The sequence below is a fragment of the Brevibacillus sp. FSL K6-0770 genome, assembly GCF_038000275.1.
Taxonomy (GTDB): Bacteria; Bacillota; Bacilli; order Brevibacillales; family Brevibacillaceae; genus Brevibacillus; species Brevibacillus parabrevis.
Window position 1 is genome coordinate 4,097,501 of the sequence record NZ_JBBOBQ010000001.1, and the last position, 57,022, is coordinate 4,154,522.

The window sequence follows — 57,022 nt, forward strand, 5'->3', positions numbered from 1 at the left end:
GCGGGCAAAACGTATCAAAGCCTTTGGCGCGTGTCCACTGCCCGTCGCTCCATTGCAAATCGCGGGCAGTCACATCAATGGCGCACGTAAAACCGAGGATGTACTCATCCGCATCGGCAGCCTTCACCTTTTTTGCTTCCTTTTTGATGACAATGGCCAGTTCGCCTTCGTAATGCAGATTTTCGGTCAGCTTCGGATAAACAATCGGCTCGCCCGGACCCACGACAGCAGACGAAGGCTTCAGGAACATCAACGGCTCTTTTGGCAGATCAATCCCCATCTCTGCCGCGTGGTCGCGATAATTCAAGCCGATGCACACCACTTTGCTCGGATCGCACGGCGCTTTCAGGCTGATTTCGTCCAGCGGCAGCTCCAGTCCCGTCATGATCGGTTTGGCTGTTTGGATTTTATAAATATCCCCTTCGATCACCCGGACCTTCTGATCTTCTGCTACCATCCACCCATGCTTGACTTTGCCGTTTCGCTCATAGCGGATAATCATGACTCTTCTCCCCCGTCACGCATTTTTCTCTATCGGCTAAAACAAATCCGTCGTCGTTTCTTTCGGCTTGGTTGTGATTTCTTCGATGACAGTGCCTGCTACTGCCTTTTCCACTAGAGCGTCCACATCCAGCACTTCTTCAAATTTGGCAGCCAGATACGGTTTCGGTCTGGTTACCGGATTTTTCGGGGTAAACACCGTGCAGCAGTCTTCATACGGCAAAATGGACAGCTCATACGTATCGATTTTACGCGAGAGATCGGTAATGTCGACCTTGTCCATCCCGATGAGCGGACGAAGCATGGGAATGGAAATCACCTTGTTGATCGTGTCCATGCTCTCCAATGTTTGCGAAGCTACCTGTCCGAGACTTTCGCCTGTCGCCAGAGCCTTTGCTTTCGTGTTTTCCGCCACACGCTCGGAAATGCGCATCATGAAGCGGCGCATGATCGTGATCAAATAATCTTCCGGACACTTTTCGCGGATCGCAGTTTGAATCTCGGTAAAAGGAACAACGTGCAGCTTGACGGTTCCGCCCCACTTGGTCAGTTTTTGGGCCAAGTCACGCACCTTTTGCAAAGCGCGCTCGCTGGTGAACGGATAGCTGTGGAAGTGGATCGCTTCCAGCGTAACTCCGCGCTTCAGCATCATCCAGCCAGCTACAGGGCTGTCGATTCCCCCCGACAAAAGCAGCAGCACTTTTCCACTCACGCCTACTGGCAAGCCGCCTGGCCCCGGAATCGTTTCGCAGCTTAAATACGTACCTTCTGCGCGAATTTCCACATTGACGATCGTTTCAGGCTCGTGCACATCTACCTTGATCGCAGGCAGCGCCCGCAAAATGTGGGTACCGACGATTCGGTTCACTTCCATGGAAGGAATCGGGTAGCGCTTGTCCGCACGACGAGTGACCACGCGGAACGTGCGCGGTTCCGGCTGCAATTGACGGACCATTTCCAGCGCTTTTTCCTTGATCGTCTCGATATCCGGGTCCACCTGAACGGTCGGACTAAAGGAAGAGATGCCGAAAACGCGCTTCAACCGTTCCATGACCGCATAAGCATCCTCGCCATGCAGCTCGACATACATGCGCCCGTAGTTGCGTCTCACCTTTACTTTGAAAAAGGAGCGCAGCACGCTTTTCACACTTCTGACCAGCGCTTCTTCAAACTGGTCGCGGTTTTTGCCTTTAAGAGCAAGCTCGCCGTAGCGAATCAAAATAACATCGTAGTTCATGATAATCTCCTTTGAATGGGTTCTCTTCTCTTATTTTCTGCGATCCGGGACCGTTTGCGGCTTGATAAACGAGCGCAAGGTTTCTACGCACGCTTCCAGCGCGGTCAGGAACTGCTCGATCTCCTCACGCGTATTTTCCCTGCCCAGGCTGATGCGCAAAGATGACAGGGCACAATCCCGTTCAATCCCGACAGCCGTCAACACCCTGCTTGGCTCATTCGCTTTAGACGAGCAGGCTGACTTGGTCGAGACGAGAAAGCCTCTCTCTTCCAAAGCGTGCAGCAACACTTCCGCTTTTACTCCCGGTACGGACAAGTTCATAATGTGCGGAGCTGCCCCTTGCTGCGGCGTGTTAACGATACAGCCTGCAATTCGCTCAATGCCTTCGCGCAGCCGTTGGTTCAGGCTTTGCAGTCTCCCGGCTTCGTCCTTGCCCAGCTCCTCCAAAACCCGAATGGCTTTGGCCATGCCAGCGATCGCCGGAAGGTTTTCCGTTCCCGAGCGCACCCCAGCTTCTTGTCCGCCGCCCATCATCAACGGGTGGATAATCAATCCTTCGCGTTTATACAGGATGCCCACTCCCCGCGGGCCATAGAACTTGTGGGCGGACACACTCAACAGATCGATGCCGGAGTCGTGCAGAGACAGCGGCACTTTGCCGATCCCCTGGACGGCATCCACATGGAACAAAACCTTCGGATACTGCTTTAGCCACTGTCCGATTTCTTCCACGGGCTGAATCGTCCCCAGTTCGTTGTTCACATGCATGACAGACACGAGAATCGTGTCCGGACGGAGCGCACGCTTTACATCCTCGACAGACACGCGCCCTTCGCGATCCACAGGCAGATAGGTCACGGCAAACCCGATCCCCTCCAGCTGCTTGCACACATCGTAGACAGCCGGATGCTCGACTTGTGTGGTAACAATATGCTTCCCTCTGTTCTGATATTGAAAGGCAATGCCCTTGATTGCCGTATTATTGCTTTCTGTGCCTCCGGAGGTAAAAATGATTTCCCCTTCTTTGCAGCCCAGGTACTGTGCAGCAACCTTCCGCGCCTGCTTGAGTACGTTTTCGGCTTCCACCCCTTTTTGATGCAAAGAGGACGGATTTCCATAATAGTTCTCCATCGCCCGTTTTACTGTCTCAATGACCCCTGGATGAGGCCGGGTTGTCGCACTGTTGTCTAAGTAAATCACCAGTCCACACCTTCCTGAGGGCGAGCTGCCCTAAGTCTACCCTTCATCATAACACGACTGTCCATGTGGAACATACTACCCGAGTGTACTTCCTGATTATTTTCCCCTGCTTTTTGCAGGCAACCAGTCGTTTTTAGCCAAGCCTGAGCAAGCGTTCACATTCTTTTCACAACTAAAGCGCTTACATCCAAATTTAAGCTATTTACAATGCGATAGGCTTTCGTTAGAATTGTCAATAAATTTAGAAAAAAAGATACCTACACGGGAACAAGGAGAGAGCAGCGATGACAACACAAGCAATGCAAGAAAAAATCAACAAGATGGAAGCTGAACTGAAAAGATTGCAGGCTGAACTGGCCAAAATGAACAAAAGTACCCCTCAATACGACCAAAATGATGTCGCATATCTAAATGAGGTGTACAACGGGTGACTTTTCGCTTATTTTATTTGCGATAGCGTGGGTGCGGGCAAGACGATTTGGCCGCTTCCACGCTATTTTTATGTCTATAAGCACAATTTTCGGTTAATTTTTCATTTGGAAAAGGAGGAGTTTTCACCTCTGCTGGGAGAGGCGACCAATCGAGGGTAGATTTACCTGATGAAAGCAACGGTTTCCACTGCGTACAATCAAGATGAACCACTACACCACGCTACGGCATCGAGGAGGCTTTCATGTTCAAAACAACGCGCTGGAAACGTCTCGCCCTGCAAGCTACTCTGGTTGCTGGCTTGCTCCCTGCTACATCTGCCTTTGCCCAAACGATTCAGGTCGTCCCTGGAGACACACTCGGCAATATCGCGTACAAAAACCAGATCACGGTCGAACAGCTCAAACTGGCTAACCAGTTGCAATCGGACATGATCATGGTCGGACAAACGCTGTACATACCTCCGCGTTCCACCGTTTATACGGTCAAAGCAGGCGACGTCCTGTGGAAAATCGCCTACAACTACGGCGCAAGCATTCAAACTATTGTGAATACAAACAAACTGCAAACGACGGAAATTCTCATCGGGCAAAAGCTGCTGATCCCCAAGCAAGAGCCGGCCGCCGAGACACCTGCGCCTGCGCCCGCCCCCAAGCCTGAGCCGGACAAGCCTTGGGTAGAGAACACTCACTATCAGGTTGCCAAAGGAGATACGCCTTGGACGATTTCGATTGCCCACGGCATCCCGTTTACCGAGTTTTTGCAAGCCAACAAGCTGAGCGAATCCGATTACTTGCAGATCGGTCAAATCGTAACTGTTCCTGTGCACCACATTCCAAAAACCGAGACAGCAGGAGCCAAGTACGGTGAGTATCTGGACTGGTTTGAAGCGGCCCAGTATTTGTTCCCGATCAATGCGACTGCAAAAGTGACCGATTTTGCTACGGGCAAAAGCTTCATGGTCAAACGCACGATCGGCGCTTCCCATTCTGACACGGAACCGTTGACTTCAGCGGACAGTGCTACCATCAAAAGCATTTGGGGCGGCAATTTTTCCTGGAGCATCCGGCCTGTCATCGTGGAAGTCGATGGTCGTCGTCTAGCCGCCTCCATGTCCTCCATGCCGCACAGCATCGAGTATATAACGGACAATGCATTTGACGGGCATTTTGATATTCACTTCCCTGGCAGCCTGCGCCACAAAGACAACCTGATTGACCCCGACCACCAAGCCGCGATTCGGATTGCGGCAGGAAAATAGGCAACTGACAGGCGAAAAGCCGTTCCATCGTCATGACTGGAACGGCTTTTTCCTGTTTGCTTATTTATAAGGAATAGGCCCGCTGTACACACCTTGGAACACTTCTGTGGCTGGCCCTGTCATGTAGACGCGATTGTCTTCTTCCCGCCAATCGATAAACAGGTCTCCTCCTGCCAAATGCACGGTAACCGCTCTGTCGACCTTGCCAGCGAGCGCCGCTGCGACGGCCGCTGCACAAGCTCCGGTTCCGCACGCGAGGGTCACGCCAGATCCCCGCTCCCAGACGCGGAACAAGATCTCTTCCCGATTCAATATTTGGATAAATTCAACGTTGGTGCGTTCCGGGAACCATTCGTGGAACTCGATCTTCGGTCCGTACGTGCGCACATCTTCGTCGCGCACTTCGTCCATGAAAATAATCGCGTGCGGATTGCCCATGGATACAGCCGTCATCGTAAACACAGCCCCGTCCACTTCCAGCACCTCTTCGTGCGCCTGCTCTTCCGGTATGCCTGTCATCGGAATCGCCGAGCGTTCAAAACGCGGCTCTCCCATATCAATCGTGACTTGCTCCACTTTGCCGTCAGCCCCGACAGAGACAACCGGCTTCATCATGCCGCCCCATGTTTCTACCGTAAACGTGGTTTGCGCAGTCAAGCCGTGATCGTACACGTATTTGCTCACACAGCGCAGGCCGTTGCCGCAGTTTTTTGCCTCGCTTCCGTCGTTGTTGAATACGCGCATGCGAAAATCGGCGCGCTCTGACGGAAGAATCAAAATCAGGCCGTCTCCGCCAATGCCGAAATTGCGATCGCTTACCCGTCTTGCCAGTTCGGGAAGATCCACTCCCGCCAACGTTTCCTCGAAACAGTTGACGTACACATAGTCGTTGCCCAAGCCATGCAATTTGGTAAATTTCATCTGCCACTCCCCGTTTTCTCTGTAATTTCTGACTCTCTTTATATATGGACTTATCTTAACACAACAACTTCCGTTTGGGGGAAGTGGTATACTACCAGTAATCAAGAGCAACCGCTAACTGTCGAGGTGACATTTGATCCAATGAATGACGCAACATTACGCTATGTGCTCGGCACGAAAAACGAAGCAAAGCGGCTGGCCGTACAAAAAGCCACGGGCATCGACCCGATTTGTCTCGCCGTTCCTTCGGGAGTGCCTGCCCAGCCCATGAGCGAACAAGAAACGATTACCGGAGCCATCAATCGGGCAAAAGCGGCTCTCGCCCTTGCTCCGGAGGCGCAAATCGGGCTTGGTCTGGAAGGCGGCCTGATGTATGACGAAGCGTTTACCGGACAATGGTATTTGATCTCGGTGTGCGCAGCCTGGGACGGAAAGCAGCTGTTTTTGGGCAAAGGTCTGGCTTTTCCCATGCCCAAACAGGCGATTGAGCGCATTGTGGCAGAAAAGACGGAACTGAGCGTGATTATGGACGAGTGGGGCCAAACGAGCGGAAGCAACCATCGCGGCGGAGCTTACGCGCTTTTGACCAACGACCGCCTCAACCGCTCCGATGTTTTTTGCGAAGCCGTCATCGCTGCGATCACACCGTATCAATCCCGTTTTTACACCAGCTGATCGAGGGCGACGTCAAAACAAAAAGCCTCTTCGGCTGTTGCAGCGCGAAGGAGGCTTTTTGCTTTTTGCGGTCTGCTGCTGGTTACTACCGGGCCGTGTAGTACGGGTAGATGACCAAAGCTCCCAAAATGGAGATCGCACCTACAATCATCGCCCACGCCCCCAGCGTTCTCGAATCGCGTCGATACGCCAAATAGCCAAGCACCATCCCGATTGGCGCCACGAGATACGGCATCAGGAACAGGGACAGGATCGATAGCCCCAGACCTGTCATGCCGATACCGCTGGCCCCGCTTTCCCGGCTATCTTCGTCATCGCTGATCTCACGCACAGAACGACGCGAAGGAATCGGTTCGGCGATTTCCGCCGCTGCCTCGATGTCGTCGTCTCTTCTCACGGTGACCGGCGCGCGGTCTTCCCTCGTCAGTACAACGCCATCCAATCGCTCCGAAAAGTCGTTCTCCACCCTGTCCTCTTCGCCGGAATAACGCTCTGTCAAAGAGTGAGGATCGTAGTGAATCCTTCGCCTTGAGCGTTCCTCATCTTCGTCGAAAGCGGCCTGGGTCCAGGTGTCTACTGCAAACTCCCTGTCGTGCTGATCTACCGTGTCGGAAAAGCCGGTATCTTCCTTCCGCTTCGCATTCATGCGTTCGTGTCGATCCAACATACCATGCTCAGCCCCTTTTTTGGTAAAGGATTTGTTAGTGAAGGAAGTAGCCTTATTGTCTGCCTGCGGTGTACAATTTAAACTGGAGGCGAGAGGATGAAACCAGAGAAGTTCCTAACCATTGGCATTGATATTGACGGAACGGTCACTTCACCCAGCAGTATTGTGCCGTTGATGAATGAAAGCTTTGGCAGAGATTTACGATATGAAGACTGTCTGGAGTACAATTTGGCCAACGTGTATCAGATTACAGACGAGGAGTTTGACAACTGGCTCGCCCAAAATGGTGAACGCCTGTACGACGAAGCGCCTGTTCACGGCATTGCCGATCAGGTGTTGCGCAACTGGTATCCGTTGCACAAGCTGATTTACATCAGCGCCAGGGAAGCGCACCATCACGATGTGACGCTGAACTGGTTTGCCCGTTATCAAATCCCTTACCATGAAGTGGATTTGGTCGGCTCCCACGACAAGCTTGCCGCTGCCCAAAAGTGGGGCGTGGATCTGTTCCTGGAAGATCGGCTGGAAAATGCCCTGCAACTGTCGGAAGCCTTGCAAATTCCCGTGTTTTTGTTCGATACACCGTACAATCAGGCCCGCCTCCCTGAGCTTGTGCACCGCGTGACCTCCTGGGAGGAAGTCGACCACAAAATCAAGACATTGTCGCTTGGACAAGCCCGTGTCTAAGTGTATGCAGCAAAAAGACGTATCTCCTGGTCGGGATACGTCTTTTTGGACGTCCAAGCCTTACTTTGCCGATTTCTTCGGCTTGAACGTCAGACAACAGGTTTCAGACGAAGTGGTTGCTTGATCTTTATGGTCATTTTGACCATACTCACCCGCAAACTCTTCCTTCAGGTTGGCGTTCGCGTGGGCGTCGATCTCCACCATGATTTCGTCGGCGCTGCAAATATTGCCTTGCGCCCAATACTCACAGTTTGCTACGCTGCATTTTACTTGTGGCATTTGGATTCACCTCCTAGAGGCTATCCTTCACCATTCGTCTAAGGGATATACTTGTGAAAAACAAACAACCACAAACGATACAGAAAAGAGGGGGAGCCATGCATACACCCCGCGTAGTCGTCATCACCGGAGCGTCTGGCGGTCTAGGTCAGGCGCTGACCCGCTTGCATCTGGAAAAAGGCGATCTGGTCATCGCAGCATCGCGCAAACCCGTAAATCATGAGTCGCTGTCCATTTCTTCCGCCAATCGGGAGCGATTGTTTTCCTATGCGCTCCACGTCGGAAACAACGAGGACGTCCGGCGCTTTGCAGCCTGGGTGCATGTGCGCTTCGGAGCGTGCGACCTTTTGTACAACAATGCGGGCGTCGCTGTGTTCGAGCCGCTCGTAGACATGACGATCGACGAACTGGAAGAGACGTTGCGAACGAACATTGCCGGCGTCATGTACACCACTCGCGCTTTTTTGCCGATGATGCTCGATCATCAGCAGGGACATATCGTCAACGTCGCCTCGCTCGCAGGTCAGGTCGCTACCGCCAAAGCATCCGTATACGCCGCGAGCAAAGCCGCCGTGATCCGGTTCAGCGAAGGCTTGCAGCATGAGCTTGCAGGAAGCGGCGTCCATGTGACCTGTGCCCTTCCCGGCCCGATCGATACGCCTTTTTTGGAAAAAGCGGACCGGACAGGAGCGTATCGCAGCAAAGTAGCCCGTTACTTGCTCTCTCCCGACGACACGGCCCGCCTGATTTACAAGGCGGTAGAGAAAAAGCGCTCGGAAGTAGCCATGCCTTTTCGCCTGAAGATGCTATCCGTGCTTTACAGCCTGCTGCCGCAACGTTTGAAACAGCTAGTTTCCCCGCTCCTCAATCGCAAGTGACTGATTTTTGAGGTCCCGCAGCATTCCGAAGGCGAACAAGCCGCACACCACGCACATGACCGCCCCTGCCCCGAACAATCCTTGTACCCCGAGAAAAGGAATCAACACCCCCGAGACTGCCGCCCCAGCCGGCATTCCCGTTCCCGTAACCGTCCGGATGCTCGTCATCACTCTTCCCAGCAAAGCATCCGGGACCTGCCTTTGCAAATAACTTCTGTACATGATGTTGTAAGGAGAATAACTGAACCCTGCCAAAGCCATCGCGACCATCGCCACCTCCAGCCGGGAAAAGAAAGCGAGCGGCATCGTGGTCAGCCCCCACAAGACCATGATTCCCGCAAGCGTGCCCCCGAGCGGGAATTTCCACGTAATCGTCGAGAAGAACAACGACCCGAGCAGCGCTCCGATGGCAAGCGACGACCAGAGCATCCCCAGCGCAATCGAGCCACCCTCCAAGTTTTGATTGGCATAAAGCGGCAACGCCACCTCAATCGGCCCGTAAGACATATTGAACAAAAACGTGAAGAACACGAGAGCGACCATTTGCTTGTTTCCGAACAAGTAGCGGTAGCCTGTTTGCATATCGACCAACAGCGAGCGCAAAAACTTGCCCGCCTGCATGTTTTGCGGAACGCCGGGGTTTGCGCTTTTCGTCAGTTCTTTTGGCAGGCGCGAGAAACAGAGGGCGCAAACAAAAAAGCTGGCGGCATCAATCAGCAGTACGTAAGCTTCCCCAATCAATCCGATCAGCACCCCAGCCAGCGCCGGGCCGAACATGTAGATGATTTGCCACTGACTCTCCATGACGCCATTCGCTTTGACCAGATGATTTTTATCCGCCACCAGCCTCGGCAACAGCGTCTGGGCACCCGCTGTACTGAGCGGAGACAGCGTTCCGGCAATGACAATCAATATGTAAATCACGAAAAGCGGAACGTGGTCGACCTGCAGCAAAGCCACCAGAGCGATAAAAATCACCCCGCGGGCTATATTGTCCACCATAATCAACTTACGGCGATCAAACCGATCCAGCAATACCCCCGCGACCAAACCCGCAAATACGGCTGGCAGCATGTACGCCAGGACAACTCCCCCCATCGCAGCGGGAGATCCGGTCTTGTTCATCACAAACCAGGTAAGCCCCATCCAGCCGAACTGGTCACCCAATCCCGATAAAAACATGCCGAGCCAATACCAGCGAAATCCGCGCTGTCTCCATAATTCTTTCATCCTGCATCTTCCTTTATCTCTGTTTCCATTCATTGTATACACAATTTCATACATTTTCAATATTTATGTTTATTAAATGATAAAGTAAGCAAAAACACAAAAAGCCCTCTGCCCATTCGGGAACGGGCAAAGGGGAAACTCATTCCGGATGAACCGACGATTCCTGCTCCTCCAGACGATGCAATTGTTTGCGGCTCCAGAGCCAAAAGACACCTGCTACAACACCGAACAAGCCAAGCCACACCGAAACAGCAGCGCTCCCGACCTGTTCTGCGCAAAAGCCGAGTACGAGACAGCTCGCTGAAAAGGCTCCCATCGTCGCCATTTCCCTGATCGAGAAAACACGGGCCAAAAAGGCAGGGTCCGCCAGCTTTTGCAGCTTGGTAACGGACAAAATCGAAGAACTGAACGACGCGAATGAACAAAACAGGATGGCGACAGCAAGCCCAAGCAACGGCTTGATATGAAACACCGCGACAATCGACAGTCCCATCGCGATCAGCGCCCAGCCCTGGAAACGAGATATGCCCTGTTCATTCAATCTCTCCGCCAGTCGGCCAGCGGCGATTCCGGCGATCACGCCGCCCAGCCCCAGCGGAATGTCGAGCAAACCGAATACGTACAGCCCTTCGCCCCGCTCCTGAAGCACGTAAAACATCAGCATGATGTAATAAGCGGCGCAGACCCTCTCTGCCATCTGGTACAAAATAACCTGCCCGATTCTTCTGTTGCCGCCGATATAGCGGAAGCCTTCCTGTAGCCGAGCGAAAAAATGCGTGCCTGCCTTGTGCACCACAGCTTCAGCGATCGGAGGAAGCCGCAGCAGAATAAACAGGGACAGCAAATAACAGGCGGCATCAAGCAAAAAGTTGTAGCGATAGGAAAAAAGATAAACGAGTACAGCGGCGATTCCCTGGCAAACAATAATCAAAAACGAAGTCGTCCCTTGCAAAAGCGAGTTGGCTGCCAGCCGGTCCCGCTCTTCAACAGAGCTGACGATGGCTACCTGCATCGCAGGCTGAAAAAAGGCGCTGCAAATATTGACGAGAATCAACAGCAAAAAAGCGATCCACAAATAAGTCACAGACGTGATCAAGAAAAACAGACTGACAAGAATCCCCCTAAGCAGGTTGACGATCAGCATGACTCTGCGCTTGTCCCAGTTCTCCACCAGCGCTCCGGAAAACAGGCTTGTCAGTACATACGGCACCATCCGAAATACCGTGCCTGCGGCAAAGGACAAACCGGAACCGCTCAAATCGTGCAAAAGCCCTACAACCGCAATAAACGTAAACTCATTCCCTATAATATGAACAATATGGGCCGCATACAGACGGCGAAAAATCGGGTGCTGTAGCAAGGTCATCATCGCGCATCCTTTCCAAAAAGCTTACCCAGTCAACTTTCTCCCCATTGTAGCACTTGCCTGAAAATAGCGGCAAATTGTTCTTGTCAATGAGTCGGCTTTAAGTTATTATACGTTCAAAATAAATTGAACGTTTTTATATTTCGTTACGTTCATGATTATTAAAATGAGGCAGGTGCGCCATGAAACGTTTTTTAGTCATCGAAACTTTGGATCAACTGAAAGTCGTCAGCGATGCTTTGCGGATGGAAATCATCACCTTGCTTGTAAAGGAAGCGTATACGGGCAAGCAGCTCGCTACCTTGCTCTCCCTCTCTGCTTCCAAGGTGCACTATCATCTCAAGGAATTGGAAAGCCAGGGCTTTGTCCAGGTCGTCCGTACCGAAGAGAAAAACGGGATTGTGCAAAAATTTTACCGGGCGGTCGCCTACGATTTCAAAGTCAGTGAAGAACTGCTCCCTTCCCTCAGCGAAAACAGCATGCTGCTCCAGGAAGCGATGGTCAACCATTTGCGCTCAAGCCTCACCCGCCTGTACAACGCTCCCGACGAATCGTTCATGCAATTCGCGGACAAAAGCAAACGCGCCCCTGCCATCGCTTTCAACGCAGAAATAAAAGCTCCGCGTCACGAAATCCAGCAGTGGCTTGACAAATACCATGCCCTGATTGACGAGCTGGGCGATATGGAAGCACGCCACTTGCAGCGAATCGCCGCCGGAGAAGCGGAGGACACAGCGGAAAACTTTTATATCGTAACAGTCGGCTTTATGACAGACGAACGCATTTACGTATCGGAAGATGAATCTTTGCCGGATAACTACGAGCACTTGCCGAGCGACTACAAGCATATATCGAGCAAATTCGTGGTCAAAAAGAAGCAGGAGGCGCAACAGGATGACGACGATTCCAACTAATGCCTTGTGGAAAAATCGCTCGTTTCTTTTGCTCTGGTGTGCGACGATCTTGTCGGCCATGGCCGATGGCGCATTCTTTTTGCTGTTGTCCTGGTTTATCGTCGATCAGACGGGATCGGAAACGATGCTCGGAACCGCGCTTATTTGCATGTCGATTCCCCGCCTGCTGTTCATGCTTGCGGGGGGAGTGGCCGCAGATCGCTGGAATCGGAAGTGGATCATGTTCGCTTCGCTTTTGGCTCGCTGCATCATCCTGCTCGGTTTTGGGCTGGTTCTCCAAGGCGAGACGCTGGAATGGCTGTTCCTGCTCATCTACGGGATCGCCGCCCTTTTCGGCACTGTCGACGCTTTCTTCTGGCCAGCTCGCAGCTCGATCCTGCCCTCCCTTGTCTCTCGGGAACAACTCGCTCCTGCCAACAGCATGATGGAAATTTCCCAGCAGATCAGCATGGTCGGCGGTCCTGTCGTCTCCGCGCTGTTGATCCGCACCCACAACTATTCGCTCATGTTCGTCATATTGGCGCTCGCCTTTTTCACAGGGGCACTGGTTTTGCTCGCTTTGCGCCTGCATGCTTCCTCACGCGACGAGACTCGCGCAACCGCTTCGCCGTCTTCTGGCGCAGGATCGTATTTTCAGGATATATGGGGCGGGATTCGCTTTACATACGGGATTCCGATCCTGACTATGCTGCTCGTCACCTCGCTCGTGATCAACATGATGTTTTCCGGGCCGATCAACATGGGGATACCGCTGCACGTCAAAGACCTCGGCTGGGATGGAAGCGCGTACAGCACACTTAGCACCTCGCTTGGCGTCGGCACGATCGTCGGAGGGATTTTGACCGGACTGTGCAAAGGCTTTCGCGGAAAATTTATTCTGCTCCCCTTTTTCCTCGGCGGCATGGGGGTCGCGATGAGCTCGCTCTTTTTCATGCAGCAGCTTTTGTTCGGATTGCTCCCGATGTTCTGCATCGGCATGATGCTCAGCATGACGAACATCCCGATCATCACTTACATCCAGACCATCGTCCCTTCTGCCATGCTCGGCCGCGTCATGTCGCTGCTCTCCCTGATGTCGCTTGGCTTCGGTCCGGTCAGCTACGCTCTCTGCTCGTTCCTTTTGGCCTCGAAAACGGCCACTTCCGGCGTTCTTCTGCTCGCTGGCGGAATCATTTTCAGCCTGTCATCGCTTTGCCTGCTTTTGTTCCGCACCTTCCGCAACATGGAGCAGCACCCTGACTGGCAGCGCTCCGCAGCGGGAGAAGCGATTCATTCCCATGCCTCGTCTACATAGGGGGAACGTTCGCGCTTAGCGGCATGGCAGCATAGACCGTAAGATCATAACAGTGCAGTGCCAGCACCTGAAAAAATCACGCGCCCCTGGCAAGCAACTTCCATGCTTGTCAAGGACGCGTGTTTGGTCTTTACACGGTCTGCTCTTTTCCTACCGACACTTTGGGCAACTGCCGGAAGCCGAAGCCCATCCGGCTGATCTCGCCCGCTTCATCCCGGAAAAACCGGATGTACGAATCTGTCTCGCCCCGTTTGAACACGAAGCCGTCCTCTCCTACCGCCCGCAGCGGAAGCTTGCCCCCCATCGCTTTGAGCACCAAACCGTTTTCTTCGATCTCGACGGTTACGTTGGCCCCTTCCGAGGAACGATACTCCCCGACATACGTAGCCAGTCGCTCGACAGGCAGTTCGTAGTCTGCGTAAGGGAACGGAGGAGTTGCAGCAGGTTGGCCGCGATACTCGTTCAACAAGCCATGCATCAGGTCAGTGGCAGGCCCGCCGTCCACGTTCATGAGAATCGCCCCTGTCGTGTCGCTTTCCGGAATCGTAAAAATTTGCGCGCTGACCCCTTTGATCGCCCCGCCATGCTCGATGAGTGTACCGCCGTGGCCATCTTTGCCGATCATCAGCCCGTACCCGTAGCCTTGAAAAGGAGTGAGCGGAGCGTAAGGAGTTGTCATGTCCTTGACACTGTCCGCCGAAAGCAACCGCTTGTCGCCTACCAGACCACCCGTGCGGAACAACTCCGTGTAGCGCAACAAATCGCGAATGGTCGATTTCAAAAAGCCTCCCGAACGCATGGCCGGAGCGTCCCACCAAGCTGGCGAGCGAAACACCGCCCCGCCTTCCTCAGGACTTTTGCGGGTGAAAAGAGTTGCCACCTGCGCATCTGCTGGCAGCTCCTCGATGAGAAAAGCGCTGTTCGTCATGCCGGCAGGCTCCAGAATATGCTCGCGGACAAATTGTTCGTACGCGATTCCGCTCACCCGCCCGACAATAATTCCGAGCAAGGCGTAGCTGTCGTTGGAGTAGCTGAAATGTTCGCCAGGAGCGCCGAGCAGCTCATATTCGAGCTTTGCCATGTAGGCAAGCAACTCGTCGTAAGTCTCGATCGCTTCCGCTTTGTCCAGGTCCCATTGCAACCCGGAGCTGAACGTGCGGTTGGCCGTATCTTCGAGCATGCTGTTTTTCATCGCTCCGACGAGTGAATCCAACGGAGGGAAGCCTGCGGTGTGGGTCATCAGATGATGAATCGTCATCGCGCGAGTATAGTCTTCGTTTGGTGTGGACAGCTCAGGGATGTATTTGCGAACCGGATCGTGGACATGCAGCTTGCCTTGCTCCTGAAGCTGCATGATGGCAACGCAAGTAAATGATTTCGTGACAGAGCCGATGCCAAATACCGTGTCCGGCGTCAACTCCAGCGCGTCTTCTGTATCGTCCGCAAGCCCGAAGCCGCGGAAGTAGTCCATCTGTCCTTGCTTGGCCAAACCAACTGCCGCACCTGTAATTTTTGCCTGGGAAAGCAACTTTTGCGCATACTCCTCAAACGATTCCACCCACACCGCCATCTTTACTTCTCCCCTTTTTTCCCTTTATTTAGAAAAATCGTGAAGCAAGCCTAGCTACGGCCGGAAATTTTGCGAACGCAGGACGTAGTTCCCGACCGCTCGCTTGTTCAGTGCATAGCCGATGCCAGGTCCTTCCGGTACCGCCAATTGCCCTGGAGCAATCAGTTCTACCCCGTTCTCCACGATGTCTTCTTCCCAGTAACGGCTCGATGCCGCTGTATCGCCCGGAATTGTGAAGTTCGGCAGAGTCGTAATGGCGATATTGTGAGCGCGGCCCACTCCGGACTCGATCATTCCCCCGCACCAGACCGGAATGCCGTGTACCTGGCACAAATCGTGAATCCGCTTCGACTCGGTCAAACCGCCCACGCGACCGACTTTAATATTGATAATGCCGCAGCTGCCCAACTCGATTGCTTTTCGCGCATCTTCCACACTATGAATGCTCTCGTCCAGACAAATCGGCGTGGACAGCTCCCGCTGCAGCTTGGCATGGTCGATGATGTCATCGTGAGCCAACGGCTGTTCAATCATCATCAATCCGTAGTGATCCAGCTCTTTCATGATATCGACGTGCTCCATCGTGTAAGCGGAATTGGCGTCGGCCATCAGCGGCACATCGTCACCGAACTGCTTGCGGATCGCGCGAATCAGCTCCACATCGAAACCCGGCTTGATCTTTACCTTGATTTTTTTGTAGCCTTCCGCCAAGTGCCGTTCCACTTTCGCCAACACTTGATCGACCGTCGGCTCAATTCCGATGCTGATGCCGACGTCGATCACCGCTTTGTCGCCGCCGAGCGCCCTGGCCAAAGAAATTCCTTTTTGCTTGCTGTACAAATCCCAAATCGCGCCTTCCAACGCTGATTTAGCCATGTAGTTGCGGCGAACGGGGGCAAACAGCCGATCTACGTCTTCCGGCGTCTCGATCGGGTTGGCAAACAGCTTGGGGATGAGAAAACGCTCCATCATGTGCCAAGCAGTCTCGGTCGTTTCTTCATTATAGTAAGGATCAGGCATCGCCACGCTTTCCGCGTAGCCAACCTCGCCCTCACCGTAGACGCTGACCAGAATCAACTCTTTGACAAGCGTATAGCCAAAGCTCGTTTCAAAACGGAAGCGAAGTGGAATATGGAGTTGCTGCAACTCAATGCGCTCGATTTTCAATGATCTTCATCCCTTCTGTTTCATATAGGTGGCATGCGACAAAATGACGGGGCTGTACCTGGCTGGGAACGGGACGAATCGTACGGCAAACTTCCGTGCTGTGCGGACAGCGGGTGTGAAAAGAGCATCCTGCCGGAACCCGCGAAGGACTGGGCACATCGCCCGTCAGTACAATCCTTTCTTTGCGGCGAAACGGATTGGCTTTCGGCACAGCCGACATCAATGCCTGTGTATACGGATGAAGCGGGCCCGCAAACAAATCTTTCTTGTCGGCGATCTCCACAATTCGCCCGAGATACATGACGGCGATTCTGTCACTGATATGCCGAACGACTCCCAGGTCGTGGGAAATAAACAAGTAGCCAAGTCCAAGCCGTTCCTGCAAATCTTGCAGCAGATTGACAATTTGCGCCTGAATGGAGACATCCAAGGCCGACACAGGCTCATCGGCAACGACCAGCGAAGGCTGCACCGCCAAAGCCCGGGCAATGCCGATCCGTTGCCGTTGCCCGCCGCTGAACTCGTGCGGATAACGGGCAGCGAACTGCGGATTCAGCCCGACCAGTTGCAGCAGTTCCTTCACCTGCTCCCTGCGCTCGGCAGACGACATTTTCGGCTCCTTTACCCCCAGCGCTTCCTCCAAAGCCCCCTGCACGGTCATGCGCGGATTCAAGGAAGCGTACGGGTCCTGAAACACGATTTGCATTTTTTTGCGAAACGCGCGAAACCGACTCTCTGGCATGGCGGTTATTTCTTGATCCTCAAAATGAATCGTCCCGCCTGTCGGCTCAATCAAGCGCATGATGCTTCTGCCTGTCGTCGATTTGCCGCAGCCGCTTTCCCCGACCAGCCCCAGCGTCTCCCCTTTTTTCAACTGGAAGGAAACTCCATCGACTGCCTTGACCACTTCGCCGCTCTGACCGAACAGTCCTTTCTTGATCGGAAAATACGTCTTCAAATCGTTTACGGACAACAAAACTTCGCTCATACCGCCATCTCCTCTTTCGCGTACAGCCAGCAGCGGACGGCTTGCGTTCCTTTGCCTGACAGCGGCGGTTTTTCCAGATGACAGCGTTCTTCTGCCAAAGGACAGCGAAAGCGGAACGCACACCCTTGCGTCACTTCTCCGAGCAAAGGGACGCTGCCTTCGATCGGGTCGAGGCGTCTTTTCTCTGCTTCATCCAAGTCCGGGATACAGCGCAAAAGTCCGGCGGTATACGGATGAAGCGGCTGCGAGAACAGGCTGGCGACATCTGCTTCCTCCACAATCTCTCCGTAGTACATGACCAGGACGCGGTTCGCCATCTCCGCGACGACGCCGAGATCGTGTGTAATCAGGAGCAGTGACGTGTCGGCCTTTTCCTTCAAGTCGTTCATCAGCTCCAAAATTTGCGCCTGGATCGTCACGTCCAGCGCTGTCGTCGGTTCATCCGCGATCAGCAAATGCGGGTTGCAGGCCATCGCCATGGCAATCATCACCCGCTGCTTCATGCCCCCCGACAACTGGTGCGGATATTCCCGCATAATTTCCTCGGCACGCGGAACTCCGACCTTTTTCAGCATCTCGATTGCCTTGTTCTGCCGCTCTTTTTTCGGCAAATCGGTGTGCAACCGATACACTTCCTCCAATTGCCTGCCGATCGTGTGCACCGGATTGAGGGAAGTCATCGGCTCCTGAAAAATCATGGCGATCTCTTTGCCCCTGATCTCTCGCATCTCCTTTGGCCCAAGCTGGCCAAGCTCCTTGTTCCGAAAGCGGATGTTCCCTTTCATTTGCGCAGACGAGCTGGCCAACAGCCCCATGATCGCAAGCGAGGTGACGCTTTTTCCGCAGCCGGATTCTCCTACCAAGGCTACTGTCTCGCCTTTTTTGATCTGAAAAGAAATGCCTTGCAAGGCGGGCAGCACACCGTTTTCCGTGCGAAACTGCACCCGCAAGTCATCGACTTCCAAGAGAGAGTCTTTCATCTGTCCATCCTCCCTTACCTCGTTTTCGGGTCCAGGGCGTCGCGCAATCCATCCCCAAGCAGATTGAAGCCCAGAACCACCAGCATGATCGCCATTCCAGGGAAAATCGACATCCACCAAGCCTGACTCAAAAACGACTTGCCGACAAAAACCATCGCCCCCCATTCAGGCATCGGCGGCTGTGCGCCCAAACCGAGAAAGCTCAAAGCCGCAGCAGCCAAAATACTGACGCCAAACTGGATCGTCGACAACACGATGATCGGCGACATGATGTTCGGCAAAATGTGCTTCAAAAGAATTTGCCAATCCCGGATGCCCAAAGCGCGGACGGCTTCGATGTACTCTTTTTCCCGAATGGACAACACCGCGGAACGCACGACCCGCACGTAGGACGGGATGACCGCGATCACGACGGCAATCATCGCATTGGCCAATCCTGGCCCGAGCACGGCAATGACTGCGATCGCCAAAAGCAAGGCGGGCAGCGACATGAGAATATCCATCCCCTGCATGATAAACAAATCAAGACGCCTGTAATATCCGGCAATAATTCCGAGCGTGACCCCAATCGTGGTCGACAACACTACCGTTATCAACCCCATCAAAAGCGAGATGCGACCGCCATGCAACAAGCGGGAAAAAATGTCCCGGCCAAAATCGTCCGTTCCCAAGAGATGGGTAGAACTGGGAGCAGCCAGACGTTGATCAAAGTTCATCTGTTCGACGGGATGCGGGGCGATCACGGGAGCGAGCAGCGAGCCGAGTGTAAAAACAAGCAGGATGATCGCTCCGGCCATAGCTGTTTTATTGCGCTGCAATCGCTTTCTGATCCCTGACCAGTAAGACATGTGACGACTGTTATTCACGATAATCCTGCTCCTCCCCTAATCGAAGTGGATGCGCGGATCAATCCGGCTGTAAATCAGATCCACGATCAAGTTGGTCAGTGCAAAAATCAGCGCCATGAAAAATACCATCCCTTGCACTGTCGGCATGTCTCGCTTGCTGATCGCTTCAATCGCCAGACTGCCGATGCCTTGCAAGGAAAATACCGTCTCCACGACTACAGCGCCTGCCATCAGCGAGCCAAATTGCAAGCCGATCATCGTCACGACCGGGATAATTGCATTGGGCAAGCCGTGGCTGAAAATGAGTGAAACGAGCGAAGCCCCTTTTGCTTCGGCTGTCCGCATGTAGTCCTGTTTGATCACTTCCAGCATGCTTGCCCGGGTCATTCGGGCGATCATCCCCGCTTCCGCCATGCCCAAAGTGATGGCTGGCAGCAGCAAGGAATGAACGCCCTCATAGCCGGAAATCGGAAACAGCGCGAGCTTGTAAGCAAAAATCCAGATCAGGAACAGGGCGATCCAGAAGCCTGGCGCGGAAATCCCGACCAGCGAGAGCAGGACGACGAATCTGTCCACCAGCGTATTTTGTTTCACAGCGGCAATCGTCCCGAGTAAAATACCGAATATTGCGGCAATCAAAACACTGAAAATAGCAAGCTGCAACGTGATCGGGAAGCGCGTGACAATCTGCTCCCACACACTCTCTCCCGTAAAGAGAGACGTACCCAGATCCCCCGTCAAAAGTCTGCCCAGAAAGCCGACATACTGCTGCCATAGCGGCTGATCCAGTCCGAGCGCCGTGCGCATCTGGCTGATGGCTTCCGGCGTGGCAAACTGTCCCAATATTTGCGTCGCAGGATCGCCGGGAATCAGGTGCACCATGAGAAATATCAGGACAGATACGCCCAGGAGCGTGCCCAATAGAGAAATCAGCCTTTTCACCACATAGCGGCGCATACCATCACCCCTGTTTCTCTATTTATCGAGAGTGACATCATTCAAAATGAAGTATTGCGTGTAGGAATTGAGCCCAAAGCCTTTGATGCCTCTCGTTGCCGTCACGACTTCGTTCACCCAGAGCGGCACCCATGGCGAATCGTTCAGCAAAATTTCCTGTGCCTGTTCGTAAATGCGAATGCGTTCCTCTTCGCTGGAAGCTTCCCGCCCTTTGTTCAGCAGATCGTCCAGCTCGGGCCGCGTATAGTGCATGCGGCTTTCGGCGTTGCTCTTTTCAAAAATGAGAAACAGAATGTCGGCATCGTACCAGCCGTAGTACATCAGTGCCATGTCGTACGACTTTTTGCTGATCCGGTCTTTGATTGTCGTCATTTCCTGAACGGTAATTTTGAGATCGATTCCCGCTTCTCTCAGCTGGCTTTGGAGAATTTGCGCGGCTCTGGTAAACGCTGGCTGCTGTGACACCAAAATCTCCACCGACAACGGTTTGCCGTCCTTGTCCACGATGCCGTCGTTGTTGGTGTCCGTCCATCCGGCATCTGCCAGCAACTGCTTGGACTCCGCTACATTGCGGGTGTACATTTGCTTCGCCTTGTTCTCGATCGCCTCGCTGTAGCCGAAAATCGTCGGTGCCAACGGTCCGTATATCGGTTTGCCGAAACCGTTCAACGCTACTTGTACCAGCGGATCGCGGTCGACGGAGAGAGCTACCGCCTTGCGCAGGCGAACGTCACTGAACAGTGGATGCTTGTTGTTAAAAGCGATGTACTTGATGCCGATGTCCATCGTTTTCTGAATGTCGACGCCAGGCAATGACTGCAATTCAGCGACAGAGTTTGCCGGAACATCGTGCAGCACGTGAATCGTCCCTTTTTTGAACTCCATCATGCGCGTATCGTCGTCTTTCAAAAAGCGGAACAAAACGTTGTCGATATGAAGCGGGCCTTTGTTTGCGACGTACTCCGGCCCCCAGTTGTACTCGGGATTTTTCTTGAACAGAAGCGATGCGCCCCGCTCCCGCTTCTCAAACTGGATCGGCCCCGTTCCCGATGGCTTGTCGCCAAAACCGTCGCCCAGCTCTTTTGCCGCCTTCGTGTCTACAGGAGAAACCATTCCGCTAATGACGACGTTGATAAAAGGAGAAAATGGCTTGCTGAAATGAACTTTCAGCGTCTGCTCGTCTGTTGCCTCCACTTTTTCGATCGGCCCGACGATCCCTTTGACAGGGGAGATTTCCAGCATCCGGTCAAACGACTCCTTCACAGCGGCTGCCGTCACAGGATTGCCGGTGTGGAAGCGGATATTTTTGCGTATGGTGAACGTCCACGTTTTGCCGTCCGGCGAAATCTCGTATTTTTCCGCAAGGCCGGGGATGATTTTTCCCGAAGTGTCCCGGCTCAGCAGCGGTTCGTACAAAAGGCCGTTCTCGTTGCCGAGCCAGGTTGTTTTGTGCAGATCGAGCGTGTCCGGGTCAATCAGCGATGAGACAACGAGCGTGTTGCTCGTCTTGCCCGCCTCATCGGTTTTCGGCTGCGTCGTCTGGTTGGCTGTCTGCGATGAACAGCCTGCGATGACTGCCGTTGCCAGCAGTACGCTTAGTGGCCCTGTTTTCCACCAGCTTTTTTTCATACCCTCATCCCCTTTTTTCTCTCAGCGTCACATGTCGGTTTCCCCCACGAAGGGATAGATTTGGCGACTCGTGTTTTCGTAGTTTAGCAGCCGTTCCTTCACCTGCTCGCCATCGGCCTGTACCACACCGCTGACCAGTACGCTCAGCATGGAAAAGATCGCGGTCATTCCTTTCAGCGCGGTAGGAGCAGGTGCATGAACTTTCAAGACTTGATCGGCAATCGGCCCGACCGGAGAAAGCTCGTCGTCGGTAATCCCCAAAACGACAGCCCCTCTCTCCTTTGCCGCCTTGGTGAACAAAATCGTTTCACTGACATAGCGGGGAAAGGACAAGGTAATGACCAACCAGTCCGAATTGATCTGGGTCAGCAAATAGTTCGCATCGTCGACAGGTCCTCTGTACAGGTGCGCATTTCCTTTTACGACATTCAGTGAAAAAGCGAGCCAATTGGCAGGGGCATACGAGCTGCGGAAGCCGACGACGAGAATGTGCTTGGCGGCCATGATGCTTGCTACCGCCTGCTCCAGTTGTTCCTTTTTCAGTCCGCCGAGCGTTTGCCGAATGTAGGCGACGTCCTGCTCCATGTTGAAGGAGATCAGATCGTCCTGATCGCGCAAATCTTCCGCTGCTGCCCGCAGGCTGTCAATGGCATTTTCTTTTTGCACTTTATCCAGCAAGGAGCTGCGAATTTCTTGCTGCAACTCGCTATACCCGGAGTAACCGAGCGCGTAGGAGAGGCGAATGACTGTCGTTTCACTCGTGCCGCTCAGCGCCCCGACCACCTTTGCTGGTTTTTGGGCTACGACTTTTGTTTCGGCGAGAATGTATTTGGCGGCCAACTTTTGCTGGTTTGTCAATTCCGGATAATGTTTGCGAATGCGCTCCTGTACGTTTTCCATCTTCTTCTACTTCCTTGTCAGTTGTGGTAGGGTCGGATCTGTGATCGGGTCTAGCGGATAAAGTGGGCGATTTGCCCGTTTGTATTGGAAAAACCGGAAGTTCAGCGTCGTCAGGCCGGGTGAATCAACGGTGATGACTTTGGCGCTGATCGGTTCAAAGGCGGCCCGGAAGTGCGTACTCGACTTGAGGGCAACGATCTTGTAGCGCGTGACATCAATGCCGTGCAGCTGAAAAATTTGTTCATCGAGCACCTGCGATTTGACCGAGCAGACGAGCACATCGACACCGCCGATTTGCAAGCGGACAGATTTGCCGTAGTCGATACGCGCTCCTTGGCCCATCGGCGTCGTGGCGACAAACTTGCCATCGGTCAACGCTTTCACATACGCGGTTACTTCAAGCGGCTCGCCGTGCAGATGATCGGTTTTCCCGCCCAGGCTAATCTCCAGCGTGGCCCCGACTCCCGCTGCAAATGCTTGTTGCACCACTTCTGGATCGTACATGTAGCCGAAGCAGGCGTTGGTCAACTGCGCGTCGAGCATGGCCCGCAACAGATGCGTCCCGTCGCCGGGAGTTCCTCCGCCCGGGTTGTCCGATGTCTCGTTGATGACAATCGGCATTCCTTCTGTAGCGAGTGCTTGCGCGATTCCTTCCGCAGGAGTCGGCATGATCAGCTCGAAGTCATCCCTGTGTTGCCAAACGAGCTTCGCTACATCCTCGCTCACTTTGCGGGCAAGCTCGCTGTCGTTGTTCGTGACCGTCAAAACCGCCACTCCCAGCTCCGGAATGTCCGTGTACGGGAAACCGTGAAAAAAGGCGCAGTCGATCACGTTCTCTTCCTTTTCCCAAGCCCAGCATGCCTCGTTGATTTCGTTCGCCGGAAAATGGTGGGTAGCAGAGGTAGGGATCAAAAGCGGCAATCGGGTGAGATGCATCGTCGGCTTCCACTCGCCTGCGACCATTTTGCTGGCGACGTCAATCGCCTCCAGGCCGCGCTCATAGCAGTCAACGTGCGGATACAGGTGAACGCCGAGCAGCGCGTCCGCCTCCTCAACCATCTTCGGAGTCATGTTGGCATGCAAGTCGAGCGTCACGACCAGCGGAATGTCGTAGCCGACCACGCCGCGAACGGCCGCGAGCAGATCGCCTTCCAGATCGTCGACGCCTTCTGCAACGCCCGCTCCGTGAAGCGCGAGACAGATCGCATCCGCATCCTTCGCCAGCCGCAGCCCTTCCAGCAGCTCGTTTTTCATCCGCTCGTACGTCTCATGCGTGATCGTGCCAGCCGGGTAGGCGAACGTGGAGAAAGTCGGCAAAAGTTCAATCCCCAGCTCCTCCGCCCGGTCGACCATTCCGCCGAGGAAGTTTCGGACTTTGCGGTTGCGTGAAAGGATGACCTCTCCGTGATCCCACTCCCAGCTTTGAAACAGGTCTAGCGTAGAAGGAACGTTGGAAAATGTGTTCGTTTCGTGCACGACGCCACCAATTGCCACTTTCAATCCGATCTCCTCCTCAGTCATTTTCCATTTTGAAGTTTAAACTTTAAATTTAGAATTTTTTGAAGTTATTCCTTTTCGCAAATTATATCGGCAAAAAAATCACGAATCAATGATTAATTCATGAAATTTTGTCAAGCTGGATTGTACTCGTTGAACTGCAAAACAAACGCCAAAAGACCCTCCTGCAAAAAGGAGAGCCTTTTGTCTGCACCGATTGAATTACGATGTTTTCCACTTGGCCAATTCAGACGGGAACTTGTCATTCAGCACTTTGATGTATGTCCCTTTCATGCCGAGCGAGCGGGATTCGAGCACGCCAGCGCTGGCCAGCTTGCGCAGCGCGTTGACGATGACAGAGCGCGTAAGCCCCGCCTGATCCGCCAGCTGGCTTGCTACGAGCAAGCCTTCGCGCGCGTCGAGCTGCTCCATGATTTTCTCGATGGCAATCTGTTCACTGTAGGAAAGGGAGGACAATGCAATTTTGGCAAACGTTTTGTCCCGCACTTCATTTTCAATCTGCTCCGTGCGCTGACGGACAATTTTCATCCCGATAACCGTGGCGCCGATCTCGCCCAAAATCAAATCTTCTGTCTCGAACTCGCCGTAAGCGCGGAGCAACACGAGTGTGCCCAGTCGGCTTCCGCCCGCGTTAATCGGGACGATCGTCGTCATCATTTGCGGGAACAAGCTGCCCAGCTCTTTTGGCACAAAGCTGTACGGGCTTTGAATCGACTCGTTCGCCAACGTTTGCGTCACTTCCAGCAGCTTCTGGTGTACTCCGCTTTGCAGGTGGGTCTGCCCTTCTTCATTCAGGGAAATTTCCTGATTCATTCCGCTGCCGAGAATCGAGCCGTCAGCCGTAATGATGTACACATTGGCCGAGATGACTTCGGACAAAAGCTTGGCGAGGTCTTGAAAGCCGACACCGCTGCCTCCCATTGTTTTTTGCAGCATGACATTGATTTTTCTCGTTTTTTCCAACAAATTCATAATAATATCCTCCTTGGATTTCTTCATGCTCACAGTATTGTCAGAAAAATCCAGCCCCATACATGCAAATCAAAAAATTAGAAAGACACCTCATGCAATCGGTTTTTCGCCCGAAAAATGGGTGTTTGCCTGAACACGTTTGCCCCTGTCGGCGACTATTCTATATAGGGAACAAACATCACGTCACGGATTACGGGAGGATTTCAAATGGGGCTGTTTAACGGAGGCTTTAACGGGTTGTCTTTGATTCTTGTGTTGTTCGTCCTGTTGACGATCGTCGGCGCAGACGACTAATTTGCTCGCTTTTTCGCCCATACAAAAAGGCTGCCTGGTTTTCTCCCAGACAGCCTTCTTTTCTTTTTCGCACTCGCTTGGCTCTTAACTCTTAGCGCAGCTGTTTTTTGATCAGTTGCTCGATCGCATCCGCAATCACGTGTGTCGGTCTGTTCAAATCTTCGTCATGCAGTCGGAAGCGCACGTAGCGCTCGTCGAGGTTAAACGCTTCTTCAAAAGCGCCCAGGAAACCGCGCGCACGCTTGTCTAGCTCCAGCAACACTTCCAGCTCTCCCTCGCGCAAGTAGAAGATTGCCTCCAACTCTTCCAGACGGCTGCGGTACGGCCCGGTCGGACGAAACTCGAACTCTTGCACAAACGGATACGATTTGCCCAGATGGCGATTGTACTCGCAATCTACTTTGTACAGTTGGAAGCCAAGGGAAGAAACAGCATCCAGCACTTTTGTCATCAACGGATGCGGACGCACTTCGATGAAATCGGAATCGCCAGGATCAATCGCATTTTTGATATCCAGTCCGGTTCGCAAATAAACAGGCTGGCGCCCCATTGTCAGCGGGGTTTCATAAGGAAGCGGGAAAGCAAAAGGAAGGACTTTGCTCTCTTTTGGCTGCAGGTACACGCGCTCGGTCAAACGGTATTTGACCAGGGTGCATTCTTCTTTCACCTTGTTGTCGTTCACTTCTCGTTCATAGTGGGTAACAACGTACATGTAGATTTCGTCGATTTCCTGTGCTACATCTCCTCCTGTAAGATGCACCTCGCCTTTTACGAGATCCCCGGGAACGAGCGACTCCTCCTCCAAACGGGTATCTACTTTCGCAGCTCCAATTCCAACACTCGCCAGCAACTTCTTGAACATGGACATGTACTCGCCTCTCCTTTGCGTTGACCCCAGACCTTGATCGATCTGCCTTCAGGTATCTATGTAGAAATATACGAGGGAAGAAAAAGAAAGTTTCGCGCAACCTTTTGCCAAACATCATCCGATATGACCTCTGCCGTGACGAAGACTTGCAGCGTCCGCGCGATGAAGACCGTCTTGATTCGCACTTCGACCATCGTGCGATCCGACAGGACGTACTCCCTGCGGCGCAGCATCTCATGCAGAACCTGGTGAACTTCTGCGACCTGCTCCGCTTTTTTGCCTTTGAGCGAAGCGAAGTCTTTTTCCACCATATCGACGACTTGTACAACAATCGTGGCATGCAAAGGCTGCTTCTGATCAGCCGTCAGCACAAAAGCGCGAACCTCCTCGATCACCTGATCCTGGTTTTTGCGGTAGACGCGCTGGTTTTGCTTCAGCTCCTGGTTTTCTTCGTACAGCTTTTTGTTTTGCAGCTCCAGGCTTTTGCGCACCAGCATCATTTGTTCCATCTCGCGCCCGTACACGAACAAAATCACGGTGCCGCCCAAAAGACAGCCGATGAGCAGAAGCGCGAGGTAGCGTTTCCAGAAGATGACCATCATGAGCGCACCTGCACGAGCCAGTGCACGCAAATCGTTCCGATATGAGCGCCCAAAAAAGCCACGACGATCATGACAAGCTGCTTGAATACGGGCGAGAAGTTGCCCATCAATATTTTTTCAATTTGCAAAAAGGAGTCGAAGGTGCCGCCCAAAGCGCCGACCAGCCCCCATATTTTCAGTTGGTCTGCCAGTTGTACCATCGAAAACAACGGAGGCTTTTCTGTCAAAAACGCACCCAATCCTCCGCACAAGGCTCCTCCCACGACAATGCCATAGGCTACAAAAAACGTCAAAATGACTTGTGCCATGCTGATCCCCCATCCTCCCGACTGCATGACGTATGCTTATCCCTACGCGGCTTGTCTGGTTTTTATGATCGAAAAGCCTTCCCGCCCCTGTCATCTGTTCTCTTGCCACGGCATGCCCTCTGCCAAACGCCAAAAAAAGAAGGCATGCTTATGTCGGCAGCATGCCACTGGTACTCATGGCTTGTTCCTGCCCCATCTGCGCAGACGTTTTTGGATGCGCGGGGAGTTCATCACCATAAGATCCATGAACAAATTGACCATATTCGGATTGCTTAACACTTGTTTGAACACTTCCGGATTTTCTTTGAACCATTGCTCATTGGCCTTGATCCATGCTTTGAAGCCTTGATTGGAGCGGTAGTGATTGTTCAGGCGGCGAACTGGCCGATATGCGCTCATCTCAATCTATCCCTTCGTCAAAGAATATGGAGAGGAGAAAGATGATCACGATAATCCAGATCACCACTTCAAAGCCATCTTGGTTAAAAAAACCAAAACCTTTCATGCGAGATCCCCCCTTCACACTAGCTCGAACCATTGCACCTGGCATACCGCCCATGGCACCTTTTCTCTATAGGTATATGTATCGGGATGAATGTTGGATTGGACACCCGCCTGCCTCGCGTGCACATTTGTACGCTCGCCCATTTTTGTTGCATAGAGACAAACCTTTTCCACTCATACTAGAAAGGATGTTGAACAACTAGAGGAGGCGATTATGACAGCCTCACAGGGAGCACTCTGGCGCAACAAGCCTTATTTGATCTTGCTGCTGCTCGTTTTTTTCATGCACATGGCTTCGTATTTGGTCATCCCGGTGTTTCCGATTTTTTTGCAAAAGGTGCGGCTCTTACATCTGGCTCAGGTGGGCTTCATTCTCGGGGCAGGCAGCATCGCCTATCAAATCGGCAGCCTGATCGGGGGGCCGATGTCGGATCGGTGGGGGAGACGGGCGATCATCGCGTTGGGAGCCTTGCTTCAGGGCAGTGCCATGCTCGGCTACCATTACAGTGCGAATTACGGGTTTTTCCTGTTGTTTTCGACGGTGAACGGGCTGGGGCTCGGACTGTTGGCCCCCACGATCAAAGCGATGATTGCCGATGAAGTGGCGGAAGCGCAGCGGACGACAGCCTTTTCCTGGCGGGGCATTCTCGCCCACAGCGGGATTATCGTAGCAGGTCTGGTGATTACGTGGATGACGGCGATTCATCAGCAGCCGTTTATCGTCTCCGCCATCGTTTTTGGCCTGCTCGCTGTTTTGACGTTCTTTTCCTTGCCGGATGACCGCTGTGTCGGCCCTGACTGTCGTCGCACGCCGATCTCGGAATATTGGCATATTTTGAAGCACCGCAGCTTCCTGCTGTTCTCGGGAATTACCTTGCTGATGTGGGCGCTGTACGCGCAGTTCACCATGATCCTGCCTTTGCGCGGCGAGCATGTACTGCATTCCGCAACGCTCATCGGCCTTGTCTGGACGATCAACTCGCTCTGTGTCGTTTTGCTGCAAGGCTTTATCTCGCGCTTTATTCTGCAGCGGATCAATCCGTATATCGCACTCGCCATCGGAACGACCTTGCTCGGGGCCGGACTGACCGCGATGGGCTGGGCCAATCACTTTGCCACGCTCAGTGCCGCGGCCGTCCTGTTTATCCTCGGTGAAATGCTGTTCATGCCTGTCCAGGATTCGCTCGTTACCCATTTTGCCAAAGAAGAGTGGCTGGGAGCGTACTTCGGCTTCTCCAACTTTGTCTCCGGAGTGGGAACCGCCATCGGGACAAGCCTTGGCGGCGCCATGGTCGAAAAACTCGGCGGAGTGGCGAGCCGAAGTCCGTGGATAGCTTACGGCATCGTCACCTTGTTTCTGGCGGCACTGCTCGGGTTGTTTGCCGTCTATGCCATCCCGCGCTACAAAAATCCGGCGCAGACCAACGAGTCCAGCACGAAAAGAAAGGAAGGTGCGACGTAAAATGACTCAGTCAAAAAATCAGCAGCAGCAGCAAAACGGGCAAGATGCGGAACGCAACCGTCAGCCCAAATCAGTGCAAAACGATGCCCCTGGCTACGGAGACAAAAAGCTGGAAGGGCCGAATCGCCCTTCTACTTGAGAGCTTCCCGCTTTGTTTCTGCACGAAAAAGCCATTTCCCCGATGCAGAGGAAATGGCTTTTTTCATGAAATCGGATGTAACCGCTTGCGTCAACAAAACAGTCATGACCGTTTTGTTTGGCTCGTCACCGTCTCGTTCAACTGATGGGCACGAGCTTGTATGGCAGAGAGAACTCCGCGAGCTTTTGCAAAAAGCTTTGGCTTGCCTGTTCGTCAGGGGCAATCAGCTGCAAATAGCGTGTGAAGTAAAACACGATTCGGTCTTCGTCGCCTTCCTTCAGGCGGTAATGCGATAGTTGGGCGATGTCTGTCAGTTCGTAAAAATACGCGTAGCGCTCGGGAGTCATCGGCGCTTGAAAAGAACGGCTGACGACGATTCCGTTGCTGAGATGTTCCTTGCTGTTCTCTCTCGTCGCCCCGAGGAAGCGCAAAGTTTCCCCCGCCCGCTTCGCTCCCAGCTTTTCTGCCAGCATGCTGTCGTTGTACTCCACTTCCAAATCGGTCAGTCGGTCGCGGACGGACTCCAGCATGGACATCAGCACTTTGCGGACAGCGAGATTTTCCGTTGCGAACTGGTTGTCAAAAACATTAAATTCGTAAGACGTCGCCTGACCTTGGCGCTTCGTATACAAAATAATTGCGTTCAAAAGCGCCACCTCCCCTCGTTATCTCGGCAAAATCGCTTCAAAGGTCGCCCGATCCAGCTTGCGCACGATCGCGAACAAGAGGCGCTTGGCCGCTTCGTAGTCTTCCCGATCGATGATCGAAGCATGGCTGTGAATGTAGCGGGAAGGGATTCCGATGACGGCGGACGGCACTCCTTTTCCGTGGTGCTGCACGACCCCTGCGTCTGTATAACCTTTGGCAATGTAAATCTGGTACGGGATGTTTTCCTGCTCGCATGTAGAAATCAACAGTTCCCGCAAGCCGAGCGGCATCATGTACATCGGATCGTAAATCCGCATCAGCAAACCGCCGCCCAGTTTTCCGCCTTCGTCTTTCACGCCGGGAATATCGGTCGCCGGGCTGGCATCCAATGCGAGGAACAAATCCGGCTCGATAACGGCTGCTGCGGTTTTCGCTCCGCGCCCGCCAGACAGCTCTTCCTGAACAGTTGCTCCCACATACACCACGTTCGGATGTCCGGGGCGCTCATGCAGTTCTTTTGCCAGCTCAACAGCCAAGCTGCACCCGTAGCGATTGTCCCACGCTTTCGCCATGACGCGGCGCGGGTTGGTCATGACCTGGAGCGGGCAAACCGGAACGATCTGCTGACCCGGACGCACGCCTGCCTGCTCGGCTTCTTCCCGCGTATCGACTCCGATATCGATGTACATATTGCGAATGTCCATCGGGCGATTGCGCTGATCTTCACTGAGCACGTGCGGAGGAATCGAGCTGATTACGCCTTCCACCGCGCCTTTTTCCGTAATAATATGCACGCGCTGGGCGAGCAGGACTTGTCCCCACCAGCCTCCCAACGTCTGAAACGAAATAAAGCCTTTTTCCGAAATGCGCGTCACCATGAACCCTACTTCATCCATATGTCCGGCCACCATGATTTTCGGACCGTTTTCATCCCCGCGCATCACGCCGAGCATACTGCCGAGGTTGTCGTATACGAACTCGTTTGTATATGTACCCAAGTATTCCCGCATGATATCGCGAACCGGACCTTCGAAGCCGGGTGCTCCCGGCGCTTGGGTCAGCCGTTTCCACAGCTCCAGTTGAAAGTCGTTTTCCATTGTGGTCAAGCCTCCTGTCATCCCTTGTCGGATGTTTGTCTATCTCTCCTATTATCCGTGAGGCTGATTTTGGATGCAACCGTTCACAAGCAGGAATGTGCCGCCTTCTGTCCGAATGAAGTAAAAATACGAATTGGATAGGGGGAAAAAAGAAATGGCGATCACGTTGCGAAGATTGACGGAAACGAGCGAAATTGAGCAGTTGGAAGCGATGGAAGGGAAAATATGGGACCCTGCTTCTGCCATTCCGTACCACATGACGCTGACCATGCACAAATTTGGCGGACTGTTTCTCGGGGCGTTTGACGGAGATGAAATGATCGGGTTTTTATACAGCTTCCCAGGCTACACCAACGGGGAGACGCATCTCTGTTCGCACATGCTGGGCTTTTTGCCCGAATACCGCAAGCAGGGACTTGGCGTGCAGATGAAGTGGCTGCAAAAGGACGAAGCAAAAGCGATGGGCCATTCCAAGATTACCTGGACGTACGATCCGCTGGAAACAGTGAATGGCGTGCTGAACATCGTCAAGCTCGGCGGGATCGTCCGCACGTACTTGCCCAATTGCTACGGCGACCTCGATGACGACTTCAACCGCGGCTTGCCGACCGACCGTTTTCTCGTGGAATGGTTCATCGACAGCGGACGGGTAGAAGCCCGCCAAGCAAACGGAGCACCGCGACTGTCTTATGACGGCGCTCCAAATATTTTGCACTATGAGATCACGGATGGCATCCCGACCCCTGTTGCTCTGGCGACCGATCGGGAAGAGTCTGTCCTGCTCTTGCCCGTCCCTGCCTTCTTCCAGCAGGTGAAGCAGGCAGACATGAGTGTAGCCGCTCTTTGGCGCAAACAAACCGGCGAGTTGCTCACGACGTATTTTGCCAAAGGATACATGGTGACGGATATCGTCCGCGATGAGACAATCGTCCGCTACGTGCTTACGAAAAAGCCGCTCGCAGACATTCTCGCCTGACGCACAGGCATCCCCCTTTTACGCCCGCGGTTCCCTTCGCTCTCTTTTGGGCGAGAGAGCAGGTGTTGTGGTAAAATGGGGGATGCCTCACCCTACACCATAACTAAGGACGAAAACGAAATGAATCGATCACAGTACGATTTTGATGTCATCATTATCGGCGGCGGGCCTTCCGGGCTGATGTCCGCTGTTGCGGCTTCGAGTCAGGGAGCGCGTGTCTGCCTGGTAGAAAAAGGCGGGAAGCTCGGGCGCAAGCTGATCATTTCTGGCGGCGGCCGCTGCAATGTCACCAACGCCAAGGAACAGGACGAGCTGATCAAGCAAATGCCAGGCAATGGCCGTTTTATGTATAGCGCTCTGACGCAATTCGGCAATCGGGAAATCATGCAATTTTTCGAGGGCTTGGGAGTCGCCCTGAAGGAAGAAGATCGCGGGCGAATGTTTCCTGTGACGGACAAGGCGGTTACTGTAGCGCAGGCGCTCATTGACCTTTTAAAGCGGCAAAATGTCACCATCCGGCTGAACTCTCCCGTCCAGGAAGTGCTCTATGAAAACGGCAGAACGACTGGCATCTTGCTGCAAACGGGCGAAAAGCTCTCAGCCCCTTGCGTCATTATCGCGGTAGGCGGCTGCTCGGTTCCCCAGACAGGCTCGACGGGAGACGGATACGCCTGGGCCAAGGCTGCCGGACATACGGTGACGGACTTGTATCCTACAGAAGTGCCGCTGACCGCAAACGATTCGTTCATTCGCGACAAAACGCTTCAAGGACTGTCTCTGCGCGATGTGACGATGACGTTGTACGCCCCGAACGGCAAAAAGATCAACACGCAGGAAGGCGACATGATTTTTACCCATTTCGGGCTGTCTGGACCAGCCTCGCTGCGGATGGGACACTATGTTTCTACCAGCCAACGCAAATTCGGCGCGATCCCGCTGTCGCTCACGCTCGATCTGATGCCAGCGAAAAGCAAAGACGAGATCAACTCGGAAAGCTGGCAGCTTTTGGAGGAGCAACCGAAAAAAGCGGTCAAAAACGTGCTGAAAGGCTACTTGCCTGAACGGATTATCCCCTTGCTGCTGTCGCTTGCCGACATCTCGGAAGACACGACGTACAGCCATATGAAAAAGCAAGATTGGGCAAGCTTTGCCGGCATCATCAAAGCATTTCCACTGACAATCACAGGCACGCTTTCCTTAGAAGAAGCTTTCATTACGGGTGGCGGAGTCAGCGTCAAGGAAATCGACCCGCGGACGATGCGTTCGAAGCTGATGGATGGCTTGTACTTCGCTGGTGAAGTCATGGATGTTCACGCCCATACCGGAGGCTACAACATTACTATCGCCTTTTCATCGGGACATTCCGCAGGTACGCACAGTGCGGAAGAAGCTTTGGAATTTTTTTGCGAGAATAACGTTTAGGGGAAGACAAATCGGGGAAACTAGCAAGCAGGTACTCTTTTTTGCGAAAGAGTGATCAGCACCTTACTCCCCCCTAGTTGTAAGGTGCTGGTTATCAGACCTTTACTCCCTTTATCTTCCCTAGATGGAGCATCGCCCTCGTGAGCGATGCTTCTTTTTTTTTGCACAAAAAAACACCTGTCGCGTACGGAGCGCATTCCGCCTGCGATCAGGTGTTTTTTATAGAAAATGCTAGGTTAGGCTGCCATCCGGAACAAGTAGGCAAAGCCTGCTAAAACAAAGGCCAGGCCGAGCAAAAAGAATGTGTTCGCCCTTTGCTTCACCCGCTTTTCATTGCCCCGGAAATAGTGGTTCATCCGACTTTGCCATCTTTTCGTTCGGGGCTGAAGCATGACAAGCACCCCTGCGGCCATCAGGAAAAAGGGAAGGAGCTTCATCGGTGGCTCACCCCTTTTTCTTTCTGCGCAAAAGCCAGCGATTGTCTTCCTCGGCTGGAGCGCCTTCGATGACAAGACGCGCTTCCTCCGCCAGTTGGTATGCTTCCGCGAAAGCGAGCTGTCGGAATGATTGCTCCGCTTTTGTCAGCAGTTCGTTGACATGCCTGTTTTGGCGGCGGTAGCGGTTGGTGTACTGGATAGCTCCTTCCGCCAACTGGCAAGTCGAAATAATTTGCTCCGCCATTCGCTCTGTCTCCACGACCAGCTCGTGCGCATCCTGAACCAAAATCGCCACTTCCTCCAAATCGTAACGATACTGCTCCATGATCATCTTGATCCGTCCCAAAGTTTGCACGACTTCTTCAAACATGTACTTCAAATGATCGGGAATGCCAGGCAGGTAGCTTCGCTTGATTTGCTGGCGTACACGAACTAATGTACTCGAAATCCGCTCCAGCTCGTCGAGAGCATCGTCCTCTGTCTCGATCAGCAAATAAGCTTGCTCCTGGACTTCCTCTTCATAGACTGGCTGCGGCTCAGCCTGGGTTTTCGGGATCACCAGCTCGTACTCCGTCTCTTCCTCGACGTCACGGCTCGGCTTGGTCGGCGGAGCATGAACCGAAGTCGCTTTTTCCGAGTTGGCAGGCTTCTTGAGTGCTTGCAGCAGCACAGCCCGTTCCGCTTCGCTCAACTGATCGCGTGTTGCAGTTGCAATCATCGGCGCCGCTTCCGCAAAAGTCTCGTCAGCTTGCTCCTGATCGTATACTGCCGCTTTTGGCGCTTCATGCACGAACTCTTTTGGCTCTGGCTTGTGGATCACAGGCGCATGCTCGTCTTTGCTCGCCTGATTCCATACTTGTGCAGCCTGCTCGATGATCGCTGCCACTTCTGCATCGCTGACTTCGCGTTCTTTGTCAGTCGCAGGGGCATGCTCTCTTCCGGCTGCTTCTTCCTCGCTCTCGCTCCACTCATCTGCAAGCGGCTGCTCCAGAACCTGTGCGGAAGCGGAAGCCGCCGCAGCCTCGTGCTTGGCCATTACTCCTTCTTCAATTCCTTGATAAGTAGCGTCCAGCAACACATCAAAAGCTTTGGAGTGAGTCAAGACCATCTCCAAATTGCCTTCTTCCAGTGCGCTTTTCGCGGATGAAAGCAATTGCTTTGCCTGCAGCAGCGCCTTATCCAGCGCGTCCTGCTTCAAGTCAAAGCCGTCGCGCGTCGCTTGGCTGATTCCGTCCTCCAGCTGCTTGAACTCCTCCGGCATCGCCTTTTTCACGCGATGCACCAACGTCGGGAGTTGCTCCATCGTCTGCCCTACGCGTTCCAGCAGCTGCTGTGCCTTGATCGTCGTATCGTAGGCAGCGATATCGTCGCCTGCCGCCCGCGCCGTTTTCACCAGGCTTCGCATCGTCTCGACCTCATCCAGCGATGCTTTCAGCTCGTGAAACGACAGGCCGTATTCCAAACGCAAATCGGACAAGCGGCGCTCCATCTGCTCCACTTGCTTGCCGATTTCCGGGATGACAACTTTGTTCTCCTGTTTGGTAATCGCGACTTTTGAGGTGTCTTCCTTCAGCTCGTTCAGTTCATCCTCGATCTGGTTCAGCGTCTCGCGCGCTTCATCGAGCATGCCGAGCGCCAGCGAAAACCGGAAGCGGTCGCACGCTTCTTCCGCATCGAGAATCATCATCTCCACATCGGGAATGCGGATGCGCAGCAAGTTTTCCTTTTTGTCTGCCAGGTGGTGATAGCGCACCTCTGTCATGCCGCTGGAGCGGCGCAGCGGCTTTTCCACTTCGATGACATTGATTTTCTCTATCAGCTCATCCTTCCAATCTTCTACGTCGTCGACTAATTTAAAGATCGAGCGGCGACGAATCATGGCGTAGACCAGTCCGATTGACAAAGCCGCAAAGACAGCTCCGATCGCGTAAATCCACCACGGGATGCCGCCAAGTCCGTCTTTTTCCTCCGTCTGTTCCTGTGCTTTCGCATCGGTTGCACCCGCAGGAGCGGCAGCCTGCTTGTCCGAGATGCGGCTCAGTTCCCGGTTTACTTCCCCGATCAAAGTCTGGATGCCGTTCAAATACTGCTTCTGATTGCGGAATGGTTCGTAGTACGACGTCATTTTTTCATGCAGCATTTCCATCGATGCGCCTTTGGCCTGCAAAGCTGGCCCTGCATACATCCCGAGCTGCTCGGTGTTGTAGTCCAGGACGACCATCATCGCGTCATCAGCCAAATTGTAATTGTCAAACAGCTTCTGCGCGTACATGTCAGGGGATTCTGCTTCCGGTGCTGTGCTTTCCACTACGACAACTTTGTAGCTGCCAGGCAGATTTTGCATCGACTTCGCAAAGTTCGCCTTCTCTTCTTTTTTTAAGTAGTTGTCGGCGTCCTGCACAACTTCCTCTTTTTTGTCAGGAAAAGGCGTGGCGTAAGCCGGATTCGTATATAGCAACATGCCTGCCAGACAGAGCAGGAACAGTTTTCGTTTCACTTGTCAAACATCCCCTTAAAAAGTAAATTCATGGGAGAGGGCGCACCTTATGCCGGCAGCAAAATCCCATGCAAAAAACGCATGATGGAATCTTGCAGCCACCTGGCGAACTCCTCGGAAAACGGCTCCAGGTCATAAACCTGCCGAACCATCTGCGGTTGTAAAAACGGATATATCATCTGGCTGCTTACGGCCAGCACTATACGATCAATGGATACGGGCAAAAAATCACCCGCTGCGACTCCGCCTTCCAGCACCCTCGAAAGGCCGTGCTTCCAGCGGCTCATGTAAAGTGTCATCACTTCACGGGCAAGCATCGACTCGACACTCAGTTCCCGATGAATCAGCCTCGTGATCGGCGCGTGTTCCATCTGAAAACGCAAATACAGCTGAATCACCTGTTCAAGTCGTTGAATGGCAGAGACGTGCTCCTGCATCGTTTCCTGCTCCTCCAATAAACGAAACAGCGTCTCGAAGTAGGAAGCGATCAAGGTCTCCAGCACTCCCTGCTTGCCCTGGAAGTGATAAGAAATCAACGCGGAATTTACTTGTGCCTCGGCAGCGATTTGTCTAACGGATGTCCCTTTGTAGCCATACGTGTCAAACAGTTTGGCGGCTGCGGACAAAATACGCATTTTCGTCTGATCCATCGCTGGATTTCATCCCCTTTACACCCCGGCTGTGGCAAAACCGGAAAGCGACCATAGCCAAAAGAGTAGCGGTCGCAGTAGACACTCGATTTTCAACGGACATCTTTTCTATTGTACGGATGATTCGACGCAAAAAGATAGACCTGTTGTAAGTTCGACAAAGTTTTCCACTATTCCTCCTAGGAATAAAGACCGTCTGCGAAAAAAGCAGGGAACAATCCGGCCAGGCTCCTCGCAAACAATAAAGACGGACAACAGCCCGAAAGCGTTACTTCTCCGATTGGAAAATTGCACCGTGTACCAGACGGAGGCAACAGGCTTTATTCAAACAGTCAAAAGCAGCCGCAAACACCTCGCTTTTGCAGACGTGCGGGCATTTCTGGAAAAAGCTGCCTCACGACTCACAGAAAAAAAGACGCTCCCTTGCCCGCAGACATGGAAGGTGAGCGTCTCTTTCTTCTGCTGCTTATTTGCCGCCTTCTGCCGCAGTTGGCACCGGCTTGGCCCGACCGTAATTTTGCAAATACGTTTCTACCTGGGAGTGCTCTTTTACCCGCTGGTCGTTCAAATCGTATGCGGAGCGAATCGACATCGTCATGTTGGTAGGCAGCATCGTCTTCTTGTTGTAGTAAATCGTGTACTCCGCTTCCACATCCATCTGATCGACCATCGCCTTCACGTCCTGCGCCTGTGCTTGTTTCGCCTGAATCGAGACACCAGCCCCAGGCGCAGCCGCTCTCGTCCAGTTTCCGTCTGACAGCTGCATCGCCAGCTTGACCCTTGGCTTGTGGGAGGCGAAAGGGCCCGCTGCGGACTGAATCCGCGAGCCAGCCCCGGCTTGTTCCTGCATTTGCGCAGCCAGCCATTCTTTCAATTTGAGCGAATCCAGCGTCACACCGATTGCTTCGAGATCGTCCTGCGGATTTTCATCGGGCAGCTGGCGGACGCTTTTTTTCAGCTCGTCCATTTGCTGAAAGCAAAATGGCGGACTCCAGTTGTTCATCTCCTGCCGCAAAGCAACTCCTTCGCCCGGGACAGGCTTCCATTTTTCTTCCTGGCCTTGTTTGGCGTACAGCTCGCTTCCTTCGGAGAGCAACGACAAAGTCTCCACTCGCTGCTGTTCTGGAACGGAAAACTTCACGTTCATATACACCGCTTCCCCGTCTTTTCGCCCGGAGAAGTTCACCATGTTGGCATTGGCGCTGTTCGCTGTCAAAAGCTTTGTCCTTCCGTAAAACGCGTACGAGTTCTGCGCCGCAAACTGATCGCGCACCTGTTCAAAAGCTGAATGGGGGTCTTGCTTGACGCCCATTTGATTACAGCCTGTCAAAGCGGTGCACGCGATGGTCAAAAGGCACATGGTCCAATACTTGCGCATCTGGTTCCTCCCTCGGCTACCCCGGATTATGCCACTTCCAGGTGGTTGCAGGGTAATTGTCCCTTTTATCGTTTCCGGGGAGGAATAGGCTTATTCTGCTTGTTTCGCCAATGCCAGGAATCCGTCAGGCTACAGGTGATAGTACAAGACCCCGTCTTGTTCGCGCACCTCGATCTGATGCAAGATCATCAGCAAATCGATATGCCCGAGCGTCTCGGAAAGCGTCAGCGGCAGCTCTTTTTCATAAATAGCCGGAAACAGCAGCGTCGTCAGTTCATACGCTGTCAATTCCTTGTCAGCAAGCAGGCTGCGCAATGTGTCGGTCCGGCTCCAGTTTTTTTGCAGGCGAGAGGAAATCAGCTCGCGGTGGTTCCGGACGATCTCGCCATGACCCGCCAGCACCTGCTCGATCTCCATGTCTGCGCACATCTGCAAAGCCGTCCGGTACTGAACGAGTGTCAGCGGACGCGCACCCGAACGATCCCGCGGTGGCTCAATAAAGGCATTGGACGAAATATGTCCGATAATGTGATCTCCGCCGATCATCGTGCGATCCCGCTCCCGGTACAAGGACAGATGGCTCTGGCTGTGCCCCGGCGTGTAGAGAACCTGCCATTCCGGAAGATGCGGCACTTGTTGTTCATGCTTGAGCTTCAAGTCAATCTGGCTTGGCTCGGAAAAAGTCGTCATCAATTTGTGGAACTTCTCGATGATGATCAGCTTGTCGCTTGGCACGCCGCTTTTTTTGTACAGCTGCAAAAAGAACTGATCGTGAAAATCCATGAACTCCGCATCCAGCTCGACGTACGGCGCTGCCTGCGGATGCGCCAGTGTCAACGCCCCTGACTTTTGCCTCACTTTTTCCAATTGGCCGCAATGGTCAACGTGATGATGGGTCAGCACGATCTGCTCAATCTCTTCCACAGAGACGCCAGCCGCTTGCAGCCCTTCTGTGAGCGCCTGCCATGCCTCGTCTGTCTTCGGCCCCACATCGATCAAGGTCAGCTTCTCGCCTTTTATCAGATAGACGTTGACCGCTCCGACATTGAAGGGAGTCGGGATTTCCAGACAGTAAATATCCGGCGTGATTTGTGTCGCCTTGGTGTGCCATTCACGCATGTCCATTGCCAATTCCTCCATCTGCCTCTCAAGTTTGTCCGATTTTTTTCCGAAAAAGAGAAAAGAGCCATTTATTTGGCTCTAGGCGAGAACAACTTGGTTTCGACCAGAATTTTTCGCTTCGTACAACGCGATATCTGCTTGATGGAATAAGGCTTCGACGCTCAGATTCACATCCAGCTCCCGGTTCCATTTGGCCAGACCGCACGAGATGGTCACGCGCGGAGAAGTTTCCTGCTCCACACATTCCCTGATGCGCTCGGCAACAGAGTGGGCGGTCGCTTTGTCAACGCGCGGCAGGTAAACCGCAAGCTCCTCCCCGCCCCAACGCGCAGCGATATCGCTGTCTCTGATGCTGTGGCGAATGAGGTCGGACACCTGGATCAGCACTTCGTCGCCTACCTGGTGACCAAACGTATCGTTAACCGTCTTAAAATAGTCGATATCAATCAAAATCAACGAGCCGTAGCTGTCTTTTTCAAGCGAAGCCCTGACTCGCTCATTCAAATACCGTCTGGTGAAAAGTCCCGTCAAGTTGTCGGTAATGACCATCCGTTCCATCTCATTGTGCAAAACGGCATTGGTCATGGCAAGACTTGCGTGTTGGCCAAAAATTTCGAGCAGCTTGTAGTCGTCAAAACTAAAAAAATGATAGCGGGAATCTGCGACTAAAAGCACTCCGCTAATCTCACCCTCAACGACGAGCGGAACTCCCATGAGCGAGCAGCAGGAAAACAGCGAAAATGGCAGCGGACCTGTCCCTGGCTGAGCCAAAAGCAGCGTTTGCTTGCTCTGCATGATTTGCTGAAACGGCTTTTCCAATGCGTTGACGACTGTGCCGTTAAAGGCGGGAACAGATGAAGAGAGGACATCGAATTTGTCTTCCCCTGGCTGTTTGCGGAGAATCGCACAAAACTCCGCATCAAAGGTCGCCTGCATCATTTCTGTGACAAAATCTAGAATTTCCTTTAAATCAAGACTTTTATTAAGCTGTCGCGCCATTTCATTAATGAGGCGCAGTTCACGAATGAGATTGCGCGATTGCTGGTACAGTTGGGCGTTCTCGAACGCAGTGCCCGCTGTATCTGCCAAAATGGAAATGTAGTCCTTCTCGTGCTGGCTCAACGAAATCGGCTGTTCCGAAGTCACCTGCAAAACGCCGTAGATGCCTTGCTTGCCGAGGAGCGGAGCGGCAATGACAGTCACCCGCTGATCGCCTTCTCCCACTTCTTCCGCGATCAAGCGCCCTTCCAGGTACGCTTTTGTGCTGGTGGACGGCTCCACTTCCTGGAATGACAGCTGCTTGACGGGCGTAGTGGCATTCGGCTCTACCGTCAGGAACAGCTCGACGGAGAAATACGGGTACAAGCTGGGAATGCTGGTGACGATTTCGTGCAAAACGTCATTGACATCAATCGACGCCTGGATTTTGGACATGAGCTGGTACAACAAATCTTTTTTGCTGGCTTCACGGCGCAAATCGTCGGACATGATCGCCCGCCAGAGAGCGCAGCTCGACTTTTCCGCCACCTCCTGCAAAAAGGCGATATCCCGCACATCGTAGACGCAATCCTTTTCCTCGGGCGGCAGGTGCATAAACAGCGCATAGAGCGGGATGTCATTGAGGCTCACCGGAACGACGATTACCCGGTGATCGTCGAGAACCGAAGACGTCACAGGCGTATTGCCTACCCGCGAGACCAGCTGGTGGATGTGAGCCTGCCCGGGTTCAGCTTCTTGCGTGGTGACGATCTCCTGGGGAATCAGCACCCCGTCCTCGGACAGCTTCACTGCCGAGCAATGACCCTTGGAAATGATGTGACTGATTTGTCTCGTCAAGCTGCCGAGCAAATCCCGCGCGGTGTCATGCAGGGTCAAATCCGTGACAATCTGGCCGGTGGCGTGCTGGATGTACGCATCGTATCCCATGCGGATGAGCGGCTCCAGTCCGCGCATGTAAGCACGCAGATCGAAATCGATCTCTCGCTGTGGAATGAGCATGCCAATGACAGCCCGCACGCTCCCGTCCAGCTCCTTCAGCGGAAAAGCTCCGCAGACCAGCGTGTTCTCTCTCTTCGTCTTGACGACAATCTCTTTCGTGCTCAACGCTTCCGATACATAATCGCAGACTTCTTGTGTCTGCATGTAATGGCGTGCAGCGTCGGACAGAGAGCTTCCAGATTGACTATCATGCATGTCCATGAAGTTGATTATGCGGCCCCCGGAATCTGTCAAGAAAAGGATGCCTGGGCGCTTTTCCGGCCAAGATTGTAAGATAAAATGGGCCGTGTAGGAAAAGACCGTCTCTAACTTCCCCAACATTTTACTTGACACGAGAAACTCCCTCTCTCAGCATTTTCTCAAGCTTCCAAATGGTCAGTATCATTTACCTGGAGCACTTCCCACCTGCGATCGACGTAGCGGAAAACGGATATCCCGGTGTTGTCGATCCGCGTGATGCCAGTTCCTTGCTCCCCTGCTGTTACGTAATGCAAAAAGCTGTTGATCAGGCCGCCATGAGAAACCACGACAATCGCTTCATTCGGATGCTTCGCTGCCAGCTCGCTGAGAGCAGCAACCGCGCGCCGCTGCATGTCTTCGAAAGTTTCAATTCCACACGAAGCCTCATCCTGACTCTCAAAACGCTCGCGGATTTCCTCGTAGGTGAGCCCCTCCCATTGTCCGTAGCAGCGCTCCCGCAAAGTCGGATGCGCCCCGACGGAAAACGAGAAGTTTTCCGCTATTTTTGCTGCCGTGTCACGTGCCCGGCTTAAATCACTGGAATAAACTGCGTGAATCGTCTCGCTTCGGAACCTTCCGGCTACCAGCTCGGCCTGCCGCATGCCCAGCTCGTTCAAAGCGATGTCGCTGTGTCCTTGAATACGCCGAATCTGATTCCACTTTGTCTCTCCATGACGAACGAGGTACATGATGGTTTCCAAAACGCAATAGCCCCTTTTCTGTGGAAACCGCCCTGCATCGCCTGCCAAGCACAAAACAGAGCGGGGTTATTTTCAAAACATGCAGATGACCCGTTGCGGTCATTGGAACAGTCGAAACTGTCTTTTTCAATTGTAGGATGGATAGTACTACTTATTATATAAGATGGTTGTTCACAATTCTAGTTTCATCCGTTAACATTTGGTACAAAATTCCTATGTTTCTTGCTTTTTCGCAAATGCGCTCTCTTTTTTCTCGTTTCCAGATGAAACGATTCCACTCTTCCTCTCGTCAGAGGTTGTAAAGCAAATGATATTAACATCGTGGGGGGAATTTTCATGAAGCCTTGGATAATTCGATCCAGCTCATTCGTATTGACAGCAAGCCTGCTGCTTCCCGCAGCACAAGCATATGCCCAAACACCTGCAGCCGCTACAGGCAAAATAGTCGCTGCCAATCCAGCTGACAGCACTCTGCTGGCGGCGGCAAGCAAAGTAAAGCTGTCCAAAGAAGCGGCGCTTACTCTTGCGGCAAAAGTGGTTCCGACCAGCGGACTTACACTGACAAACGTGTCGTTTCGCTCCTCTGACAGCTGGCGCGCCTTCCCGGAGTGGTCGTTCAGCTGGACAAAAAAGGACTCGAAAAATGAGCAAACGCTTCTGTCGTACAGCGTCAGCATCCATGCCAACACTGGCGAGTTGACCTCTTACTCCTATTACGATCAAAGCAGCAGCAACCTGCCTTACGCCAAAAGAGTGTCCTATGAAGATGCCCGCACTGCCGCCGAGCAGTTTTTGAAAAAGCACAATCCGGGCAAAGCTGCCGAAACTCGCCTCTACCTGCGCGAGACGCCGAAGCAAAAAACGCCGCTCAATGCCGATGCTTCCTATACATTCCGCTTTGTCCGCGTGGTGGATGATGTTCTGTTCCCGGATAACGGAGCAGACATCACAGTAAACGGCTCAGGGGTCGTCAATCAATTCTCCTTGTCGTGGAACGAGGTGAAATTCGAAAAGCCTGACCAGGCGATTTATTTGGAGGAAGCGGAAAAGCTTTTCCAGGAACAGGCAGACCCGCAGCTTGCTTACCTTTTGCCCTGGAATCGTTCCGGTTCTGAAAAAAACAGCGTCTCACTCGCTTATAACAATCCGTTTGCTTTCTACATCGACGCCAAAAGCGGCAAAGCATTGAACACTTCATCCCTCACTCCCCGCAGCGAGTTGAAGGAGCCTGTCGCCGTCAGCAGCAAACCGCTCTCTCCGCGACGCTCCGGCGGGGTACTGAGCCAGGACGAAGCGGTCAAGTGGGCGGAAAAGACGTTTGACCTCGCCAATTACGAGCTTCGTTCCGCCAACTACAACGAAAGAGATTACCAGGCCAACCGCGCGATCTGGAATCTTGAATACGCCCAAAAAGGCAAGGAAGGCGACGGCTACGTATTTGTCTCATTCGACGCCGTAACAGGAGACATTTATTCGTACAGCAAAGATCGGCCTGTGCGAAAAGACGGGGAAAAATCCGGCAAGACTGCCGATGCGAAAAAGCTGACGGAAGCGGCGATGGAAACCGTGCGCAAGTGGACGCCGACTTCAGCACACCAGTTGTTTTTGCTTGATCGTGGCGAGAGTGAAGCAGAAGTAGAACCGTATAAATCCGACCGCTTCCGCATCTCGTTTGAACGCTACATCGACGGTGTCGCCGCAGCCAGCGGTTCTGCCTACCTTACGTACGACTCGGAAACAGGAGAACTTTTGTCCTACAACGCTGATTTCGGCGGCGAAACTTATCCAACGAAAGTACCAAAGCACTTGTCTGCGGCAGAAGCTGTCCAGTCTTGGTGGAAAGAATCGGAGGCAGAAGCGGTTTATGCCCTTGAACCGCTCAGCGAGGAAGACAACAAGAAAGTGCAGAATCAGCCGTCCTACATTCCGAAACGAACTGCGAAGCTTGTTTATCGCGTGACTGCAACGCCGTTCGAGCAGCCTTACTACCTCGATGCGACGTCAGGCGAGTGGCACTCGACTGCATCTGGAAAAGCGATCAACCTGCATCGCCAGGCACCGCTTGATCTCAAAGATCATCCCGCTGAAAAGGAACTGCTTTTGATGTACGAATACGACGCCCTCTCTCTGGAAGATGGCAAAATTTTGCCGCAAAAACCGATCACTCGCGGCGAAATGATCGAGATGCTCATGATCAGCCTGAACCAGGGCCAGCAATACCCGGTGTACTCCGCCGAAAGAAAGGCGACTTACAGCGACGTGGCAAACGGCTCCCGCTTCTTCTCCGCTGTCGAAGGTGCTGTAGACCGCGGCCTTTTGGACAAAAACGCGTCTGCACTGAATCCTGATCAAGCGATTACGCGCGATGAATTGGCCGACATGATCGTTCGGGCGCTTGGCTACAACAAGCTGACCGACTACCCTGGCATGTTCCAGTCGTCGTTCACGGATATCGCAAACGCCAAGCACCGTGCTTCGATTATTATCGCGACGGCCATGGGCATCGTGCCTGCGGAAAAGACGACGTTTGCGCCACAAGCAGCCGTATCTCGTGCGGATGCGGCCATTACGTTCACGCGCTTTTTGGAAAAACGCGGAACCCCGGAGTCTCTGTCAGCTGCCCTCCGCGACTAATAAGACTTTTGCGCCATCGCTCTTATAGGATGGCGCATGTCTTTTCGCTTGACTTCCCCACACTTCGCCTAGTATGATTAAGTGTATGTGTACAGGGTAGCATTGATTGTAGGTAAAAACGGAAGGATACACCTTCTTAGTTCCCTCCCTTTACAGACTGCGGCTGAATATCTGTGAGGAGCACGATGCGGAAACGCTACCGTCCGAAGTTCGTGTAGATAAAGTAGGAACTAACCTGCCGGAAGTAAACACCTACGAATCCAATTTAAAGGAGACTGAATACATGTCACGTTACACAGGACCTCGCCACAAACTGGCTCGTCGTCTGGGCATCTCCCTCGACGGTACAGGAAAAGACATCAAGCGCAACTTCCCTCCGGGCCAACACGGTCACAACAACCGTCGTAAACTGTCCGAGTACGGAATCCAGTTGCAAGAAAAGCAAAAACTGCGCCACATGTTTGGCCTTAACGAAAAACAATTCCGCCGCACTTTCGACCAAGCTAGCAAAATGGCTGGCGTAGTCGGTGAAAACTTCATGAAATTGCTGGAATCCCGCCTGGACAACCTGGTATACCGCATGGGCTTCGCTCCAACTCGCCCTGCTGCTCGTCAGCTGGTAAACCATGGCCACTTCCTGGTAAACGGCAAAAAAGTGAACATCCCATCTTACCGTGTTCAACCGGGTGATGTGATTTCCATCCGCGAAAAGTCCCGTGGTCTGCAACTGATCAAGGACTCTTTGGAAGCTCGCAACTTCCTGCCAAACTACGTAACATTCAACGATGCTGCTGCTGAAGGTACTTACACTCGTCTCCCAGACCGTGAAGAAATGCCTTCCGAAATCAACGAAGTTCTGATCGTTGAGTTCTACAGCCGTTAATCGTCTGGACATAAAAAGAGCAGTGCCGCCCGTCGGCCTGCTCTTTTTTCTATGATCAGCCCTCTTTCGCTCCTCGTCCATCCGTTGCAGAAAATCACCCCGAATAGTAGATGGCCATGCTCACGCGGACCAGCTCCGCTCCCTCGTTGCGATAGCTGTGCGGCCTGTCTGCCTTGAAGCGAAGCGAATCGCCAGCCCGCAACGTATACGTCTCTCCTTTGATCTCGACTGCCAGCTCCCCGGAAAAAACCGTCAAAAACTCTTCCGTTCCCTCCTGATGAGCACCAGAGCCTAACGAGCCTCCCCCTTCGATTTCAACAGCCCCTCTTTCAATCTGCCCGATCATCGTCTTGCTGACGCCGCTCAACTCCGCTCGTTTCTCCAGAGAAACGAGCGCGGCTTTCACATCACCATGGCTGTGCTCCTGGTGGCAAGCTCGATCCTGCTTCTCGTATAAACCTAAACCGCGTTCGGCCATAAACAGGCAAAACGCAACACTTTTTGACAGATTCAGACGATGCACGGAACTTCTCTGTAGACGCTATCATCGCTTCTACCCTCATGGTTCCTCGTATGGTATAATTAGGGGGTATGCTAGGGGGTCGTAGACTATGTCGAATAACCACACATCTTCCTCTGAACCGTCGAAAAAAAAGCGACGCCGTAGCCGTGGCAGAATAATATGGATCATCGTACAGATGGTGTTTCTGCTTGGGCTTATGGGGGCAGCTGTCGCCGGAGGAATCGTGACAGGTTATGTTGCCGCACTCGTGAAAGACGAGCCAGTGCGCAGCAAGGAGGAACTGGAGGACAAAATTTTCACCAATTATCTGACTGGATTCGCCTACTACAACGACGGCTCTCTCATCGGCCAATTGCGGGCTGAAGAAGGCGATCGGCGCTTGGTGAAAAAGGCAGACGTTTCTCCTTATTTGATCAATGCCATCATCGCAACAGAAGACAAAACCTACTACCAACATTCCGGCGTTTCCCTTCAATCCACAATGCGTGGAGCGATCCAGGAATTCACCAACCAACCTGTCGTGACAGGCGGTAGTACGATTACGCAGCAGCTCGTAAAAAATACGATCCTCTCCGCTGAAGTGAGCCACACCCGAAAAGCGCGGGAAATCTTCAGTGCCATCCGGATCGAGCGCATGTTTTCCAAAGATCAGATTTTGGAAGCCTACATGAACGAAATTTACTTCGGGAAAAACGCCAACGGCTCCAACGTCTACGGTGTACAGGCTGCCGCCAAAGGGATTTTTGGCAAAGATGTGAAGGAACTGAATCTCAGCGAAGGCTCTTATCTCGCTGGCATGATTCAAAATCCTGGCGCGTACTCTCCATTTCGCGCCGAAAGCTATCAACGCGGCAAGGAGCGCCAGAAAATGGTGCTGGACCGCATGATGGAAAATGGCTACATTACCCAGGCCCAGTACGATGGTGCGCTCAAGGCCGACCTGAAAGCGCAGCTGGCCAAGCCTGCCCAGCAAGCGTACCGCGAAGTTCCGTTCCTGATGATGGAGATCGAGGATCGGGCCGCCCGTCAGCTGGTCGATGCTGATCTCGCGGAAAAAGGGCGCGACAAGTCCACCATCGGACGCAACGAATACCGTCAACTGGTCGAGGACAAGCGCCGCGACATTTTGCGCAAAGGCTACAAGGTCCACACCACGATTGACAAAAATGTCTACAATATTATGCAAGCTGTTGCGACCGATCCGAAAAACTTCGGAAAAAACCGCACCTACACGATTCGCCGCTCCAATGGCAAGACGGAGAAAATCGAGAACGCGCTGGAAGAAGTCGGAGCCATGCTCATCCATAATAAAACGGGCGCGATTCTCGGGATGATCGGCGGACGCGATTTTAAAGTGGAGCAGACAAACCACGCGACTGTGCCGCGCCAGCCTGGTTCGGCGATGAAGCCGCTGGCAGCCTACGCTCCTGCCTTTGAACTGGGGCTTTTGCAGCCAGCTTCGCCAATCGATGACGCACCCGTGCTGCTCGCAGACGGCCAAAACGGCTCTCACCTGCCGAAAAACTGGAACAACAAATGGCAAGGAATCATGAGTGCACGTGAAGCGCTGCGAATGTCCTGGAATATTCCCGCGATCAAGACGTACTTGAAGGTCGGGATTCCTACCGCACTCGAATACGTCAAAAAAATGGGGATCACCACGCTGGTCGATGCAGACAACCACGCTGCAACAGGCGTAATCGGCGGACTTACATACGGGACGACGGCGGAGGAAATGACCAATGCCTACGCGACGTTCGCTAACCACGGCTCCTTTGTGGATGCATACCTCATCGACAGAATCGAAGACAGTCAGGGCAAGGTAGTCTATCGTCACGAGGCTCAGCCTGTTCAAGTCTACAGCGAGCAAACCGCTTACCTGATCACAGACATGATGCGTTCGGTCGTAAACGCCGGAACAGGTACCCACATTCGCAAATTTGTACCGCGCAAAGTCGATGTGGCAGGCAAAACCGGGACAACCAACAACAGCAACGACCTCTGGTTCGTCGGCTACACGCCGGAGTTGTCCATGGGTGTCTGGGTCGGATTTGACGAGCCGTACCCGATGCCGGATGCGGACAAATACGTGCCAATGGTTGTCTGGGGCAAGGTCATGAAAGAAATCATGGACAAGCACCCGAACTTGTCTCCCCCTGACGCAACCTTTAAAAAGCCGGCAGGGATTGTCAGCGCAACAGTCGATTCCAAATCCGGATTGCTGCCAAGCGAGCTGTCCAAGCAGGCAGGACATGTGATTACCGACTTGTTCAACCGCCGCTTCGTTCCGACGAAGGTGGACGATTCCCACCAAAAGGCTAGATTGATCACGTACAACGGGGAACGTTATCTGGCGAAGGAAGGCACTCCGGACGATTTTGTCACCGAAGGCATTTTCTACCGCTCGCCTGATCCGCTTCCTTCCAAGGAACAGATTCAAGCCAAAAACAGCAAAGTGGCAAGTCAGCCGCCTGACTGGGAGCAGCGTCTCCCGGACAAGGAAGACCCGCGCACAGAGGTCGGCGGAGCGCCGTCAGCGCCAAGCGGAGTGACCGCAAGCGGCTCTGGCAAACAGATTTCGCTCTCCTGGCAGTCTGGCAAGGAAGCCGATCTCGTCGGATACCGCATCTACCGCGCCGATCCGCAAAACGGCTTTGTCAAAGTCGCAACAGTGAAAGATCCGGCCGAACTGACCTTCGCCGATTCGGCATCAGGCAGCGGTGATCTGGGCTACTATGTCACAGCAGTCGATATCGCCGGAAACGAGTCCTCCCCTTCTGCTATCGCTTCTGTCGGCTCGTCCTCCCATACGTGGGAGCTGCCGGGCACAGACACGGGAACGCAGCCGGGTGACACGACAACTCCACCGACGGATAACGGCAGCGGCAATAACAGCGGCAACAATCAAACGAATCCAGGCGAGCAAGGGTCGGGAGACGACACAAACGGCAATTCGAATCCAAACCCGAATACGCCTTCCGCTTCACCTCCTTCCGCTCCGAAATCGCTGTCGCTCAAGGCAAGCGGCAACAACGTGAAGCTGTCCTGGAAAGGCAACAGTTCCACAGAGCAGGTCATTGCCTACAACGTGTATTTCAGCCCGGATGCGGCAAGCGGCTATTTGCTGCTCGACACCGTATCGGCAACGAGCTACACGCACGCAACAAACGTTCCGAACGGCAGTTACTACATCACCGCCGTCAACAGTTACGGAGAATCGCCACATTCAAACAACGTAACGGCAACCACCACAGAATAGACTAGGAAGAAGAATCAGCAGAGATGGTCGCAATCGCCATCTCTCTTTTTCTACAAGCAAAGGGGGGGAACTGATGGAACACGTCAAACGCTATCATTCTGCGAGCATGATCGTGAACGGAAAAGAGCTTCTCATCGAGGGACCGGTTACGGGGAGGCATTTGGCTGACCTGCGCTTTGATGAAGGGCTAAAGGCATTCCGCATCCCGGAGCAGCAACACGAAGCTCTGATCGAAATTGCCGATCTGCCGGAAGGACGCATTATTTTGGCGCGGGAAGGCGACCTCGTTCTCGGCTATGTCACCTTCCTCCATCCCGATCCGCTGGAGCGCTGGTCCATGGCCAAGCTGCCCGACCTGCTTGAGCTTGGCGCCATCGAGATCAGTGACAAAGTTCGCGCGGGCGGCGTAGCCAAGAAGCTCCTTGAAGTATCTTTTGCGGACGATGCGATGGAAGACTACGTGATTATCACGACCGAGTACTACTGGCATTGGGATCTGAAAGGTACAGGGCTTGATGTCTGGCAGTACAGAAAGGTCATGGAAAAAGTAATGGGCAGCGTCGGACTTACCTGGATGGCGACAGACGATCCGGAAATATGCTCTCATCCCGCCAACTGTCTGATGGCCAAAATCGGAAAACGAGTTCCTGCTGAAACGGTTGTCGCTTTTGATGCCATGCGTTTTCAGAATCGCTTTCTTTATTAGTCTGGACATCTTTTTCAAAGGATGCAAGGAGGCCATCACTCATGCGCGTAGAAGATATCATGCGAAAAAACGTCGTTACCACCCAACCAGCTACCACGATCGGAGAAGCCCTCTTGCTGCTTCGAGCCAACCGAATCAGGCACTTGCCTGTTCTCGATGACGATAAGCTGGTGGGCATCGTCTCGGACCGCGATCTGCGCGATGCCCTCCCCTCCCGCTTGCTTACCCACGACGATGACGATACCGTGCTGCACAAGCCTGTTGCCGATATCATGCAAAAACAGGTCATCACTGCTCACCCGCTTGATTTCATCGAAGATGCCGCCCTCCAGATTTATGAGCACAAGATCGGTTCCTTGCCGATTGTGGAAGGAAACCGCCTCGTCGGGATGATTACGGAATCCGATCTGTTTTCCAGCCTGATCGAGCTGTTCGGGGTCAACAAGCCCAGCTCGCACATCGAAGTAGAAGTGGATGATCGCGTCGGGATGCTGGCTGAGGTCAGCCAGATTTTCCGCGAAGCACAAGTGAATGTCACCAGTGTCATCGTGTTTCCAGGAAAAAATCCCGGCAAAAAGAATCTGGTCTTCCGCGTCCAGACGATTGACCCGCGCGTCGTGACACAATTGCTGCTCCAAAGAGGATTTTCTGTCGTCGGACCGACGGATGGGGGGGTAATTTTGTGAGCCGGAACGCTCGTCTGATCTACTCCCCCGACTACACCACGTATTACTTTAACGATGACCACCCTTTTAACCAACGCCGTCTGCTCCTCATGCACGATCTGATGAGCAGCTACGGCCTACTCGCTGAGTCAGACATCATTGCCCCGCGCATGGCAACCGACGAAGAGCTTGCTCTCGTTCATGACGCACGCTACATCCAGTTCGTCCGCGATCAGGGCCATAGCGCAAAAGAGCTGCCCCAGGCAGCGAGCTACGGTCTTGGCACGGAGGACGTCCCCTGTTTTCAGAACATGCACGAATCGGCTGCCCTCATTGTCGGAGGGACGTTGAACGCCGTCGATGCTGTCATGAAGGGACAAGCAGAGCACGCCTTCAATCCTGCTGGCGGCCTGCATCACGCGTTTCGCGGGAGAGCCTCGGGCTTTTGCATTTACAACGATTGCTCCGTCGCCATCGCCTATTTGCGCAAACATTGGAACGCACGCGTCATGTACATCGACACCGACGCGCATCATGGAGATGGCGTACAATGGGCGTTTTACGATGACCCGAACGTCTTGACTGTCTCTATTCACGAGACGGGAAAATACTTGTTTCCGGGAACGGGGAATCTCTCGGAACGCGGGGATGGAAGCGGTTACGGATTTTCGGTCAATGTGCCGCTCGATGCGTTCACAGAGGACGACTCCTTTCTGGAAGTGTACGGCGAGCTAGTGTCCAAGCTGGCAAGAGGCTTCAAGCCGGACGTGATTTTGACCCAAAACGGCTGTGATGCCCATACGTTTGATCCACTCACGCACCTTTCCTGCTCGATGCGCATTTATCAGGATATCCCAAGGCTCGCCCACCGCCTCGCTCACGAGCTGTGCGATGGCCGCTGGATCGCTGTCGGGGGCGGCGGCTACGACATTTGGCGAGTGGTGCCGCGGGCATGGACGCTTGTGTGGAGCGAGATGAGCGATCAGCCGCTGGAAGATGGCGACCTGCCTTCTGACTGGCTCAAGCGCTGGCAGCCGCAGACAGACTTGCCGCTGCCAACCCGTCTGTTTGACGAACCGTTTCCCGCTATCCCCCGCCGGGCAGAGATTACGGAAAAAAACCGGATCACGCTGGAGCGCGCCATGATGTACGCGCCTACGGAAGCAAGCAAATAGCAGATGACATTTGCGAAAAAACATACGAAAAAGCGGGGAGATCGCGCACCGAAACGATGCTGATCTCCCCGCTTTTGTGTGATTTTATGATTGCTTCACCAGTTCTTCCAGCTCGGCTGGCGCAAAGCCTTTGACCGCTTTGTCGCCCACAACGGTTACCGGAACGCCCATGAAGCCAAAACGCTCGACATCCTCTTGGTAGGCGCGGCTGGTCATGACATCGCGCACTTCGAACGAAATCCCTTTTGCCGTCAACCACTGCTTGACCATGTCGCAATCGACGCAGTTTTTCGTCGAGTAGACGATCACGCCTGGCTCGGACGAACCGGCATCGGACAGCAGCATGTTGCGGACAATCGCATACGAACGCTGCGAAGCAAGCTTGGTAAACTCGACGAAGTTGACATGCGCAGAGCCGTCTGCCTTATCGGACATCGATCGCACGACGACAAACGGCACGCCGTTCATCGCACACACTTGTCCGACTGCCGCTCCTTCCATCTCCGTGCAATGAGCCTGGAACTGCTCGTACAGCCATTGTACCTTTTCCCGGCTGGCGACAAACTGGTCACCGGACAAAATGCGGCCGCTCACTACCTGAACACCCGCTTCCAATCCTTTTCCAGCCTCGATCGCTTGCTGCATCAGCTCCTGGTCGGCTTGCCATGTCCATTGCTCCGTAAACGGAATTTGCCCCGGGGCAAAGCCGAGCGGCGTCACGTCGATATCATGCTGCAAGCAGTCTGTCGACACGACAATATCGCCAATGTTCAATTCCGGGTGAACGGCACCAGCTACGCCTGTAAAAATGACGCGCTCCACCTGAAACTGATCGAGCAAAATTTGCGTCGTGACCGCTGCATTCACCTTGCCGACACCTGACTTGCAAAGCACGACTTCTTTGCCTTCCATCTTCCCGCTATAGTAAGCCACTCCGGCTTTGACCGTCGTCGTGGCTTGTTGCATCGCTTCCAAATACAGCGCAATTTCTTCGTCCATTGCGCCGATAATTCCGTACCGCATCCACTTATCCTCCTCTTGCTGGCAATCTGTTGCGGGCGATGCGATCAAGCCTGCTGCGGCTTGGTGCTTTCCCGATACTCGATCCGGTGCGGCAACAGCACAACGTGCTCTTCCACGTTTTCGTTGTTCATGTACTTGGTCAGCAGGCGCATCGCGACCGCACCAATATCGTACATCGGCTGAACTACGGAAGTCAGGCGCGGGCGCACCATTTCCACGAGGCGAATGTTGTCGTGGCCGATGACCTCGATATCGCCCGGCACGTTCAGACCGGAATCCTGGATGGCATGGATCGCTCCAATCGCCATTTCATCGTTGGCAGCAAAAATCGCTGTCGGCGGCTCAGCCAGCGCGAGGAATGCCTTCGTTGTCGAAAGCCCTGACTCGTAAAAGTAGTTGCCTGTCGCAACCAGCTCCTCGTCCAGCTCGATTCCGTTGTCCTTCAACGCCTTTTTGTAGCCTTCGTAACGCATCAGGCCGTTGAGCGGATCGTTCGGCGGGCCTGAGATCATCGCAATCCGCTTGTGTCCGCGCGAAGCCAAAGCTTCCGTCGCATCGTAAGCGGCCTGGAAATGGTCGATGCTCACAGAAGGCAGCACATTGTCCGCATCGCGGGTAGCCGCGAGAACGGTCGGCACCGAAGTGCTGGTCAGCGCCTGAAGGTGGTCTTCCTTAATTTCTGCCCCCAGGAACAGCAGCCCGTCCACTTGCTTTTCCAACAGCGTGTTGATCAACTGCAATTCTTTTTCCATCCGCTGGTCAGAGTTGCAGAGGATGATGTTGTATTTGTACATCGTTGCAATGTCTTCGATTCCACGGGCCAATTCGGAAAAAAACAAACTGGAGATATCCGGGATGATGACACCGACGGTTGTTGTTTTTTTGCTGGCGAGACCGCGAGCAACGGCATTTGGTCGATACCCCAGACGTTCAATCGCAGCCAGTACCTTTTTTCGGGTCAAAGGCTTTACGTTGGGATTCCCGTTGACTACACGGGAGACAGTCGCCATCGAAACCCCCGCTTCTCTTGCCACGTCGTAGATTGTAACCGGCATCACACACCCTCACTTTCCCTATATTTTGGTTTTCATAGTTATTTTCATAAATATATGCACCTATGATACGACAAGCCGTATGCGGTTGCAATCGTTTTTACGGGCTTTGGCGCCGCTATTTCATTAGTTTGTTCATCGTTTTCAAAAGCTCATCAATTACTTCGCTATCCCCTTGCTGAATGCGCTCGATGACACAAGATTTCATATGTCCTTCCAGCAGCATTTTGCCCACGGCATTCAAGGCGGACTGCACAGCAGCGATCTGGTTGAGGATGTCGTCACAGTATACGTCTTTTTCCACCATTCCGCGGATTCCGCGAATTTGTCCCTCTACGCGGTTGAGCCGCGAGACAAGGTTGGACTTGATTTTATCAGGCCGCACGGTGGCGCGATCAGACGAGCAGCAGTGATCTTGATCATTCATCTGGCATAGCCTCCTTCGCCGTTATCAGCACTTAAATCCTAGCTTACTTGGTCGACCTCGGGTTCGTCAAATCAAAAGGTCCTCCCCGCGCGCAGGAAGGACCAGCAAACTCACAGCAAACTGTTTCGTTATCCTCTGGTTGCTACCACTTCGCCTTTGTACAGGCCGGAAGCAAGCAATTCGTCCACAAATTCGTTGAACTGAGGAATGTTGAGCTGTTGCTTTGCATCAGACAGAGCAACATCCGGGTCCGGGTGAACTTCTACCATCACACCGTCGGAACCGATTGCGAATCCTGCTTTCGCGCAAGGCAGCAGCAGGTCGCGACGACCAGTAGAGTGGGTCACATCGACGAAGACAGGCAAGTGCGTTTCTTGTTTGAGCAACGGTACAGCAGAGATATCAAGGGTGTTGCGAGTCGCTTTTTCGTACGTGCGGATACCGCGCTCGCACAGCATGACTTGCGTGTTGCCCTCAGATACGATGTACTCGGCTGCGTAGATAAATTCTTCGATCGTGGCGGACAGGCCGCGCTTCAGCAGGATAGGCTTGTTTACACGGCCTGCTGCTTTCAGAAGCTCGAAGTTTTGCATGTTGCGCGCACCGATTTGGATGACATCGATGTATTTCGTCGCCATTTCCAGATCGGCTGGCGTGACGATTTCGCTGATCGTTACGAGGTTGAACTCGTCACCGATACGCTTCAAGATTTGCAAGCCTTCTTCTCCGAGACCTTGGAAATCGTATGGGGAAGTGCGAGGCTTGTATGCGCCGCCGCGGATCGTTCTCAAGCCGCGTTTGGCATGGTTTTCCGCTACCGCTCTCACTTGCTCGTAACTTTCTACGGAGCAAGGTCCTGCGATCAGGATCGGGCTTTTGCCGCCGAACTCGACGCCTTTTACTGTAATGACCGTGTCTTCCGCTTTCTTCTTGCGGCTGACCAACAGAACTTTTTTCTTGTCTTCGTTTTGCAAGTCCAAGGATACTTGGAAAATTTGCTTGAACAGATGGCGAACCGTGCTGTCGTTGAACGGACCTTTGTTATTTTCTACGAGCAGGTTGAGCATTTGGCGCTCGCGCTCTGGATCAAAGCGGTTGCTGCCCAGCTTTTCTTTTTCTTTGCCGAGCTCTTGCACCAAAGTCGCCCGCTGGTTGATCAATTCCAAAATTTGCAGGTTGATTTCGTCTATCTGTTTGCGCATGGTCTCAATTTGATCGTGTGCCATTGTTTCTCTCCACTCTCCTCTTTTTATATAGGTCTGCTAGGTGGTTGCCGATAAATTAGGGTTATTATAATCGATTCAAACTCCCTTGTCAGCAGTTTAGCGCCAAAAAGCGCGAAAGTAAATTATTTATGTTTTTTTACCTTTGCAAATTCTTCGCCAAAAAAGGGATAATTCCTTGTTTCGACAGGATTCTTGATAGCTGTGGTCGAATCCATTGGATATATGTTCTAACGAAAGCCTTCATTTATTTCTACTGATCGACACGAAAACGAGGGAGTGACTTACCTTTGTCAGCCTATAACGAAACAGGCTCCCCTGAGCTGATTTTTTCACTAGATATTGGAACACGCAGTGTGGTCGGACTGATTGTGGAAACGACCGGAGATCAGTTTCGCGTGCTCGACTGCGCCATTCGCGAGCACGATGAACGCTCCATGCTCGATGGACAGATTCACGATGTGGTTGCCGTTGCCAAAGTGATCAAGCAAATCAAGGACGAATTGGAAGCAAAGCACGGGCAGCTGCATCAAGTAGCTGTGGCAGCAGCCGGCCGTTCGTTGCGCACCCGCCGCGTACGTGTGGATATGCCGCTGTCGAGACACGCCTTTATCACGCGGGAAGATGTGGTCGCACTGGAGTTTGCCGCCGTGCAGGAAGCCCAGGCAGACTTGGCAAAAGAACTGCGCGAGCTGGATGCGACCCGCTATTACTGTGTCGGCTACAGCGTCGTCAACTACTACCTGGACCAGGAACTGATCGGCAGCCTGATCGATCAGCGCGGGGACACAGCCAGCGCAGACGTGATTGCCACATTTTTGCCGCGGGTAGTCGTCGACTCGCTGATTGCCGCCTTGAAGCGGTGCGACCTGGAGATGCAGGCGCTCACGCTGGAGCCGATTGCCGCGATCAACGTACTCATCCCCGTAACTATGCGCAGAATCAACATCGCGCTCGTCGATATCGGCGCAGGCACATCTGACGTCGCCTTGACCGAAGAAGGTGCGATTACCGCCTACGGCATGGTGCCTGTAGCCGGAG

At 53.3% G+C, this 57,022-nt stretch carries 55 protein-coding genes (2 of these 55 cut by a window edge); 19 read left to right on the forward strand and 36 right to left on the reverse strand.

Annotation, left to right across the window (positions count from 1 at the left end; translation table 11 throughout):
* The 3 genes in view from NST23_RS19535 to NST23_RS19545 are tightly spaced (at most 36 nt apart) and all read right to left on the reverse strand, a layout consistent with a single transcriptional unit that may run on beyond the window.
* On the reverse strand, positions 1 to 502 hold the 5' portion of the coding sequence (locus tag NST23_RS19535; protein WP_122964058.1) for a fumarylacetoacetate hydrolase family protein. Its footprint begins 275 nt before the window's first position; 502 of the gene's 777 nt are visible here — the first part of the coding sequence; the start codon lies at positions 500 to 502; the stop codon falls past the left edge of the window.
* Between the two features lie 36 nt (positions 503 to 538).
* Entirely contained in the window at positions 539 to 1,738 is a 1,200-nt protein-coding gene (gene thiI / locus NST23_RS19540) for a tRNA uracil 4-sulfurtransferase ThiI (protein ID WP_122964057.1), read from the reverse strand.
* Between the two features lie 30 nt (positions 1,739 to 1,768).
* Complete coding sequence (locus NST23_RS19545) at positions 1,769 to 2,938, reverse strand: cysteine desulfurase family protein (protein ID WP_122964056.1); 1,170 nt, start codon at positions 2,936 to 2,938, stop codon at positions 1,769 to 1,771.
* Positions 2,939 to 3,222: 284 nt separating this feature from the next.
* On the opposite strand from NST23_RS19545, the gene NST23_RS19550 reads away from it, so the two are divergent.
* Positions 3,223 to 3,369 (forward strand): hypothetical protein, encoded by a 147-nt coding sequence (locus tag NST23_RS19550; RefSeq protein ID WP_167470278.1) that lies wholly within the window; start codon positions 3,223 to 3,225, stop codon positions 3,367 to 3,369.
* Between the two features lie 242 nt (positions 3,370 to 3,611).
* Positions 3,612 to 4,628, forward strand: a complete 1,017-nt coding sequence (locus tag NST23_RS19555; RefSeq protein WP_340964399.1) for a LysM peptidoglycan-binding domain-containing protein — start codon at positions 3,612 to 3,614, stop codon at positions 4,626 to 4,628.
* Positions 4,629 to 4,688: 60 nt separating this feature from the next.
* Here NST23_RS19555 and dapF read toward each other — a convergent pair whose 3' ends face one another.
* Entirely contained in the window at positions 4,689 to 5,549 is an 861-nt protein-coding gene (gene dapF, locus NST23_RS19560; RefSeq protein ID WP_122964054.1) for a diaminopimelate epimerase, read from the reverse strand.
* A 141-nt stretch (positions 5,550 to 5,690) separates the two neighbouring features.
* Between dapF and NST23_RS19565 the strand changes: the two genes are divergently transcribed.
* On the forward strand, positions 5,691 to 6,224 hold the full coding sequence (locus NST23_RS19565; RefSeq protein WP_340964400.1) for an inosine/xanthosine triphosphatase: 534 nt from the start codon (positions 5,691 to 5,693) through the stop codon (positions 6,222 to 6,224).
* Positions 6,225 to 6,309: 85 nt separating this feature from the next.
* Here NST23_RS19565 and NST23_RS19570 read toward each other — a convergent pair whose 3' ends face one another.
* Positions 6,310 to 6,891, reverse strand: coding sequence for a DUF456 domain-containing protein (locus NST23_RS19570; RefSeq protein ID WP_122964052.1), 582 nt, complete (start codon positions 6,889 to 6,891; stop codon positions 6,310 to 6,312).
* A 96-nt stretch (positions 6,892 to 6,987) separates the two neighbouring features.
* Between NST23_RS19570 and NST23_RS19575 the strand changes: the two genes are divergently transcribed.
* Positions 6,988 to 7,578: a hypothetical protein gene (locus tag NST23_RS19575; protein ID WP_122964051.1), complete on the forward strand. Its 591-nt coding sequence runs from the start codon at positions 6,988 to 6,990 to the stop codon at positions 7,576 to 7,578.
* A 60-nt stretch (positions 7,579 to 7,638) separates the two neighbouring features.
* On the opposite strand, the gene NST23_RS19580 is transcribed toward NST23_RS19575, so the two are convergent.
* Positions 7,639 to 7,857: a DUF1540 domain-containing protein gene (locus NST23_RS19580; RefSeq protein WP_063228159.1), complete on the reverse strand. Its 219-nt coding sequence runs from the start codon at positions 7,855 to 7,857 to the stop codon at positions 7,639 to 7,641.
* 98 nt (positions 7,858 to 7,955) lie between these two features.
* On the opposite strand from NST23_RS19580, the gene NST23_RS19585 reads away from it, so the two are divergent.
* Entirely contained in the window at positions 7,956 to 8,735 is a 780-nt protein-coding gene (locus NST23_RS19585) for an SDR family NAD(P)-dependent oxidoreductase (RefSeq protein WP_328139869.1), read from the forward strand.
* Here NST23_RS19585 and NST23_RS19590 read toward each other — a convergent pair.
* Both NST23_RS19590 and NST23_RS19595 read right to left on the reverse strand, forming a co-directional pair.
* Positions 8,706 to 9,965 (reverse strand): MFS transporter, encoded by a 1,260-nt coding sequence (locus tag NST23_RS19590; RefSeq protein WP_122964049.1) that lies wholly within the window; start codon positions 9,963 to 9,965, stop codon positions 8,706 to 8,708. The two genes, NST23_RS19585 and NST23_RS19590, sit on opposite strands and share 30 nt — an antisense overlap.
* Before the next feature lie 139 nt (positions 9,966 to 10,104).
* Positions 10,105 to 11,331, reverse strand: coding sequence for an MFS transporter (locus tag NST23_RS19595; protein ID WP_173598191.1), 1,227 nt, complete (start codon positions 11,329 to 11,331; stop codon positions 10,105 to 10,107).
* Between the two features lie 182 nt (positions 11,332 to 11,513).
* Here NST23_RS19595 and NST23_RS19600 point away from each other — a divergent pair, with 182 nt between their 5' ends.
* On the forward strand, positions 11,514 to 12,245 hold the full coding sequence (locus tag NST23_RS19600; protein WP_122964047.1) for an ArsR/SmtB family transcription factor: 732 nt from the start codon (positions 11,514 to 11,516) through the stop codon (positions 12,243 to 12,245).
* Positions 12,226 to 13,539 carry an MFS transporter gene (locus NST23_RS19605; RefSeq protein ID WP_173598192.1) on the forward strand — a complete coding sequence of 438 codons (1,314 nt, stop codon included), beginning with the start codon at positions 12,226 to 12,228 and terminating at the stop codon, positions 13,537 to 13,539. Before NST23_RS19600 ends, NST23_RS19605 begins: the two co-directional genes overlap by 20 nt.
* A gap of 130 nt (positions 13,540 to 13,669) precedes the next feature.
* On the opposite strand, the gene NST23_RS19610 is transcribed toward NST23_RS19605, so the two are convergent.
* The 10 genes from NST23_RS19610 to codY form a co-directional block, all read right to left on the reverse strand.
* Positions 13,670 to 15,109 carry a serine hydrolase gene (locus NST23_RS19610; protein ID WP_173598193.1) on the reverse strand — a complete coding sequence of 480 codons (1,440 nt, stop codon included), beginning with the start codon at positions 15,107 to 15,109 and terminating at the stop codon, positions 13,670 to 13,672.
* Positions 15,110 to 15,163: 54 nt separating this feature from the next.
* Positions 15,164 to 16,276, reverse strand: a complete 1,113-nt coding sequence (menC, locus tag NST23_RS19615; RefSeq protein ID WP_122964044.1) for an o-succinylbenzoate synthase — start codon at positions 16,274 to 16,276, stop codon at positions 15,164 to 15,166.
* A complete protein-coding gene (locus NST23_RS19620; RefSeq protein WP_173598195.1) occupies positions 16,257 to 17,264 on the reverse strand; it encodes an ABC transporter ATP-binding protein in 1,008 nt (335 codons plus the stop codon). Before NST23_RS19620 ends, menC begins: the two co-directional genes overlap by 20 nt.
* A complete protein-coding gene (locus NST23_RS19625; protein WP_340964401.1) occupies positions 17,261 to 18,244 on the reverse strand; it encodes an ABC transporter ATP-binding protein in 984 nt (327 codons plus the stop codon). Before NST23_RS19625 ends, NST23_RS19620 begins: the two co-directional genes overlap by 4 nt.
* A gap of 14 nt (positions 18,245 to 18,258) precedes the next feature.
* Positions 18,259 to 19,113, reverse strand: coding sequence for an ABC transporter permease (locus NST23_RS19630; RefSeq protein ID WP_122964041.1), 855 nt, complete (start codon positions 19,111 to 19,113; stop codon positions 18,259 to 18,261).
* A gap of 15 nt (positions 19,114 to 19,128) precedes the next feature.
* Entirely contained in the window at positions 19,129 to 20,049 is a 921-nt protein-coding gene (locus tag NST23_RS19635; RefSeq protein ID WP_122964040.1) for an ABC transporter permease, read from the reverse strand.
* Between the two features lie 18 nt (positions 20,050 to 20,067).
* Positions 20,068 to 21,678, reverse strand: coding sequence for an ABC transporter substrate-binding protein (locus NST23_RS19640; protein ID WP_122964039.1), 1,611 nt, complete (start codon positions 21,676 to 21,678; stop codon positions 20,068 to 20,070).
* 27 nt (positions 21,679 to 21,705) lie between these two features.
* Positions 21,706 to 22,578, reverse strand: coding sequence for a MurR/RpiR family transcriptional regulator (locus tag NST23_RS19645; RefSeq protein WP_122964038.1), 873 nt, complete (start codon positions 22,576 to 22,578; stop codon positions 21,706 to 21,708).
* Positions 22,579 to 22,584: 6 nt separating this feature from the next.
* On the reverse strand, positions 22,585 to 24,078 hold the full coding sequence (locus tag NST23_RS19650; protein WP_122964037.1) for a M81 family metallopeptidase: 1,494 nt from the start codon (positions 24,076 to 24,078) through the stop codon (positions 22,585 to 22,587).
* Between the two features lie 219 nt (positions 24,079 to 24,297).
* Positions 24,298 to 25,068, reverse strand: coding sequence for a GTP-sensing pleiotropic transcriptional regulator CodY (gene codY, locus NST23_RS19655; RefSeq protein ID WP_122964036.1), 771 nt, complete (start codon positions 25,066 to 25,068; stop codon positions 24,298 to 24,300).
* A 207-nt stretch (positions 25,069 to 25,275) separates the two neighbouring features.
* On the opposite strand from codY, the gene NST23_RS19660 reads away from it, so the two are divergent.
* On the forward strand, positions 25,276 to 25,362 hold the full coding sequence (locus tag NST23_RS19660) for a YjcZ family sporulation protein (protein ID WP_122964035.1): 87 nt from the start codon (positions 25,276 to 25,278) through the stop codon (positions 25,360 to 25,362).
* 91 nt (positions 25,363 to 25,453) lie between these two features.
* Here the strand turns inward: NST23_RS19660 and NST23_RS19665 are convergent, their stop codons facing one another.
* From NST23_RS19665 to NST23_RS19680, 4 genes are all read right to left on the reverse strand, one after another.
* Entirely contained in the window at positions 25,454 to 26,230 is a 777-nt protein-coding gene (locus NST23_RS19665; protein ID WP_122964034.1) for a sporulation protein, read from the reverse strand.
* A gap of 56 nt (positions 26,231 to 26,286) precedes the next feature.
* Entirely contained in the window at positions 26,287 to 26,832 is a 546-nt protein-coding gene (locus tag NST23_RS19670; protein WP_280648761.1) for a hypothetical protein, read from the reverse strand.
* Positions 26,829 to 27,140: a YtrH family sporulation protein gene (locus NST23_RS19675; RefSeq protein ID WP_063228142.1), complete on the reverse strand. Its 312-nt coding sequence runs from the start codon at positions 27,138 to 27,140 to the stop codon at positions 26,829 to 26,831. The genes NST23_RS19670 and NST23_RS19675 overlap by 4 nt, the downstream gene beginning before the upstream one ends.
* 174 nt (positions 27,141 to 27,314) lie before the next feature.
* Complete coding sequence (locus NST23_RS19680; protein ID WP_063228141.1) at positions 27,315 to 27,539, reverse strand: hypothetical protein; 225 nt, start codon at positions 27,537 to 27,539, stop codon at positions 27,315 to 27,317.
* Positions 27,540 to 27,858: 319 nt separating this feature from the next.
* Here NST23_RS19680 and NST23_RS19685 point away from each other — a divergent pair, with 319 nt between their 5' ends.
* Both NST23_RS19685 and NST23_RS19690 read left to right on the forward strand, forming a co-directional pair.
* The gene (locus NST23_RS19685; protein ID WP_340964404.1) at positions 27,859 to 29,106 is read left to right on the forward strand and encodes an MFS transporter; all 1,248 of its coding nucleotides are present in this window, start codon (positions 27,859 to 27,861) and stop codon (positions 29,104 to 29,106) included.
* A gap of 1 nt (position 29,107) precedes the next feature.
* Positions 29,108 to 29,245, forward strand: coding sequence for a hypothetical protein (locus NST23_RS19690; protein WP_167470277.1), 138 nt, complete (start codon positions 29,108 to 29,110; stop codon positions 29,243 to 29,245).
* Positions 29,246 to 29,382: 137 nt separating this feature from the next.
* On the opposite strand, the gene NST23_RS19695 is transcribed toward NST23_RS19690, so the two are convergent.
* Positions 29,383 to 29,892, reverse strand: coding sequence for a hypothetical protein (locus NST23_RS19695; protein WP_122964031.1), 510 nt, complete (start codon positions 29,890 to 29,892; stop codon positions 29,383 to 29,385).
* An 18-nt stretch (positions 29,893 to 29,910) separates the two neighbouring features.
* On the reverse strand, positions 29,911 to 30,990 hold the full coding sequence (locus NST23_RS19700; RefSeq protein WP_173598199.1) for a M42 family metallopeptidase: 1,080 nt from the start codon (positions 30,988 to 30,990) through the stop codon (positions 29,911 to 29,913).
* Positions 30,991 to 31,144: 154 nt separating this feature from the next.
* Between NST23_RS19700 and NST23_RS19705 the strand changes: the two genes are divergently transcribed.
* Positions 31,145 to 31,966 (forward strand): GNAT family N-acetyltransferase, encoded by an 822-nt coding sequence (locus NST23_RS19705; RefSeq protein ID WP_122964029.1) that lies wholly within the window; start codon positions 31,145 to 31,147, stop codon positions 31,964 to 31,966.
* 120 nt (positions 31,967 to 32,086) lie between these two features.
* A complete protein-coding gene (locus NST23_RS19710; protein WP_340964407.1) occupies positions 32,087 to 33,388 on the forward strand; it encodes a BaiN/RdsA family NAD(P)/FAD-dependent oxidoreductase in 1,302 nt (433 codons plus the stop codon).
* Positions 33,389 to 33,624: 236 nt separating this feature from the next.
* Here NST23_RS19710 and NST23_RS19715 read toward each other — a convergent pair whose 3' ends face one another.
* From NST23_RS19715 to NST23_RS19745, 7 genes are all read right to left on the reverse strand, one after another.
* Entirely contained in the window at positions 33,625 to 33,825 is a 201-nt protein-coding gene (locus NST23_RS19715) for a hypothetical protein (RefSeq protein ID WP_173598214.1), read from the reverse strand.
* Between the two features lie 7 nt (positions 33,826 to 33,832).
* Positions 33,833 to 36,322, reverse strand: a complete 2,490-nt coding sequence (locus NST23_RS19720; protein WP_340964410.1) for a septation ring formation regulator EzrA — start codon at positions 36,320 to 36,322, stop codon at positions 33,833 to 33,835.
* A 47-nt stretch (positions 36,323 to 36,369) separates the two neighbouring features.
* Positions 36,370 to 36,972 (reverse strand): forespore capture DNA-binding protein RefZ, encoded by a 603-nt coding sequence (gene refZ / locus NST23_RS19725; RefSeq protein ID WP_063228134.1) that lies wholly within the window; start codon positions 36,970 to 36,972, stop codon positions 36,370 to 36,372.
* A 466-nt stretch (positions 36,973 to 37,438) separates the two neighbouring features.
* The gene (locus tag NST23_RS19730) at positions 37,439 to 38,350 is read right to left on the reverse strand and encodes a DUF6612 family protein (RefSeq protein WP_173598216.1); all 912 of its coding nucleotides are present in this window, start codon (positions 38,348 to 38,350) and stop codon (positions 37,439 to 37,441) included.
* A gap of 129 nt (positions 38,351 to 38,479) precedes the next feature.
* Positions 38,480 to 39,475, reverse strand: a complete 996-nt coding sequence (locus NST23_RS19735) for an MBL fold metallo-hydrolase (RefSeq protein WP_340964412.1) — start codon at positions 39,473 to 39,475, stop codon at positions 38,480 to 38,482.
* Between the two features lie 75 nt (positions 39,476 to 39,550).
* Positions 39,551 to 41,791 carry a sensor domain-containing diguanylate cyclase gene (locus NST23_RS19740; protein WP_122964023.1) on the reverse strand — a complete coding sequence of 747 codons (2,241 nt, stop codon included), beginning with the start codon at positions 41,789 to 41,791 and terminating at the stop codon, positions 39,551 to 39,553.
* A 38-nt stretch (positions 41,792 to 41,829) separates the two neighbouring features.
* Complete coding sequence (locus NST23_RS19745) at positions 41,830 to 42,411, reverse strand: histidine phosphatase family protein (RefSeq protein WP_122964022.1); 582 nt, start codon at positions 42,409 to 42,411, stop codon at positions 41,830 to 41,832.
* Between the two features lie 336 nt (positions 42,412 to 42,747).
* Here NST23_RS19745 and NST23_RS19750 point away from each other — a divergent pair, with 336 nt between their 5' ends.
* Together NST23_RS19750 and rpsD are read left to right on the forward strand one after the other, a co-directional pair.
* Entirely contained in the window at positions 42,748 to 45,045 is a 2,298-nt protein-coding gene (locus tag NST23_RS19750) for an S-layer homology domain-containing protein (protein ID WP_340964415.1), read from the forward strand.
* Between the two features lie 283 nt (positions 45,046 to 45,328).
* A complete protein-coding gene (gene rpsD, locus NST23_RS19755; protein ID WP_063228128.1) occupies positions 45,329 to 45,928 on the forward strand; it encodes a 30S ribosomal protein S4 in 600 nt (199 codons plus the stop codon).
* Between the two features lie 94 nt (positions 45,929 to 46,022).
* Here the strand turns inward: rpsD and NST23_RS19760 are convergent, their stop codons facing one another.
* On the reverse strand, positions 46,023 to 46,274 hold the full coding sequence (locus NST23_RS19760; RefSeq protein ID WP_340965202.1) for a cupin domain-containing protein: 252 nt from the start codon (positions 46,272 to 46,274) through the stop codon (positions 46,023 to 46,025).
* Between the two features lie 265 nt (positions 46,275 to 46,539).
* Between NST23_RS19760 and NST23_RS19765 the strand changes: the two genes are divergently transcribed.
* The 4 genes from NST23_RS19765 to NST23_RS19780 all read left to right on the forward strand — a co-directional run bounded on the left by NST23_RS19765 (position 46,540) and on the right by NST23_RS19780 (position 52,256).
* Positions 46,540 to 49,710 carry a penicillin-binding protein 1A gene (locus NST23_RS19765; protein WP_173598219.1) on the forward strand — a complete coding sequence of 1,057 codons (3,171 nt, stop codon included), beginning with the start codon at positions 46,540 to 46,542 and terminating at the stop codon, positions 49,708 to 49,710.
* A 73-nt stretch (positions 49,711 to 49,783) separates the two neighbouring features.
* A complete protein-coding gene (locus NST23_RS19770) occupies positions 49,784 to 50,416 on the forward strand; it encodes a hypothetical protein (protein ID WP_063228124.1) in 633 nt (210 codons plus the stop codon).
* A 41-nt stretch (positions 50,417 to 50,457) separates the two neighbouring features.
* Entirely contained in the window at positions 50,458 to 51,102 is a 645-nt protein-coding gene (locus NST23_RS19775) for a CBS and ACT domain-containing protein (RefSeq protein ID WP_122964019.1), read from the forward strand.
* A complete protein-coding gene (locus tag NST23_RS19780) occupies positions 51,099 to 52,256 on the forward strand; it encodes an acetoin utilization protein AcuC (RefSeq protein ID WP_173598220.1) in 1,158 nt (385 codons plus the stop codon). Before NST23_RS19775 ends, NST23_RS19780 begins: the two co-directional genes overlap by 4 nt.
* 84 nt (positions 52,257 to 52,340) lie before the next feature.
* Here NST23_RS19780 and NST23_RS19785 read toward each other — a convergent pair whose 3' ends face one another.
* The 4 genes from NST23_RS19785 to NST23_RS19800 form a co-directional block, all read right to left on the reverse strand.
* Positions 52,341 to 53,279 (reverse strand): 5'-methylthioadenosine/adenosylhomocysteine nucleosidase, encoded by a 939-nt coding sequence (locus NST23_RS19785; protein ID WP_122964017.1) that lies wholly within the window; start codon positions 53,277 to 53,279, stop codon positions 52,341 to 52,343.
* A gap of 44 nt (positions 53,280 to 53,323) precedes the next feature.
* Positions 53,324 to 54,334, reverse strand: coding sequence for a catabolite control protein A (ccpA, locus tag NST23_RS19790; protein WP_122964016.1), 1,011 nt, complete (start codon positions 54,332 to 54,334; stop codon positions 53,324 to 53,326).
* A gap of 115 nt (positions 54,335 to 54,449) precedes the next feature.
* Positions 54,450 to 54,758 carry a metal-sensitive transcriptional regulator gene (locus NST23_RS19795; RefSeq protein ID WP_063228119.1) on the reverse strand — a complete coding sequence of 103 codons (309 nt, stop codon included), beginning with the start codon at positions 54,756 to 54,758 and terminating at the stop codon, positions 54,450 to 54,452.
* A gap of 128 nt (positions 54,759 to 54,886) precedes the next feature.
* Positions 54,887 to 55,984: a bifunctional 3-deoxy-7-phosphoheptulonate synthase/chorismate mutase gene (locus NST23_RS19800; protein WP_122964015.1), complete on the reverse strand. Its 1,098-nt coding sequence runs from the start codon at positions 55,982 to 55,984 to the stop codon at positions 54,887 to 54,889.
* 287 nt (positions 55,985 to 56,271) lie between these two features.
* Here NST23_RS19800 and NST23_RS19805 point away from each other — a divergent pair, with 287 nt between their 5' ends.
* A protein-coding gene (locus tag NST23_RS19805) for a cell division protein FtsA (protein WP_340964418.1) crosses the window boundary here: on the forward strand, positions 56,272 to 57,022 show its start. Its footprint extends 1,427 nt past the window's final position; 751 of the gene's 2,178 nt are visible here — the first part of the coding sequence; the start codon lies at positions 56,272 to 56,274; its stop codon lies off the right edge, out of view.

Bases quoted from the DNA above. Each gene is read 5' to 3' on its own strand.
- thiI (WP_122964057.1), bottom strand. From the start codon at position 1,738: ATGAACTACGATGTTATTTTGATTCGCTACGGCGAGCTTGCTCTTAAA.
- NST23_RS19550 (WP_167470278.1), top strand. From the start codon at position 3,223: ATGACAACACAAGCAATGCAAGAAAAAATCAACAAGATGGAAGCTGAA.
- NST23_RS19555 (WP_340964399.1), top strand. From the start codon at position 3,612: ATGTTCAAAACAACGCGCTGGAAACGTCTCGCCCTGCAAGCTACTCTG.
- dapF (WP_122964054.1), bottom strand. From the start codon at position 5,549: ATGAAATTTACCAAATTGCATGGCTTGGGCAACGACTATGTGTACGTC.
- NST23_RS19565 (WP_340964400.1), top strand. From the start codon at position 5,691: ATGAATGACGCAACATTACGCTATGTGCTCGGCACGAAAAACGAAGCA.
- NST23_RS19570 (WP_122964052.1), bottom strand. From the start codon at position 6,891: ATGTTGGATCGACACGAACGCATGAATGCGAAGCGGAAGGAAGATACC.
- NST23_RS19575 (WP_122964051.1), top strand. From the start codon at position 6,988: ATGAAACCAGAGAAGTTCCTAACCATTGGCATTGATATTGACGGAACG.
- NST23_RS19580 (WP_063228159.1), bottom strand. From the start codon at position 7,857: ATGCCACAAGTAAAATGCAGCGTAGCAAACTGTGAGTATTGGGCGCAA.
- NST23_RS19585 (WP_328139869.1), top strand. From the start codon at position 7,956: ATGCATACACCCCGCGTAGTCGTCATCACCGGAGCGTCTGGCGGTCTA.
- NST23_RS19590 (WP_122964049.1), bottom strand. From the start codon at position 9,965: ATGAAAGAATTATGGAGACAGCGCGGATTTCGCTGGTATTGGCTCGGC.
- NST23_RS19595 (WP_173598191.1), bottom strand. From the start codon at position 11,331: ATGACCTTGCTACAGCACCCGATTTTTCGCCGTCTGTATGCGGCCCAT.
- NST23_RS19600 (WP_122964047.1), top strand. From the start codon at position 11,514: ATGAAACGTTTTTTAGTCATCGAAACTTTGGATCAACTGAAAGTCGTC.
- NST23_RS19605 (WP_173598192.1), top strand. From the start codon at position 12,226: ATGACGACGATTCCAACTAATGCCTTGTGGAAAAATCGCTCGTTTCTT.
- NST23_RS19610 (WP_173598193.1), bottom strand. From the start codon at position 15,109: ATGGCGGTGTGGGTGGAATCGTTTGAGGAGTATGCGCAAAAGTTGCTT.
- NST23_RS19620 (WP_173598195.1), bottom strand. From the start codon at position 17,264: ATGAGCGAAGTTTTGTTGTCCGTAAACGATTTGAAGACGTATTTTCCG.
- NST23_RS19625 (WP_340964401.1), bottom strand. From the start codon at position 18,244: ATGAAAGACTCTCTCTTGGAAGTCGATGACTTGCGGGTGCAGTTTCGC.
- NST23_RS19635 (WP_122964040.1), bottom strand. From the start codon at position 20,049: ATGCGCCGCTATGTGGTGAAAAGGCTGATTTCTCTATTGGGCACGCTC.
- NST23_RS19640 (WP_122964039.1), bottom strand. From the start codon at position 21,678: ATGAAAAAAAGCTGGTGGAAAACAGGGCCACTAAGCGTACTGCTGGCA.
- NST23_RS19645 (WP_122964038.1), bottom strand. From the start codon at position 22,578: ATGGAAAACGTACAGGAGCGCATTCGCAAACATTATCCGGAATTGACA.
- codY (WP_122964036.1), bottom strand. From the start codon at position 25,068: ATGAATTTGTTGGAAAAAACGAGAAAAATCAATGTCATGCTGCAAAAA.
- NST23_RS19660 (WP_122964035.1), top strand. From the start codon at position 25,276: ATGGGGCTGTTTAACGGAGGCTTTAACGGGTTGTCTTTGATTCTTGTG.
- NST23_RS19665 (WP_122964034.1), bottom strand. From the start codon at position 26,230: ATGTCCATGTTCAAGAAGTTGCTGGCGAGTGTTGGAATTGGAGCTGCG.
- NST23_RS19670 (WP_280648761.1), bottom strand. From the start codon at position 26,832: ATGATGGTCATCTTCTGGAAACGCTACCTCGCGCTTCTGCTCATCGGC.
- NST23_RS19675 (WP_063228142.1), bottom strand. From the start codon at position 27,140: ATGGCACAAGTCATTTTGACGTTTTTTGTAGCCTATGGCATTGTCGTG.
- NST23_RS19680 (WP_063228141.1), bottom strand. From the start codon at position 27,539: ATGAGCGCATATCGGCCAGTTCGCCGCCTGAACAATCACTACCGCTCC.
- NST23_RS19685 (WP_340964404.1), top strand. From the start codon at position 27,859: ATGACAGCCTCACAGGGAGCACTCTGGCGCAACAAGCCTTATTTGATC.
- NST23_RS19690 (WP_167470277.1), top strand. From the start codon at position 29,108: ATGACTCAGTCAAAAAATCAGCAGCAGCAGCAAAACGGGCAAGATGCG.
- NST23_RS19700 (WP_173598199.1), bottom strand. From the start codon at position 30,990: ATGGAAAACGACTTTCAACTGGAGCTGTGGAAACGGCTGACCCAAGCG.
- NST23_RS19705 (WP_122964029.1), top strand. From the start codon at position 31,145: ATGGCGATCACGTTGCGAAGATTGACGGAAACGAGCGAAATTGAGCAG.
- NST23_RS19710 (WP_340964407.1), top strand. From the start codon at position 32,087: ATGAATCGATCACAGTACGATTTTGATGTCATCATTATCGGCGGCGGG.
- NST23_RS19715 (WP_173598214.1), bottom strand. From the start codon at position 33,825: ATGAAGCTCCTTCCCTTTTTCCTGATGGCCGCAGGGGTGCTTGTCATG.
- refZ (WP_063228134.1), bottom strand. From the start codon at position 36,972: ATGGATCAGACGAAAATGCGTATTTTGTCCGCAGCCGCCAAACTGTTT.
- NST23_RS19730 (WP_173598216.1), bottom strand. From the start codon at position 38,350: ATGCGCAAGTATTGGACCATGTGCCTTTTGACCATCGCGTGCACCGCT.
- NST23_RS19735 (WP_340964412.1), bottom strand. From the start codon at position 39,475: ATGGACATGCGTGAATGGCACACCAAGGCGACACAAATCACGCCGGAT.
- NST23_RS19740 (WP_122964023.1), bottom strand. From the start codon at position 41,791: ATGTTGGGGAAGTTAGAGACGGTCTTTTCCTACACGGCCCATTTTATC.
- NST23_RS19750 (WP_340964415.1), top strand. From the start codon at position 42,748: ATGAAGCCTTGGATAATTCGATCCAGCTCATTCGTATTGACAGCAAGC.
- rpsD (WP_063228128.1), top strand. From the start codon at position 45,329: ATGTCACGTTACACAGGACCTCGCCACAAACTGGCTCGTCGTCTGGGC.
- NST23_RS19760 (WP_340965202.1), bottom strand. From the start codon at position 46,274: ATGATCGGGCAGATTGAAAGAGGGGCTGTTGAAATCGAAGGGGGAGGC.
- NST23_RS19765 (WP_173598219.1), top strand. From the start codon at position 46,540: ATGTCGAATAACCACACATCTTCCTCTGAACCGTCGAAAAAAAAGCGA.
- NST23_RS19770 (WP_063228124.1), top strand. From the start codon at position 49,784: ATGGAACACGTCAAACGCTATCATTCTGCGAGCATGATCGTGAACGGA.
- NST23_RS19775 (WP_122964019.1), top strand. From the start codon at position 50,458: ATGCGCGTAGAAGATATCATGCGAAAAAACGTCGTTACCACCCAACCA.
- NST23_RS19785 (WP_122964017.1), bottom strand. From the start codon at position 53,279: ATGCGGTACGGAATTATCGGCGCAATGGACGAAGAAATTGCGCTGTAT.
- ccpA (WP_122964016.1), bottom strand. From the start codon at position 54,334: ATGCCGGTTACAATCTACGACGTGGCAAGAGAAGCGGGGGTTTCGATG.
- NST23_RS19795 (WP_063228119.1), bottom strand. From the start codon at position 54,758: ATGAATGATCAAGATCACTGCTGCTCGTCTGATCGCGCCACCGTGCGG.
- NST23_RS19800 (WP_122964015.1), bottom strand. From the start codon at position 55,984: ATGGCACACGATCAAATTGAGACCATGCGCAAACAGATAGACGAAATC.